Annotated in this window: 45 protein-coding genes, 1 tRNA gene and 1 other RNA gene (2 of these 47 only partly in view); 25 read left to right on the top strand and 22 right to left on the bottom strand. The window is 61.0% G+C overall.

Annotation, left to right across the window (positions count from 1 at the left end):
• Together ACILSE_RS14280 and ACILSE_RS14275 are read right to left on the bottom strand one after the other, a co-directional pair.
• Positions 1–147, bottom strand: the beginning of a protein-coding gene (locus tag ACILSE_RS14280) for a 50S ribosomal protein L11 methyltransferase (RefSeq protein WP_395718080.1). The gene continues 705 nt to the left of window position 1, outside the view; 147 of the gene's 852 nt are visible here — the first part of the coding sequence; its start codon is at positions 145–147; its stop codon lies beyond the left edge, outside the window.
• A gap of 33 nt (positions 148–180) precedes the next feature.
• Positions 181–255, bottom strand: a tRNA-Gly gene (locus tag ACILSE_RS14275).
• Between the two features lie 95 nt (positions 256–350).
• Here ACILSE_RS14275 and ACILSE_RS14270 point away from each other — a divergent pair.
• Positions 351–1,199 carry an aminotransferase class IV gene (locus ACILSE_RS14270; RefSeq protein ID WP_395718079.1) on the top strand — a complete coding sequence of 283 codons (849 nt, stop codon included), beginning with the start codon at positions 351–353 and terminating at the stop codon, positions 1,197–1,199.
• Here ACILSE_RS14270 and ACILSE_RS14265 read toward each other — a convergent pair.
• Genes ACILSE_RS14265 through ACILSE_RS14255 form a run of 3 tightly spaced genes read right to left on the bottom strand, consistent with a single transcriptional unit; the run spans position 1,141 to position 4,855 of the window.
• On the bottom strand, positions 1,141–1,662 hold the full coding sequence (locus ACILSE_RS14265; protein WP_395718078.1) for a hypothetical protein: 522 nt from the start codon (positions 1,660–1,662) through the stop codon (positions 1,141–1,143). The two genes, ACILSE_RS14270 and ACILSE_RS14265, sit on opposite strands and share 59 nt — an antisense overlap.
• Positions 1,659–2,558 (bottom strand): hypothetical protein, encoded by a 900-nt coding sequence (locus tag ACILSE_RS14260; protein ID WP_395718077.1) that lies wholly within the window; start codon positions 2,556–2,558, stop codon positions 1,659–1,661. The genes ACILSE_RS14265 and ACILSE_RS14260 overlap by 4 nt, the downstream gene beginning before the upstream one ends.
• Positions 2,555–4,855 (bottom strand): hypothetical protein, encoded by a 2,301-nt coding sequence (locus ACILSE_RS14255; protein ID WP_395718076.1) that lies wholly within the window; start codon positions 4,853–4,855, stop codon positions 2,555–2,557. The genes ACILSE_RS14260 and ACILSE_RS14255 overlap by 4 nt, the downstream gene beginning before the upstream one ends.
• Positions 4,856–4,982: 127 nt before the next feature.
• On the opposite strand from ACILSE_RS14255, the gene ACILSE_RS14250 reads away from it, so the two are divergent.
• Both ACILSE_RS14250 and secA read left to right on the top strand, forming a co-directional pair.
• On the top strand, positions 4,983–5,240 hold the full coding sequence (locus ACILSE_RS14250) for a hypothetical protein (RefSeq protein WP_395718075.1): 258 nt from the start codon (positions 4,983–4,985) through the stop codon (positions 5,238–5,240).
• Between the two features lie 87 nt (positions 5,241–5,327).
• Entirely contained in the window at positions 5,328–8,546 is a 3,219-nt protein-coding gene (gene secA / locus ACILSE_RS14245) for a preprotein translocase subunit SecA (protein ID WP_395718074.1), read from the top strand.
• Between the two features lie 207 nt (positions 8,547–8,753).
• Here the strand turns inward: secA and ACILSE_RS14240 are convergent, their stop codons facing one another.
• Positions 8,754–11,759 carry a tetratricopeptide repeat protein gene (locus tag ACILSE_RS14240; RefSeq protein ID WP_395718073.1) on the bottom strand — a complete coding sequence of 1,002 codons (3,006 nt, stop codon included), beginning with the start codon at positions 11,757–11,759 and terminating at the stop codon, positions 8,754–8,756.
• 105 nt (positions 11,760–11,864) lie between these two features.
• Between ACILSE_RS14240 and ACILSE_RS14235 the strand changes: the two genes are divergently transcribed.
• The 4 genes from ACILSE_RS14235 to ACILSE_RS14220 all read left to right on the top strand — a co-directional run bounded on the left by ACILSE_RS14235 (position 11,865) and on the right by ACILSE_RS14220 (position 14,055).
• Positions 11,865–12,725: an alpha/beta hydrolase gene (locus ACILSE_RS14235; protein ID WP_395718072.1), complete on the top strand. Its 861-nt coding sequence runs from the start codon at positions 11,865–11,867 to the stop codon at positions 12,723–12,725.
• A gap of 133 nt (positions 12,726–12,858) precedes the next feature.
• Entirely contained in the window at positions 12,859–13,287 is a 429-nt protein-coding gene (gene rplM / locus ACILSE_RS14230) for a 50S ribosomal protein L13 (RefSeq protein ID WP_395718071.1), read from the top strand.
• Between the two features lie 21 nt (positions 13,288–13,308).
• A complete protein-coding gene (gene rpsI / locus ACILSE_RS14225; RefSeq protein WP_395718070.1) occupies positions 13,309–13,701 on the top strand; it encodes a 30S ribosomal protein S9 in 393 nt (130 codons plus the stop codon).
• Between the two features lie 99 nt (positions 13,702–13,800).
• On the top strand, positions 13,801–14,055 hold the full coding sequence (locus ACILSE_RS14220) for a hypothetical protein (protein ID WP_395718069.1): 255 nt from the start codon (positions 13,801–13,803) through the stop codon (positions 14,053–14,055).
• Between the two features lie 25 nt (positions 14,056–14,080).
• On the opposite strand, the gene ACILSE_RS14215 is transcribed toward ACILSE_RS14220, so the two are convergent.
• Both ACILSE_RS14215 and hprK read right to left on the bottom strand, forming a co-directional pair.
• Entirely contained in the window at positions 14,081–14,353 is a 273-nt protein-coding gene (locus ACILSE_RS14215; protein ID WP_395718068.1) for an HPr family phosphocarrier protein, read from the bottom strand.
• Positions 14,354–14,376: 23 nt separating this feature from the next.
• Complete coding sequence (gene hprK / locus ACILSE_RS14210; RefSeq protein WP_395718067.1) at positions 14,377–15,345, bottom strand: HPr(Ser) kinase/phosphatase; 969 nt, start codon at positions 15,343–15,345, stop codon at positions 14,377–14,379.
• Positions 15,346–15,480: 135 nt separating this feature from the next.
• On the opposite strand from hprK, the gene ACILSE_RS14205 reads away from it, so the two are divergent.
• The 7 genes from ACILSE_RS14205 to ACILSE_RS14175 all read left to right on the top strand — a co-directional run bounded on the left by ACILSE_RS14205 (position 15,481) and on the right by ACILSE_RS14175 (position 22,827).
• On the top strand, positions 15,481–16,695 hold the full coding sequence (locus ACILSE_RS14205; RefSeq protein WP_395718066.1) for a bifunctional 3,4-dihydroxy-2-butanone-4-phosphate synthase/GTP cyclohydrolase II: 1,215 nt from the start codon (positions 15,481–15,483) through the stop codon (positions 16,693–16,695).
• Between the two features lie 159 nt (positions 16,696–16,854).
• Complete coding sequence (gene ribH, locus ACILSE_RS14200; RefSeq protein ID WP_395718065.1) at positions 16,855–17,358, top strand: 6,7-dimethyl-8-ribityllumazine synthase; 504 nt, start codon at positions 16,855–16,857, stop codon at positions 17,356–17,358.
• Positions 17,359–17,362: 4 nt separating this feature from the next.
• Positions 17,363–17,809, top strand: a complete 447-nt coding sequence (gene nusB, locus ACILSE_RS14195) for a transcription antitermination factor NusB (protein ID WP_395718064.1) — start codon at positions 17,363–17,365, stop codon at positions 17,807–17,809.
• 103 nt (positions 17,810–17,912) lie between these two features.
• On the top strand, positions 17,913–18,758 hold the full coding sequence (gene ftsY, locus ACILSE_RS14190) for a signal recognition particle-docking protein FtsY (protein WP_395718063.1): 846 nt from the start codon (positions 17,913–17,915) through the stop codon (positions 18,756–18,758).
• A 112-nt stretch (positions 18,759–18,870) separates the two neighbouring features.
• A complete protein-coding gene (locus ACILSE_RS14185; RefSeq protein WP_395718062.1) occupies positions 18,871–20,325 on the top strand; it encodes a MotA/TolQ/ExbB proton channel family protein in 1,455 nt (484 codons plus the stop codon).
• Between the two features lie 30 nt (positions 20,326–20,355).
• The gene (locus tag ACILSE_RS14180) at positions 20,356–21,288 is read left to right on the top strand and encodes a hypothetical protein (RefSeq protein WP_395718061.1); all 933 of its coding nucleotides are present in this window, start codon (positions 20,356–20,358) and stop codon (positions 21,286–21,288) included.
• Between the two features lie 3 nt (positions 21,289–21,291).
• Complete coding sequence (locus tag ACILSE_RS14175; protein WP_395718060.1) at positions 21,292–22,827, top strand: hypothetical protein; 1,536 nt, start codon at positions 21,292–21,294, stop codon at positions 22,825–22,827.
• Between the two features lie 21 nt (positions 22,828–22,848).
• On the opposite strand, the gene ACILSE_RS14170 is transcribed toward ACILSE_RS14175, so the two are convergent.
• From ACILSE_RS14170 to cysS, 3 genes are read right to left on the bottom strand one after another with little or no spacing between them, the layout of a single operon-like run.
• Positions 22,849–24,165, bottom strand: a complete 1,317-nt coding sequence (locus ACILSE_RS14170) for a DUF1552 domain-containing protein (RefSeq protein ID WP_395718059.1) — start codon at positions 24,163–24,165, stop codon at positions 22,849–22,851.
• A gap of 42 nt (positions 24,166–24,207) precedes the next feature.
• Positions 24,208–24,810, bottom strand: coding sequence for a DUF1080 domain-containing protein (locus ACILSE_RS14165; RefSeq protein WP_395718058.1), 603 nt, complete (start codon positions 24,808–24,810; stop codon positions 24,208–24,210).
• 16 nt (positions 24,811–24,826) lie between these two features.
• Positions 24,827–26,230, bottom strand: coding sequence for a cysteine--tRNA ligase (cysS, locus tag ACILSE_RS14160; protein WP_395718057.1), 1,404 nt, complete (start codon positions 26,228–26,230; stop codon positions 24,827–24,829).
• A gap of 103 nt (positions 26,231–26,333) precedes the next feature.
• Here cysS and ssrA point away from each other — a divergent pair.
• Positions 26,334–26,685, top strand: a transfer-messenger RNA (tmRNA) gene (gene ssrA, locus ACILSE_RS14155).
• A 92-nt stretch (positions 26,686–26,777) separates the two neighbouring features.
• Here ssrA and ACILSE_RS14150 read toward each other — a convergent pair.
• Positions 26,778–28,148, bottom strand: a complete 1,371-nt coding sequence (locus ACILSE_RS14150; protein ID WP_395718056.1) for an alkaline phosphatase family protein — start codon at positions 28,146–28,148, stop codon at positions 26,778–26,780.
• Positions 28,149–28,229: 81 nt separating this feature from the next.
• A complete protein-coding gene (locus tag ACILSE_RS14145) occupies positions 28,230–29,579 on the bottom strand; it encodes a PQQ-binding-like beta-propeller repeat protein (RefSeq protein WP_395718055.1) in 1,350 nt (449 codons plus the stop codon).
• A gap of 6 nt (positions 29,580–29,585) precedes the next feature.
• Between ACILSE_RS14145 and ACILSE_RS14140 the strand changes: the two genes are divergently transcribed.
• The 3 genes from ACILSE_RS14140 to ACILSE_RS14130 all read left to right on the top strand — a co-directional run bounded on the left by ACILSE_RS14140 (position 29,586) and on the right by ACILSE_RS14130 (position 35,803).
• Positions 29,586–30,722, top strand: a complete 1,137-nt coding sequence (locus tag ACILSE_RS14140; protein ID WP_395718054.1) for a hypothetical protein — start codon at positions 29,586–29,588, stop codon at positions 30,720–30,722.
• A complete protein-coding gene (locus ACILSE_RS14135) occupies positions 30,719–31,567 on the top strand; it encodes a phytoene/squalene synthase family protein (protein WP_395718053.1) in 849 nt (282 codons plus the stop codon). Before ACILSE_RS14140 ends, ACILSE_RS14135 begins: the two co-directional genes overlap by 4 nt.
• Positions 31,568–31,669: 102 nt before the next feature.
• Positions 31,670–35,803, top strand: coding sequence for a discoidin domain-containing protein (locus tag ACILSE_RS14130; protein ID WP_395718052.1), 4,134 nt, complete (start codon positions 31,670–31,672; stop codon positions 35,801–35,803).
• Between the two features lie 88 nt (positions 35,804–35,891).
• Here ACILSE_RS14130 and ACILSE_RS14125 read toward each other — a convergent pair whose 3' ends face one another.
• Together ACILSE_RS14125 and ACILSE_RS14120 are read right to left on the bottom strand one after the other, a co-directional pair.
• Positions 35,892–37,304: a DUF1501 domain-containing protein gene (locus ACILSE_RS14125; protein WP_395718051.1), complete on the bottom strand. Its 1,413-nt coding sequence runs from the start codon at positions 37,302–37,304 to the stop codon at positions 35,892–35,894.
• Positions 37,305–37,396: 92 nt separating this feature from the next.
• The gene (locus tag ACILSE_RS14120) at positions 37,397–38,383 is read right to left on the bottom strand and encodes a malate dehydrogenase (protein WP_395718050.1); all 987 of its coding nucleotides are present in this window, start codon (positions 38,381–38,383) and stop codon (positions 37,397–37,399) included.
• 129 nt (positions 38,384–38,512) lie between these two features.
• Between ACILSE_RS14120 and ACILSE_RS14115 the strand changes: the two genes are divergently transcribed.
• From ACILSE_RS14115 to lepB, 3 genes are all read left to right on the top strand, one after another.
• Entirely contained in the window at positions 38,513–41,089 is a 2,577-nt protein-coding gene (locus ACILSE_RS14115; RefSeq protein ID WP_395718049.1) for an Amuc_1098 family type IV pilus outer membrane protein, read from the top strand.
• Positions 41,090–41,202: 113 nt separating this feature from the next.
• Entirely contained in the window at positions 41,203–42,999 is a 1,797-nt protein-coding gene (lepA, locus tag ACILSE_RS14110; RefSeq protein WP_395718048.1) for a translation elongation factor 4, read from the top strand.
• A 17-nt stretch (positions 43,000–43,016) separates the two neighbouring features.
• Positions 43,017–44,234 carry a signal peptidase I gene (gene lepB, locus ACILSE_RS14105; protein ID WP_395718047.1) on the top strand — a complete coding sequence of 406 codons (1,218 nt, stop codon included), beginning with the start codon at positions 43,017–43,019 and terminating at the stop codon, positions 44,232–44,234.
• Positions 44,235–44,292: 58 nt separating this feature from the next.
• On the opposite strand, the gene accC is transcribed toward lepB, so the two are convergent.
• The 4 genes from accC to ACILSE_RS14085 all read right to left on the bottom strand — a co-directional run bounded on the left by accC (position 44,293) and on the right by ACILSE_RS14085 (position 48,187).
• Complete coding sequence (accC, locus tag ACILSE_RS14100; protein WP_395718046.1) at positions 44,293–45,654, bottom strand: acetyl-CoA carboxylase biotin carboxylase subunit; 1,362 nt, start codon at positions 45,652–45,654, stop codon at positions 44,293–44,295.
• Between the two features lie 110 nt (positions 45,655–45,764).
• Positions 45,765–46,319, bottom strand: a complete 555-nt coding sequence (gene accB / locus ACILSE_RS14095) for an acetyl-CoA carboxylase biotin carboxyl carrier protein (protein ID WP_395718045.1) — start codon at positions 46,317–46,319, stop codon at positions 45,765–45,767.
• A gap of 111 nt (positions 46,320–46,430) precedes the next feature.
• A complete protein-coding gene (gene menB, locus ACILSE_RS14090) occupies positions 46,431–47,243 on the bottom strand; it encodes a 1,4-dihydroxy-2-naphthoyl-CoA synthase (RefSeq protein WP_395718044.1) in 813 nt (270 codons plus the stop codon).
• 29 nt (positions 47,244–47,272) lie between these two features.
• Positions 47,273–48,187 carry a PfkB family carbohydrate kinase gene (locus ACILSE_RS14085; RefSeq protein WP_395718043.1) on the bottom strand — a complete coding sequence of 305 codons (915 nt, stop codon included), beginning with the start codon at positions 48,185–48,187 and terminating at the stop codon, positions 47,273–47,275.
• Positions 48,188–48,322: 135 nt separating this feature from the next.
• Between ACILSE_RS14085 and ACILSE_RS14080 the strand changes: the two genes are divergently transcribed.
• Both ACILSE_RS14080 and ACILSE_RS14075 read left to right on the top strand, forming a co-directional pair.
• Positions 48,323–49,597: an OmpA family protein gene (locus tag ACILSE_RS14080; RefSeq protein WP_395718042.1), complete on the top strand. Its 1,275-nt coding sequence runs from the start codon at positions 48,323–48,325 to the stop codon at positions 49,595–49,597.
• 8 nt (positions 49,598–49,605) lie between these two features.
• On the top strand, positions 49,606–50,586 hold the full coding sequence (locus ACILSE_RS14075; protein WP_395718041.1) for a hypothetical protein: 981 nt from the start codon (positions 49,606–49,608) through the stop codon (positions 50,584–50,586).
• A 57-nt stretch (positions 50,587–50,643) separates the two neighbouring features.
• Here ACILSE_RS14075 and hrpB read toward each other — a convergent pair whose 3' ends face one another.
• The 3 genes from hrpB to ACILSE_RS14060 are packed head-to-tail and all read right to left on the bottom strand — an operon-like array spanning position 50,644 to position 54,858.
• Positions 50,644–53,211, bottom strand: a complete 2,568-nt coding sequence (gene hrpB / locus ACILSE_RS14070; RefSeq protein WP_395718040.1) for an ATP-dependent helicase HrpB — start codon at positions 53,209–53,211, stop codon at positions 50,644–50,646.
• 45 nt (positions 53,212–53,256) lie between these two features.
• Positions 53,257–54,519, bottom strand: a complete 1,263-nt coding sequence (locus ACILSE_RS14065) for a cation:proton antiporter (protein ID WP_395718039.1) — start codon at positions 54,517–54,519, stop codon at positions 53,257–53,259.
• Between the two features lie 6 nt (positions 54,520–54,525).
• Positions 54,526–54,858 (bottom strand): hypothetical protein, encoded by a 333-nt coding sequence (locus ACILSE_RS14060; protein ID WP_395718038.1) that lies wholly within the window; start codon positions 54,856–54,858, stop codon positions 54,526–54,528.
• 90 nt (positions 54,859–54,948) lie between these two features.
• On the opposite strand from ACILSE_RS14060, the gene ACILSE_RS14055 reads away from it, so the two are divergent.
• Both ACILSE_RS14055 and ACILSE_RS14050 read left to right on the top strand, forming a co-directional pair.
• On the top strand, positions 54,949–55,842 hold the full coding sequence (locus ACILSE_RS14055) for a LysR family transcriptional regulator (protein ID WP_395718037.1): 894 nt from the start codon (positions 54,949–54,951) through the stop codon (positions 55,840–55,842).
• A gap of 175 nt (positions 55,843–56,017) precedes the next feature.
• Positions 56,018–56,859 carry the beginning of a glycine--tRNA ligase gene (locus tag ACILSE_RS14050; protein WP_395718036.1) on the top strand. It continues 940 nt past the right edge of the window, so the window shows 842 of its 1,782 coding nt (coding positions 1–842); the start codon lies at positions 56,018–56,020; its stop codon lies off the right edge, out of view.

Genomic DNA, 56,859 nt, shown 5'->3' with positions numbered 1-56,859 from the left:
CGAAGCCGCCGGGCAGTAAACTTCCACACGGATGGAATCTTTACCGGGAACGGTGGTGATGACGAGGGTCGCATCGGCGCTGGCGGGGAATCGTTCCTCCCAGGCATCCGCAAACTTGGCGGCGGAGAGTTTGGACCAGACGTACATGCTGAAATCGTGAATGAATCTCTCTGTGAGAGATGGAGCGGGTGACGCGATTCGAACGCGCGACATCTTCCTTGGCAAGGAAGTGCTCTACCACTGAGCTACACCCGCAAAAACGTTGGGCCGCGATAGTGGCGCATCCTCCCGCCGGTGCAAGCGCAAAGTTGCGTTGGTTGAGATTCCTTCATGCCCGGCCATCATGCCGCATGAATCTTCCCGCCCACATCTGGCTCAATGGCCGCGTCATCCGCACTGACGAGGCTTGTCTTTCGCCCTTCGACCACGGGTTTCTTGTGGGCGATGGTGTTTTTGAGACGTTGGTGGCACGAGATGGCCGCCCCTTCACACTCACGCGTCACTGGAAGCGGCTTGTCGCCTCCTGCGCGGCCATGGACATCCCGCCACCGTCTCTGGAAACGTGTCGCGTCGCCATTGTCGCCACGATGCAGGCCAACGGCTTGAGTGATGCTCGTGTGCGCGTCACACTGACCAGTGGCAATGGCCCGCTTGGCTCTGATCGTGGTGATTCGCCGCCTACGATGACCGTGGCTGCGACGGCTCTCAAACCCTGGCCCCCCACGGAGTCCGTCATCACCGTGCCTTGGACGCGCAACGAGCGCAGCGCCCTCGCCGGTGTGAAATCCACGTCGTATGGAGACAACGTGCGCGCTTTGGCCCTCGTGCATGCGAAGGGCGCTGGAGAAGCCATCTTCGCGAACACGCGTGACGAGCTTTGCGAAGGCGCGGGCACGAACATCTTCATCGTCGCCAATGGCCGCGTGCAAACGCCGCCGCTCAGCTCCGGCTGCCTCGCGGGTGTCACGCGCGCCCTCGTGATCGAGGCATGTGAAGCGGCGGCGATTCCGGTCGAAGAAACTGTCATGCCCATTTCGATGCTGCAAACCTGTGACGAAGCCTTCCTTTCCTCCAGCACGCGGGATGTGCATCCGCTGGCGCGCATCGACCAGCGCGAGATGCCGGGCATTTCCGGCGCTGTCACGCAGCGGGTGGCGCAGGCGTTTCGGGATTATGTGGCGGGCAGGGATGATCCCTGATCTGTTTCGATGGTGCTTCGGCCGGATAAGCCTTCATGGTGAACTGTTTTCCGCCTTCCCTCAGCGTGCCCAGCACCTGCGAATCCTTCATCATCACTTCCTCCCGTGTGCGTGAGCGGAAGCACACACGTTCGTCTTCCGGGGCACGTTTATTGTGATGATGCAGAAGGTCTTCGACTTCAGCCTCGTGACCTGAAACCACCTTGAGGTCGAAGGTGATGAAGCTCGTGTTCAAATCTTCGGGCGGCCCGGTGGGAATGAGGCTGGCGACCTCGCGGCCATCAACGACGAGGTCCCATTCGTCATCATGGAACAACTTTGATCCTGCTGATTCGCTGCCTTTGACCGCGACGATTCGGGAACGTTCCAGCCAGCGGACGAAGTGAACCGCAGCAACCACGATCAACACCAGGATCGCAGCTGCGGCGGCAAACGAAGGAAGAAGCTCCAGCAGGAGGTTCATGAGCCCGAATAAACCTCGCCCAGCTCCCGCAGCAGCTTTTCGAGCTTCGAGTAATAATCATCGTCTCCCAGCTTGGCGCGTTGCTCCTTGAGCTTCTTCAATTCGCTCTCCAGCGCATCGCGCTTCGCACGCCGAGCGTCGGTGAGCATCTTTTCCTCCTCGCTGAGCACGAGGACGAGCTGTCCGGCGCGTTCGCCGTCGAGCTTCGCCTCGGCAGGCGGCGCTTCGAGCATTTCTCGTCGCGTGGGCACGCCGTCGCCGTTGTCTTCGATCAAAGCATGCTCGGTGGCGAGGCGGCCTTCGTTCTCATAAAAAGTCGCCGCCGTTTTGCTGGCGTGACGGAAGGCCTCTAGTAGGGAAACCTGCTTGTCCTGGTCGAGATCGGCCTCCGGCAGGCCGCCGACGGCCTCGGCGAAATGCTCGCCGAATCGTGCATAAAACACTTCATCGGGACTTTTGGTCGCCGTGATGATGATGCGGCTTTTTCCAGCCAGCGGACGCACGAATCCACCGCTCGAAGAGGCGCAATGCATCACCACGACCTCCTGTTTCAGCGGTGCCAGCCACGCTGCGAGCTGCTTCGCGTCAAAATCCGGCCCCTCGGCGTTGAACTTGGCCTCACGGCCGTCAAACGTGCCATGACCGATCAGCACGAGCCACAGCGGACGGTCAGCTTTCGTCTCCGCGAGACGTTTTTCGAGCTTCGCGGTGGTTTCCGCGCCGCTGATGATTTCCACCGTCGCCTCGCCCTTCGCGCATGCGGCTTTCCATGCCTCTACCTGCGCGCTGAACTTCTTCCCATATTCCTCCGCGCCATCCGCGCCGCGCACGATGATGACGTCGAGGTCGCGTGCCTGGAGGGAGCAGGTGAGGAGAATGAAAAGCCAGAGTCTCATGCCATGCCTCCTTTTCTTCGCAGCATCCACTCACCGAGCAGCAGCAGCAAAATCGCGGCGAAGATCCATGGGGTGTGCCACAGCGGAGTCGAAAGCGTCACCTCCACCGGCACGCGGATGTTTTTCAGCATCTCAGGCAGTTTGTCGATTTCATCGAGGGCGAGCATCTTCCCGCCCGTCTCGTCGGCGAGGCGTTTCATCAAGTCGCGGTTCGGCTCCAGCCTCGCGAATTCCATCGCCAGCGGGTCATGCGTCCAGCCGACGGCTTTCGTGCCCAGCGGCGTGCGTTTTTCGGCGTCTTCGACCGTCGTGGTGGCGCGGTAGTAGCCGGGTTTGCCCGCAAAAAACTCCGTCTCGAAGAGTCCGGCCTCCTTCAGGCTCGGTTCGGCGAAAAGCTGCGACTTCGTGCCGTCCGGCTGAGTGACTTCGACTTTCACGATGGCATCGCTGTTCGCCTTGAAGGCACGATCCCTCACACGCACAGCCAGTTTCACGCGTTCGCGGTCCGCGGCGTCGATTTCGGCGGCAAAGGTGACCGCGTCGGCCACATCGACGACGAGCCAGCGCATCATCTGCCGCCAGAAGCGGTCCATGTCCTTGTGCGAATCCTCATCATGCAGGCCCCAGCGCCACACATCGCCGACGAGCACGCTGCCCACCCGTCCTTCGCCAAAGCGCTGCACGGCGATCGCAGGATATGAGTTCTGGGCATCAGAAACGGTCGCCAGGATGCTCGCGCCCGGCTTGATCGAGAAGGCTGGGTTCACGGAGTGGAACGCCGCCATGGAGGCGAGGCGCTTCTCATCATCGGCACGGTCTGTGCGCAAACGTATCCACGACTCCAGCCAGCCTTCCCGCGTGAGGTTGAACCGCGCATCGCCGATGGCTGGTCCGCTCGCTGTTTGATCAAGATAAACCGGCAGCATGCGCCCGACGGGCGTGTTGTCATAACCTCCAGCGCGGTAACATTCCTGCCCGCCGAGCATCAGCAGCGCGCCGCCGCGCTCGCTCACGAAGCGCTCGATGAGGTTCATCTGCTCTTGCGTGAAAAACGCCGCCTCGATGTCGTCGAGGATGATGGCGCGAAATTCGGCGAACAAGTCCTCCGCGGCCTTCGGGAAGCCGTCGCTGAGTTCCTTCGCGTCCTTGGTGCCGAGACGGATGATCACCGGCTGGTCGTAGCGCTGCGCCTCCTCACCATCCTTCGCTCCAAAGCCGCGAAACAGCGGATTCACGCTCTCACCGGCACGTCCGCGCCATTCAAACTTCGGCTCCCGCTTCGCGATGCGCACCAGCGCGGGCATCTGGATGTCATCATCACCCGCGATGGCACGGCGGAGGAATTTGTACTCCCAGTTCGGCCTGCCGGTGACATAGAGCACGCGATAGGGCCCCGCACCGCGATCAGCAGCGAGGAGGCGGGTGTTGTTCGCCAGCGTGGCCTCCTGCATGCCCTCGCTTTGATGAGCGAGTTGGTAAAAACTCACGCCCGGCTTCGCCACCGGCACGCGGAGGCGCACGGTTTGCGGCGTGCCGCTGTTGAGCGTCACTTTTTCCGTCGCCACGACTTTTTTGTCCTCACCCAGCACCTGCACGGTCGCCTTGCCGTTGCCAGTCACTCTTGCGGTGATCGTGACCGGGGCGTCTTCAAAGGGGCTGGTAGCCACGCTGGCCTCGGTGATGCTGAAATCATTCTGCGGCGCCTTGTCTCCCGCCAGCACGGTGAAAACCGGCGCGCCCTTTGCCTCCGCCTTCCACGCGGCGAAGTCGGTGGCGTTCCCGTCGCTGACCAAGACGACGGCGGCGAGGTTTGTGCCGCCGGAACGCAGCGTCATGAGTGTGCGGGAGAAGTCTGAGCGTGTGCCGTCGAATTTCAGCCCGCGAAAATGCGGCACGCTGACCGTTTGCGCGCCGCCGGTCATCAAGCGCAGCCGGAAATCCTCGCCCAGCGCCTGAATCCATGCCGCGTCGCTGTTTCCGTCGGCAAGCGCGGCCTGAACCTGCGCGGCACGTGTCTGTCCGCCGACGGACTCCGCGAGATCGAGGGACGCACTCGTGTCCACGAGCACCACGACCTCGTTTTCACCTTTTTTTGGCTGGGTGCGCGTCCACAGCGGATCGAGCAGGCAGAGCGCGAGGAGGGCGAGCGCGGCGGCCTTGCACGCCATCGCCGCGAGACGCCGCCAGCCGCGGAGCGGAGACTTCACATAGCCCATGACGAGCAGCAGAAGCACCAGCACCACAATCCCGAGGGACAGCCAGGTGAGGTTGATGTTTTGCCAGACGATCCGGGGCATGCGTGCGCAGATAACGCGGCAAAAATGAAATTGCTACATGACATCTGAGATTGGCAAAAAGGGCTGTGGAAGCGCTTGTCGGAACGCGCATTCTCGATTTCATCCGCGCACCTTCCCGCCAGCCGTCATGCCTCTTTCCGATCCCTATGCCTTCCAGCTCGCCGGTTTCAGCGAGGGCGACGTCGAGGAAATCCTCGCCGATCTCGACTACCTGCACCGCAACTGCCCGTGGACGCACCGTCGTGACCAGATCGAACGCATGATCGTCGAGTCGCCGGTCATTATGATGGATTTTCTGCGCAGCGTGAAGCCGGAGGTGGTGCGGAACGCCATGATCCCGCGCCGGGTGAAGGACGTGGTGCTGCGGCCGAAGGCGGCTGTTTGAGTTGTTGCGCCTGCGCCGACTTCCGCCACATTCGGCCTCCCCCAAGCCCGGCCATCCTGTGAGCCGGACGGTGGATTGTCTTTTCTCATGTTTAACTGGATCATCAAAAAAATCATCGGCACCAAGAACCAGCGCACGGTGCGCAAGCTCACTCCCGTGGTGGCCGAGATCAACCGCATCGAGGCGGGACTGCAAAACGAATCGGAGGAGGCCCTGCGTGAGCGTGTGCAGAAGTGGCAGGCGCAGTTCCGTGCGTTTCACACCCCGCCGTTCCTCGGCGGCGTGGGCCTGCGCATTGCTGATGAGGCCGCGGTGGATGCCTGCCTGGAGCAGGTGGAGAAGTACTTCGCGGCTCTGAAGACGCATTTCCCGGCGCTGGAGGACGATTACATCGCCCAGGGACGCTGGCGCACGGCTGGTTTTGACGACAAGAAGTCACGCATCGACCGCGCCCGCGAGGCCTGGAACGCCATCCAGCCTGACTTCGCCGCCATCGAGCAGAAGATGCTCAACGACATCCTCCCGGAGGCCTACGCTGTGGTCAAAAATGCCGCGCGTCGTCTCTGCGGCCGCGAGATCATCGTCTGCGACCAGCCGCTGGGCTGGAACATGGTGCATTTCGACGTGCAGCTCGTCGGCGGCATCGCGCTGCATCGCGGCATGATTGCTGAAATGGCGACCGGGGAAGGGAAGACGCTCGTTGGCACGCTGCCGGTGTTCCTGAACGCGCTCACCGGTCGTGGTGTGCATGTCATCACCGTGAATGACTACCTCGCCCGTCGTGACAGCGAGTGGATGGGCAGCTTGTACAAATTCCTCGGCCTCACCGTCGGATGCATCCAAAACGACCAGCCGAGCCATCTCCGTGCGGAGCAGTATCGCTGCGACATCACCTACGGCACGAACAGCGAGTTCGGCTTCGACTACCTGCGCGACAACGGCATGGCCTCCAGCAAGGAGCAGCAGGTGCAGCGCGGCCATTACTTCGCCATCGTGGACGAAGTGGACTCCGTGCTCATCGACGAGGCGCGCACGCCGCTCATCATCAGCGGGCCGGTCATGGCCGCCGAGAGCAATCATCAATACGAGCGCTACAAGCCGCTCGTGGAGCAGCTCGTGCGCCGACAGAACACGCTGTGCAACCGCTTCGTCACCGAGGCGAAGGAACTCGCCGAAAAAGGCGAGATGGAGGCTGCGGGCAAAAAACTTTTCCAAGTCCACCTCGGTCAGCCGAAGAACCGCGCCCTCATGCGCTGCATGGAAGAGCCGGAACTGCGCCGTGCGATGGAAAAGGCCGAACTGAGCCTCTACGCCGACACGCAGAAGGTGGAGTTCTTCAAGCTCAAGGAGGAGCTGTATTACTTCATCGAGGAAAAAAGCCACGATGCCGACCTCACCGAGATGGGGCGCAATTTCCTCAGCCCCGATGAGCCGGACGCTTTCGTCCTGCCGGACATCGCCACCATTTATTCCGAGATCGACGGCGACACCTCGCTTTCCGAAGATGCACGTCAGCGCAAGAAGACCGAGATGCAGGACCGCCTCTCCCACCAAGGGCAGCGCATCCATCAGATCAGCCAGCTTCTCCGCGCCTACTGCCTCTATGAGAAGGACGTCGAGTACGTCGTCGAGGAGAACAAAGTCGTCATCGTCGATGCGCAGACGGGCCGCAAAATGGCCGGACGCCGCTGGAGCGACGGTTTGCACCAGGCCGTCGAGGCCAAGGAAGGCGTGCAGATCGACGCGGAGACGCAGACGCTCGCCACGATCACCATTCAGAACTACTTCCGCCTCTATCAAAAGCTTGGCGGCATGACCGGCACGGCGGAGACGGACGCCGCCGAGTTTCATGACATCTACGGCCTCGATGTGCTCACCATCCCGACCAACCGCCCGGTGAAGCGCAAGGACCACAACGACAGCATCTACAAGACCCGCCGCGAGAAGTTCACCGCAGTGATCGAGCTGATCCGCGAACTGCACGCCAAGGGCCAGCCCGTGCTCGTCGGCACCGCCAGTGTCGAGGCCTCCGAGATGGTCTCGCGCATGCTGAAGCTGCAAAAGATCACGCACAACGTGCTCAATGCGAAGTACCACCGCCAGGAGGCCGAAATCGTCGCCCGCGCCGGTCATCGTGCCGCGGTGACGATCTCCACCAACATGGCTGGCCGTGGCACGGACATCAAACTGGGCGAAGGCGTGGCCGAGCTCGGTGGTTTGTTCGTTCTGGCGACGGAACGCCATGAATCGCGCCGCGTGGACCGTCAGCTTCGCGGACGTTCGGCCCGTCAGGGCGATCCCGGCGAGAGCAAGTTCTTCCTCAGCTTCGAGGACGACCTCATGCGCAACTTCGGCGCGGCCGAGCGCATGACGAAGATGATGGAGCGCTTTGGCATGAAGGAAGGGGAGGAATTGCAGCATCCTTGGCTCAACCGCAGCGTTGAGACCGCGCAGAAGCGCGTGGAGCAGCGCAACTACGTCTGGCGCAAACGCGTCCTCGAATACGACGATGTGATGAACCAGCAGCGCGAAGTCGTCTATGAATGGCGCAACGACGTGCTCAACAGCAACGACACCCGCATCCTCATCAACGAGGCCGTGGAAAAAGGTATCAGCGAGCGTCTCGGCGCCTTCGTGCCGAAAGATCTCAAGGGCGACGACATGGCCGACTACGACGGCCTTCTGCACTGGGTGAACAGCACCTTCCCCATCGGCCTGCGCGCCTTTGACGACGAGTTCAAGGCGCTCGACTTCGACGCCCAGGCCGCGTGGTTGAAGGACAAGATCCTCAGCGCCTACGACGTGAAGGTTAAAGGCGCGAACCCGACCGCCCTGCAGGAGATCGAGAAGATGATCCTCCTCAACGCCATCGACCGCCTGTGGCAGGAGCATCTCTTCGCGCTCGACGCCCTGAAGGAAGGCGTCAGCCTGCGCACCTACGGCCAGAAAGACCCGCTCATCGAGTTCAAGCAGGAGGCCTTCACGATCTTCGCGGAGCTGATGAACAACATCAACGGCGAGGTCCTCGGCAACCTCTTCCGCAGCACGCAGCAGCTCGCCGCGTTCGAGGCCTTCCTGGCCCAGCTCGCGGCACAGCAGGGCGGCGCTCCCGCACCGCAGCAGCCTGAAGACGAGGATGACGAAGCTGAATCCGCCGAGGCTGACCCCGGCAAATCCGGCCCGCGTCTCATCCTCCCCAGCGCCGCCAGCAAACCCAAGCCCCGTCCTACCAACGTCGGCCGCAACGACCCATGCCCCTGCGGCAGCGGGAAGAAGTTCAAGCAGTGCTGCGGCCGAACCGCATAATGTAAGCCGCAGATAGGACGCTAGACCAGTTGGCAGAGCCAGACCTTAGAGGCTTTGCTAGGCGGCGGGGTGATCCTTATGTGCACCCGGCGGGTCATGTGTTCGCACCTATGGGGGCTGCGCGCTGAGCCAGCCCCTTTTGAGAGCTTAATTGGCTGGTTTCAGCTGCCGCAGCTTCAACTTGGACACTCTCGCTTGAATCATTAACTACTTCTCCACCGGATTCGGCTGCGCGTCGTATTCCTTCCAGAATTCGCCGGCGGTTTTATCGGGCCGGTCGCGGTCGAACAGATCGGGGGCATGGCTTAGACGTTCGAACTGGGGCAGGCTGCGGAGAAACTCAATGTCCTTTGCATTTGGCGGGAGGGTCAGAGCCGCGAGCTTGCGGCATTCCGCGAGCGGCGAGAGGTTGGTGATCTTGGTGCAGCCTGACAGCCCTAGCGTGACAAGCGGCATGCCGCGCAGCGGAGCCAGGTCGCTGACCGGCGTGGAGCTGAGATTTAAATGTCGGAGAGGCAGCTTCGCGAGGGGTTTGATATCCGTGACGGCGGTGGAGGAAAGGTCCAGCTTGCTGATCGGTGGTGCCAGCAGAAGGACAGACAAATCACTGAAATTCTGCAGCCTTCCGAGATGCAGGGACCAGGTGCCGTCCTGCAGCTTCTCGATGTCGGAAGACTTCAGGCCGGCCATATAAAGCCGGGCCACCCGCGGGTCGGTGGCGTGGCCGGCCCAGAATGGTTTCGCCATGGTTTGAACAAGCTCTTGCTCAAGTGCCATGTTCTTCGCGGTTTCGCCCATGGCGGCATAAGCATCCCTCAGAGTGCGCACCACGGCATCGGTGCTGCGGTGCTTCAGACCAAACAGTTTGCAACTGAGCGTTGCTGCCTCCTCCTGGAATTGGATCGCTTCACCCCGCCGCCCGTTGGCTTGGAGAAAACTGCCCATGTTGTTCAAGGCAAAGAGAGTGTCGGGGTGTTCCGAGCCGAGCACCTTGCGGCGCAGCGCCAGCACCTCTTCGCGCATCTTCAGGCCCTCAGCCCCACCGCGGCTGTGTGAGTAATAAAACAGGGTCATGAGAGTGTCTGGGTGCTCAGGGCCGAGCACCTTGCGGCGCAGCTTCAACACCTCCTCCAGCATCTTGACGATGTCCCCCGGGGGACCAAGCGATGGGTCCCAAAACATCTTCTGGGTCAATGCCAAATAATGCATGGTCATGAGAGTGTCGGGGTGCTCGGGACCGAGCACCTTGCGACGCAGCGCCAGCACCTCGTTAAACAGCAGGACACCTTCCTTTCGGCGTCCATTTCGCTGATAGACATCCGCGAGGAAGTGCATGGTGGTCAGCGTGTCGGGATGCTCTTCCCCCAGGACCTTGCGACGCAAGGGGAGCACCTCTTCAAGCATGGCGATGGCTTTTTTCCCCTGGTCAGCCTTATGGTAGGAGAAAGCCAGGTAGTGCATGGTGGTCAGCGTGTCCGGGTCTTCGGCACCAAGCACCTTGCGGCGCATTCCCAGCACCGACTCGCGCATTTTGAGTGCCTCATCCCAGTTCCCGGTATGATAAGTGGAGTCCGCGAGGTCGTTCATCGCTGACAGAGTGGCGGGATCTTCCCGTCCGAGCCGTGAAACTCGTTGATCAAGCACTTGCCTCTGAAGCGGGATGGCATCCCGGTGAAGTCCGAGCGCCGCGTAAGTCCTCGCCAGGGTGGCTTGCAGGGCTGCACGTCGCTCCGGCTGTTCGGTGAGGTTCTTCGCCAGCTTTTTTGCGGCCCTGGCGAGTGTCTCGGCCACGGTGATGGTGCGTCCATCACGAGCCGGGTCCGGGCTTTGAAACACCTCGCTGAGGAAAGTGGAGACGGCCTCGGCGTCCTTGCGCGCCTTATCCTTCGCATCCCGCTGGGCGGCCACCTCGGCGAGCGAGCTGGTGGCACGTCTCTCCGCCTCAGTCGCACGTTTTTCCTTCGCCTGAAGATGGAGCACAAACCACACCGCCAGCACAGTGATGTGCACCCAAGCCGCCGCCGCGGTGGCGACGATGCCTTTGTTGCGCTTGATGAGAATCGCCACCTGCTTGGTGAAGCCGGCGTTTTCAGCACCTGTGGCGAACCCTCCCTGGAAGCGCTCGATGTCCGCGCTGAAGGCGGCGACATTCTGATAGCGCTCCGCCTTGTCGAGCGTGAGCGCCTTCATCACCACCGCTGAAAGAGCCGCCGGCACGCGACCGCCGGGTAGATGCGGAAGCCGTTTGATTCGTTCAGCTTCGAGCACCCCGCCCTTCGCGCGTGGGTCGCTTTTGACGGTGGTCGTGGCGCCAAACACCGTCGGCGCGTTGATGTTCGCCGTCTGCACCTTCTCCAGCACCTCCCACACGTCCTTGCCCTCCACCGGCGGGCGCAGAGTGAGAATGGCATACAAAATGCCGCCGAGGGAGAAGATGTCGCTGCGCTCGTCGAGTTCATTGACCTTCCCCATAGCCTGCTCCGGCGACATGTAGTTCGGAGTGCCCATCACCGCGCCTTCCATGGTGGCGGTGAAGGAACCTGTGCCCGGTACGGCCAGAGGACTCACCACGGCGGATGCTTGTTCAATGCCGGGTTCATTCAGGATCTTCGCGATGCCCCAGTCCATCACCAAGACCTCGCCGAACTCGCCCACCATCACGTTTTCCGGCTTCAAGTCACGATGGATGATATGGCTGGCATTGGCGAAGGCCAGGGCGTCGCACACTTTGCGGAAGATGGTGAGCAGGCGGTCCAGAGTGTAGTGCTCCAGCGCCTCTTTTTTCTCATGCCGCAGATCATCGAGGATTTGCTGGAGGGTGACTCCCTTGACCAGCTTCATCGTGTAGTAGAGCGCTCCTTCGCTGTCGCGCCCGATGTCGTAAACCGGCACAATGTTCGGATGCGCCAGCTTTCCGAGCACCGCTGCCTCCTGGACAAAGCGCCGCGCCTGCTCGTCGCTGGCTTGAGCATCGAGCATGACCTTCACCGCGATGGTGCGGCCAAGCTTGCAGTCCTCTCCCTCCAGAATCGCACCCATGCCGCCTTTGGCGATCTGCCTGCCGAACACAAACGGCACCGACGAATCGGGATTTGCGCCCATCACCGTGACTTCGAGGGCGGGCACCGTCACTTGTTTCGCCAAGGCGATGGTTTGCATGTCCGCAGGCGTGCCGGCGGCAGGATTTGCGGAGAAATCGGCGGGCGTTGCCATCCTGCCGATGCTGGGCGTTCCACTGGCGCATTGCAAGCTTTCTGCGGCGAGACTTCACGCCGGCATTTTCTTGACGCTTCCTGCGCGTTTCCCCATCATGCGGTCATGCTGACACGCGCTCTACTCGTCCTGCTCATCGTTTCCACACAGTCCGCGTCGTCGGCGGATGACTATAAGCTCGGCCCGCTTTCGCAGGAAAATCCGGCGGTGCCGAAGGGGAAGGTGATTCCGATGCCGGTGCATGAGTCGAAGATCTATGCGGGCACGAAGCGTGACTGGTGGATCTATGTCCCGGCGCAGTACAAGGCCGAGGAACCGGCCAATCTGATGGTTTTCCAGGACGGGCACGATTACGTCGGCGTGAAGGGCGCGTGGCGGGTGCCGGTGGTGTTCGACAATCTCATCGCCAGCGGCGACATGCGGCCGACGATCGCGATTTTCATCAATCCCGGTCACATCGGCGACACGAAGCCGCAGAGCGCTTGGAAGAACAACAACCGCGGCAAGGAATACAACACGCTGGGAGACACCTACGCCCGCTTCCTTCTCGAAGAGATCATCCCGCAGGTGCGGAAGGACTACAAGCTGACCGTCGATCCCGAAGGATGGGCCATCGCCGGAGCAAGCAGCGGGGCGATCTGCGCCTTCACGGTGGCATGGGAGCGTCCGGACAAGTTCCGCAAGGTGTTCTCCACCATCGGCAGCTACGTCGATCTGGCAGGTGGGCATGTGTATCCTTCGATCATCCGGCTGACGGAGCGCAAGCCGCTGCGTGTCTATCTTCAAGATGGCAGCGGCGACCTCGACAACCCGTTTGGGAACTGGCCGCTCGCCAACCAGCAGATGGCGAAGGCGCTGGCCTACCAGGGCTACGACCACACCTTCGTTTTCGGAGACGGTGCGCATAACAGCAAGCACGGAGCGAGCCTCTTTCCCGAGGCGATGAAATGGCTTTGGCGGAAGTGAAAGGGCAGGGGACCGGGGGCTTCGTTTTTTCGTTGTGAATAACTTGGTTTCGACCTTGACACCCCGGACAGTCCCCCTACTATCGCGGCCCCTCCTTCCCCAACGGGAAGTTTTCTCGTACTAGCAGCATTCAATGAAGACGTTTTCAGCCAAAGCCCAGGACCACAACCCCACATGGTGGGTCATCGACGCCAAGAACCAGATTCTGGGCGATGTGGCCGTTGCCGCCGCCAATCTACTCCGCGGCAAAACCAAGCCCACCTTCACCCCGCATGTCGATACTGGTGATTTCGTGGTCGTGCTCAATGCCGCCGAAGTCCGCCTGAGCGGCAAGAAGGAGCAGCAGAAGATTTACACCTCGAAGGCTGGCTACGTCGGCAACCAGAAGGTCGAAAACGTCGAGCGCGTGCGCGCCCGCCGTCCGGAGCTCCTCGTCGAGCGCGCTGTGAAGGGCATGGTGCCCCACACACGCCTTGGCCGCGCGATCTTGGGCAAGCTGAAGATCTACAAGGGTGCCGAGCATCCGCATGAGGCGCAGAATCCGAAGCCCTTCTCCGTATAATTTTTCTTTTCTCCTCACAGCATGAGCAAGCCACTCCAAAACGCCACAGGACGCCGTAAGACCGCCATCGCCCGCGTCTATATCACCGAAGGTGCCGGCAGCATCACCGTCAACGGCCGCGACTTCGAAGAGTACTTCCCGACCGTCGCCCTGCAGAACCAGATTCTCTTCCCGCTGGCGCTCACGAACTCCCGCCAGTCCTATGATTTCAAGGTCAACGCCTCCGGCGGTGGTTCCACCGGCCAGGTCGGTGCGGTCCGCCTCGGCATCGCCCGCGCCCTGATCCGCGTGAATCCCGAGCTTCGTCCGCTGCTCAAGCAGAACGGCCTGCTCACCCGTGATTCACGCGCCAAGGAGCGCAAGAAGCCCGGCCGTCCGGGCGCCCGCAAGCGCTTCCAGTTCTCGAAGCGTTAATCCACCCGTTGTTAAGCTCGATTGTGTGCAAGGCCCCGCCGAAAGCGGGGCTTTGTTTTTCTTGTCGCCCAATCCCTTGATACACGCCACATTGGCCCCATGACCTCCGGCCATCTTCTCGTTCTGGGCGCCAGCATCCTGTGGATCATGCTTTGCATGCGCTTCTGGTGGGCGATCGACCGCGAGCACACTTGGCAGCGGCGTTTCATCGCCATCGGGGCTGGTTTGGGCGGCGGACTGATCTACCTGATCGGTGCGATGATGCTGGAGATGCTGAAAGAAACTCCACCACCGGTGCAGGATGGGACCGAGGTCCGTGTGATGTCACGTCCGGCGCCTCCAGCGGAGAAGTGAGACCGGTTCTGGGGTGTGCGAAGATTTACTCCACGTCGCCAAAGCCCGACGTGACGAGTTCTTCCAGATCGGCGACCGCGGCTTCCGCGTCATTGCCGTCGGCAATGATCTTGATCTTTTCCCCTCGGCCGGCGGCCAGCATCATGAGGCCCATGATGCTCTTGCCGTTCACCGGCTCGTCATCCTTCTCCACCCAGACGTCGCACTGGTATTTGCTCGCGCGTTTGACGAACTGAGCCGCCGGACGGGCGTGCATGCCCATCTTGTTGCGTATGGTGAGTTCTTTTTCGATGCTCATTGCTGGGTGGTCGGAAACGCAGGTTAACCTAATTGATCATCAGACATCTTTTTCAACAACCTTTGGTCAAACTCCACGGCGCTGTTGTAGCCGAAGGTGCGGAGCTTGAAGTTGATGGCGGCCAGTTCGATGAGTCCCGCCACATCGCGGCCCGGCTCCACCGGCAGTTCCACGCGCTCCACCTTCAGGCCCATCAGGTCGCGGGAGTCGGTGCTCACGCCCACGCGTTCCAGCTCGGCGGATTTGGCGCCGCGCACCAGTTCCACGATGAAATCCAGCCGTTTGCTCAGGCGCACGGCACCGACTCCGAACAGAGCCGCCACGTTCAGGATGCCGAGGCCGCGGATTTCGATCATTCCACGGGTCAGATCGGGCGCGGAGCCGACGATTTCGCGGTCTTCGATCAGACGCAGCCGCACAACATCGTCCGCCACCAGGCTGGCACCGCGCTGCAGCAGGCCGATGACGCTTTCGCTTTTTCCGGCGCCGCTGTCCCCCTGGATCAGCACGCCGATGCCCTGCACATCCACCATGCAACCATGCAGAAGCAGGGTCGGGGCGGAGGCCCACTCCAGCTTGATCGTGGCCGCGTTGAGGAATTTCATCGTCATCATGCTCGTCTGGAAGACGGTGATGCCGGCGGAGTTCGCGATTTCGATCAAGTCATCTCCCAGCCGGAGGCCGCGTGCCACGACGATGCAAGGGATGTCCCAGGAGCAGAGCTGGCTGAAGCGTGCCGCACGCAGCTTCGGCTCAAGGCCTTCCAGGAAGGAGTGTTCCGAGTTACCGATCACCTGGATGCGCTTGTAGGCGAAGTAGGTGAAGAAGCCGGACAATGCCAGGCCCGGCCGGTTCACGGACGGTTCGCTGATCCTGCGTGAGTAGCCCGAGTTGGAGCCGATCAGCTTCAATTTGAGCGCCTTTTCGTTCTCCTGGAAAAACTCCCCTACCGTGATGGCGGACGGGCGTTTGACTTTCGGCGGTGGTGGCATGGGCCGACATTACGCGAAGCCGCTCCGCTGCGGCAACGAAAAACCAAGCTCGTGCTGGAAAACATCCCTCAACCGGCTAAAACATCCGCCCCCGAATGCCGCCCACGCCGGCACTGGCTCTTTCCCACACCTCTCATGCCCCGCCCGAAGCCCGTCGCCTTTGATTCCGTCGAAGCTGTCATCGCAGACATCCGCGCCGGGCGCATGGTGATCGTCACCGACGACGAGGACCGCGAAAACGAGGGCGACCTCATCTGCGCGGCCGAAAAAATCACCCCCGAGATGGTGAACTTCATGGTGCGTCAGGGAGGTGGCATGCTCTGCGTGCCCGTCTCGCTCGAAATCGCCCAGCGGCTCAACCTGGCCAGCATGGTGCCGGAAAACCGCGAAGCCTTCCGCACGGACTTCACCATCACTGTCGATGCGGCCAAGGGCATCAGCACCGGCATCAGTGCCGCCGACCGCACGCGCACCATCCGCCTCCTAGCTGATCCGAAGAGCAATCCGGATGACCTCGTGCAGCCCGGCCACATCAACCCTCTTGTAGCCAAGCCCGGCGGAGTGCTCCGTCGCGCCGGTCACACCGAGGCGGCGGTCGATCTGGCCCGCCTGGCCGGCTTGCGCGAGGCCGGCGTGCTGATCGAAATCATGAACGCCGACGGCACCATGGCGCGTCTGGCCGATTTGAAGAAGTTCGCAAAGAAACACGGCCTCAAGATGTGCAGCATCGCCGATCTCATCGCCCATCGCCGCCTGAGCGAGAAGCTGGTCGAGAAAATCGAGGTCGTGGACATGCCCACCGACTTCGGCACCTTCAAGCTGCACCTCTACAAGAGCAGTCTCGACGGCGTGCATCACGTCGCCCTCGTCATGGGCGACATCACGCCCAACTCTCCCACGCTCGTGCGAGTGCACAGCGAATGCCTCACCGGGGATGTGTTTGCCTCCCGCCGCTGTGATTGCGGCAGCCAGCTCCATTCAGCCATGCGGCACATCGCGGAGGAAGGGAAGGGGATCATCGTTTACATGCGCGGCCATGAAGGACGCGGCATCGGCCTGCATGGCAAGATTCTCGCCTACAAGCTCCAGGAGCAGGGTCTCGACACCGTCGAGGCGAACCTCAAGCTCGGCTTCCCGATGGATCTGCGCGACTACGGCATCGGCGCGCAGATCATCTCCGATCTCGGCGTGCGGAAGATCAAGCTCATGACCAACAACCCGCGCAAGGTCGTCGGTCTCGAAGGCCACAAGCTCGAAATCACCGAGCAGGTGCCCGTCAAATCCCCGCCCAAGCCGGAAAACGCCCGCTATCTCGAAACCAAGAAGAGAAAAATGGGCCACAAGTTGTGAATGACGAAACCCGAATGGCGAATGACGAAAAAAATCTCCAAGTCCAAAGCTCCCATGAACCAACTCCTTTCTGAGCATTTCTTCCTTGGGGCATTGTCGTTCATTCGTCATTCATCGTTCTGATTTCGTCATTATCGTCCCCACGCTCACACGTCATCCATGTCGAATTACGCCTCCAGCCGCCCGCGTCCCACCCAGGAGCCGATCACCATCGCGATCGTCGCCTCGCTTTACAACAACCAGTTCGTTCAAGGCCTGTTGAATGCCGCGAAAGAGGAGATCGAGGTCATCGCACCGAACGCCTTGGTCGATGTGTATCGTGTCCCGGGAGCCTTTGAGATTCCGGTTTGTGCCGAGCTCGTGCTGCGTGGCAGCGCGCCGGATGCGGTGATCGCGCTTGGAGTCATCATCCGCGGCTCCACCGAGCATGCGGACCTCGTCGGCGCGTCTGTGACCGATGCTTTGCAGCAGATGGCGGTGAAACACTGCATTCCTGTCATTCACGAGGTGCTGCTGGTCGAAACCGAGGAGCAGGCCGAGGAGCGCTGCCTCGGCGCGACCATCAACCGCGGCACCGAAGCGGCGCAGACCTGCGTGAAGATGATCAACCTGTTCGGCAAGATGAAGGCCAGCTTCGCCGGCGAACCCATTGACCACGCGTAACATCATGGGAAAACGCCGCGAAGGCCGCGAAGCCGCCATCCAATTCCTTTTCGCCCGCGACATGCAGGGCTCGGAAAAACCTGCGGAACCAGAAGTTTTCTGGACGCTTCATAGCGCGAAAGCCTCCACCCGGGCCTTTGCTGAGAGTCTGATCAACGGCGTGTTGCAACACCAGCCGGACATCGACGCTCGCATCGCCGAGTTGCTGCAAAACTTCCGCATGGAGCGTCTCGCCGCCGTGGACCGCAATGTGCTGCGCGTCGCGACTTATGAGTTGCTGCACTGCCCGGACGTGCCCGCGCCGGTCATCCTCAACGAGGCCATCGACATCGCCAAGGCCCTCAGCGCCGGTGAATCCGGCTCCTTCGTCAACGGCGTGCTCGACAAACTGGCCAGAACTCTGCGCAACAACGAGCCGAAGCGCCCTGTCGAAACCCTGTCCGAGGATTGACGCGCATTCGTCATTGATTTCGCTTCGCTCAACCCTTCGGGCTCCTTTCAGTCCTCCATCTCACTTCATTCGGTTCTGATTTCGACATTCGTCCTTTCTTTCCATGGCCGGTTTCTTCAAATCCCTCCTCCAGCGCTTCACGAAGCCCGACATCGAATGGGACGAGCTTGAGGCGTCGTTGATCGCGGGTGATCTCGGGCCGCGTCTCGCGCTGCAAATCATCGCCGACCTCAAATCCCGCCAGCGCACGCTGCACGGGGCCGACATCGTGCAGGTGGCCCGCGAGCATGTGCGCAAGATTTTGCCGGAGACCGTTCCGCCGCTCGATCCGCTGCCTGGAAAACCCAAAGTGCTGCTCATGGTCGGCGTCAACGGCACTGGCAAGACCACCAGCACCGCCAAGCTCGCCCATGTGCTGCATCAGCGCGGCCACAAGGTCGTGCTGGCCGCCGCCGACACCTTCCGTGCCGCCGCGGTCGAGCAGCTCACAGTCTGGGCGGATCGCTTGAAGATTCCGCTCGCCAAAGGCCCGCCCAATTGCGACCCCGCCGCGGTTTGTTTCGATGGCTACGAGCTGGCGCGCAAAACGCAGGCCGATTTTCTCATCTGTGACACCGCAGGCCGTCTCCACACGAAGCACAACCTCATGGAGGAGCTGAAGAAGATTCACCGCATCCTCGGCCGCAAAGACCCCGAGTCACCGCATGAGGTCCTGCTTGTCGTGGATGCCACCACAGGCTCGAACGCGCTCCAGCAGGCGCGTGAATTCCACAAGGCCATCCCCCTGACCGGCGTGATCGTGACAAAACTCGACGGCAGCGGCAAAGGCGGCGTGCTGGTGAACATCCAGCAGGAACTCGGCGTCCCCACCCGTTTCATCGGCCTCGGCGAGCGTGTGGAGGATTTCCAGCCCTTCGACGCAAAGCGCTACGTCGAGGAGCTGCTCTGACCGGACTTCTTCGACTTTAGAAGCCACCCCAATAAAAACCTTGTCGAAGGAGTGAACTCTCCGCTACGTAGTAGCGCGTCTGTTTTCAAACATCACCCAGGAGGAATCATCCGTGAAGTTCAAGTGCCCCACATGTGACATGCAGCTCAAGGCCGAGCCGGAAATGGCCGGAAAAATCGTCCGCTGTCCCGGCTGCAACACGAAGCTGAGCATTCCGGCCAGCGTGGCCGGTGCCCCGCCGCCTCCATCAAGCCTGCCCTCTCCCACCGGTCTTCCCGCGCCGAGCAGTGTCCAGCCGCCCTCTGATGCGAATGACGCGTTCGGGGCCGAGTATGAGCATGGTGCCTCCGCTCCGCCGCCGGAGCCGCAGGCTCCCGCGCCGACGAGCCAAGGTGAGCGTGGAGGCTGGGAGGAGAAAGACCCGACCAACCCGAACGGCTTCCTGTGCTTCGCCATCGGCTTTGTCATTTTCCTCACCTGGGTGGGCATTCTGTATCCCTTCCAGGCTCCTGAGGACACCCCGTCGGCGAAGTTCACGACGATGCAGTTTGTCGCGTCGCTGTTCTACAAGCACATGGCCGTCAGCTTCACGAACACGCTCTTTTTCACCTGGGCGATGTCGATCCTTTATCTCAAGCTGCAAAAGCTCAGCCACCAGCGCCAGGCCCTGATGCTCGACGTGCTGCCATGGGAACTGGGGGCGGAGATCAACCGCGACAATGTCGGTGCCTTCATCGATCACCTCTACAAGCTGCCGCACCGCCTGCGTGACAGCATGATGGTGAACCGCATCCGCAAGGCGCTCGAACTCTTCGAGGTGAAACAAAACGCCGGGGATGTCAGCCACATGCTCTCCAGCCAGTCGGAGATCGACGGCATGCGCATCAGCGGCAGTTACACGCTTACCAAGGCCTTCCTCTGGGCCATTCCGCTCCTGGGCTTCATCGGCACCGTCATTGGTCTTTCACACGCCATCGGCGGCATGAACTTCAGCGACATGGACGACCTCAAGCAGGTGAAGTCAACGTTGCAAAACGTGACCGGCGGCCTTGGCACCGCCTTCGACGCCACGCTGCTCGGCCTCGTGCTCGCCACGCTGCTGAACTTCCCGATGAACGCCCTCGCCAAGGCGGAGGATGACAACCTCAACACCATCGACGCCTTCTGCAACGAGGTGCTTCTCCCTCGCCTCAATGACGGCGGCGGCATCGCCGGGGGCGACACGAACGGTCTGATGGACACGCTCGTCAAAGCCGTCGCAAACTCGCAGAAAGAGTTCCTCACCGACCTCAACGCGCTGTCCAAGCAGATCAAGGAACAGGCCGACAACCTCGACAAACGCGCCGCCGCGCATCAGCAGCGCGTGGACGCCGAGTTTGCCACCGCGCTCAACCGCATGCGCGACGACCTCACAAACGCCGTGAAGGACAGCGTGAAGACCACCACCGATTACACGCGTGCGCTCGCCAGCGGCATCCAGTCTTTGAACACGCTGCTGTCCGAACTCGGCGGCAAGCAGATCATGATTCATCAGGTGAAGAAAAAAGGCTGGTTCAGCCGCGACTGACCAGGCAGCACCCGCTCACCCGCAACCGTCATGGCCAAGCACAAGAAGAAAGGCAGCGAAGAGATCCTCCTGATCCCCTTCCTGGACATTCTTTGCTCCCTGATCGGAGTGCTGGTGCTCATCATCGTCGTGCTCTGCGTCTCCATGACCGAGCAGACCGACGGCCGCCCGGAAGCCGAGGTGGAGATGGCGCAGGAGGCCAAGAAGCTGCGCAAGGAGATCAAGGAGCGCGAGGTCAAGGAGATCGTGCTCAAGGAGAAGATCGCCACGCTGGAGTCACTTCAGAAGCAGATCGATGAGAAGCAGCAGCGTTTCATCAAGCTACGCAAGCTCCTGACCACCTCGCAGGAGATCATGGACGCCAATCTCAAGATCAGCCAGCAGATGCAGAAGGAGCTCGACGACCTGCTCACTGAGATTTTCGGCCTCAAGGAGCAGCAGAAGGAAAGCCAGGCGGAGATCACGAAGCTCTTGGCCGAATTGAAGAAACGGCAGGTGCCCGCGGACAAGAAAATCCCGCCGGTGATCGTGCAGCCCTCCGGCAGCGGCATGCCGGAGGACACGAAGGCCTACTTCGTCGAGGCGGGCAGCGGCGCCTTGAAGATTTTGGGCGCATGGGGGGAGGATTATCGCCTGAGCGCCGCCGCCGAGGTGGTGGTCGCCGACGTGGCCTACAATCATTTTCTGACCGAGTTGGCCAAAAATCCGAAGTCCTTCATCTTGTTCCTCGTGCGTGATGATGGTCAGGGCGCCTTCAACAACGGAGCCGGTCGTGCCGAGAGTGACTACAAGATTCGAGTCGGCAAGCTGCCGGTTCCCGGTCGTGGCGTGCTCGATCTCGCCCTCTTTGAAAAATACCGCGGAAAAATCACGCCGCCTCCGGCCGCCGCCGCGCCCGCGCCTGGAAAGGCCCCGCCGCCCGCAGGCCCCAAGAAGGCTGAAGCACCGAAGAAAACCACCTGAACCATGCCCAAACACAAACACGAGGAGCAGGAACTGCCGTTCGTCGCCCTGATGGACACGATGACGAATGTCGTCGGCGTGCTCATCATCGTGCTCGTCATGGTCGGACTCAGCGTCGCTAACATTGTCAAAACGGTCCTTTCGGACCTCCCCCCCGTCACACCGGAGGAATTGCAAAAGCTCAAAGAACTGGCGCAAAAGAAGACGCCGCTGCCCACCGAGGATGAGGTGGACCAGAAGCAAAAGCAGGCCGAGACCGATCTCAAAAAAGTGGTCGAAGACCTCAAGACCGTCGATACCTCCGAATTGCAGTCCAAGATGAAGTTCATGGACCTGGATGCCTTCAAAAAGCAGCTCGAGGAGCGCAAAAAAGAGCGCGATGCCCAGAAGGCCTCCACCGACAAGCTGCTTGCCGAAGTTGAGCGGCTCAATGCCTTGCTGGATGAGACGCCGGAGTTCAAACCGCCGCCTCCCACCTACATCCGCCTTCCCAACCCGCGTCCGTATCCCGAAAAGCCGGATGAGACGCGCATTCTCGTCGCCAAGCAGGGCGTGCTCACGCTCAACCAGGCCAAGTTCCTCCAGCCCATCCTCGAAGGCATGGAAAAGGTGAAGTCGCAGCTCGAGTATCAGCGCGTCGAATACACACCCTTTGCTAAGTTGCTTGAGGCGCTGCTAGGATCGCCAGCGAACGCGCAGAAAGCCTGGCCGGAGATCGCAGGTCTCGTCAATCGCGTACAGATCGAGCAGGCGGCGCTGGCCTACAAGGCGCTGACTGCCGGTGGTCTGCCTGCCACGAAGCAACTTCTCGCAGCATTGGCCGACATCGCCCGTGTCACCGGGCAGCCCATGCAAAACGTGGCCGCCGCTGTCGTTACTGCGGCAAAAGGCGATGTCTCCGCATGGGTGAAGCTCGATCCATCCCGCGACCCTGCGAAACCTGTCATCAAGGCCGTATCCGCCGGTGGCAAGATCACCTTCTCCTGGGGCGCGAACACCCAGGAGGTCAAGGCCACGCCCAAGGATGTCGTCGGGTACTTCCAGGATCTCGCCAAGCTCAAGGGCATCGAGGACGCCAGCAAGGCGCGCACCATTTATGATGCCACACGCGTCGTCGCACTACTGCAGCGTGCGGCCGCCAATCCGCTGATCGCCGGTTCTTATGCTTTCGAGCCGAAGATCAATCCCGCTGGGAACCTCGTGCAACTCGCCCTCACGCCGAAGGGCGGAGGTGGCGAGACCATCGAGTCGATGAAGCAGCCGAACTCGGCTTACATCCGGCTCATGCGCGATATCAAGGCCGATCCCAGCGGCGTCGCTTTGTTCCAAGTCATGCCGGACGCCTTTGAAACCTACCACGAGGCGCGGCGTATCGCCGACGAGATCGGCGTTCCCGCAACATGGGAGTTTCTCGCCAAGCTGGACCTCACTCTCAACGTGTCCGGCTTCGAGGTGCAGCGCCTCACACCGACTCCGCCGGAGGATCCCAAGCTCAGGAATCGAGTTCGCATCGCCGCGCCGAAGAAGACGCTGGATTGATGATCGTGCGGAGAAGTCTGGTCACGCCAGATCTAGAGCTCCGCCCTCGCAAAGCTCCTTCCTGCCGAAGGTCTGCAAGTCGTGGCCCATCGCGTGTGCGACGGACATCCAGAGGCGGTTGTGAGCGGCCTTGTCGAATTTGAGGCTGCGGCCCATCTTGAAGCCGAAACCGCCGCCGACCATGACGTAGGGGATGTTGTCGAGCGTGTGTGTGTTGCCTTTGCCGAGCTCGTTGGTCCACACGAGGAGCGTGTTGTCGAGCATGGAGCCGTCTCCTGCAGGCTCGGGAATCTCGCTGAGGCGCTTCGCGAGATAGGCGAACTCGCCGGCGAACCACGTGTTGATCTTCATGAGCTTCTCGTAGCTGTCCTTCTTGTCGTCCGGATCGTGCGAGAGGCTGTGGTGCCCCTCCTCGACACCCAGCCAGCGCATCTGCGCCATGCCGACGCTGCGCATGTATTGCAGCGTGGCCACGCGGGCCATGTCGTTGGCGAGCGAGTTGACGAGGAGGTCGATCTGAATGCGGCTGATCTGCGGCGTGTTGTCGTTCACCAGTTCGATGCTGGGATCGACGGCAGGCACGGGATGCGTGAGCTTGCCCACCTTGTCCGCATCGGCCAAATCTTGTTCGAGGCTGCGCACGAGTGTCATGTGCTGGTCGAGCAGGGCTTTGTCGCGGGCGCTGAGCTTGTTCGACACGCGTTTCAGATCTTCGCGCACATCGTCGAGAATGCTGACGAGGCTCTCCTTGTCCTTCATCTTGCCATACACCTTCTTCAAAATCTGGTGCGGGTCGTCAATCGGTGCCACGGGCTGGTTTGGGCCCGCGTAGCTCATGCGTGTCCATGGGTCGGCACGGTCAGGGACAGCCACGCCGAACTCGAGCGAGCCAAAACGCGTTTTGGTTTCTTTCCGGCTCTGGAGGAAGTTTTTGAGCTCCTGGTCGATGGAGATGCTGCTGGCCCATCCGGCGGGATTTCCGCCGCCGCCCATGATGTTGCCCTTCATGAGCTCGTCGCAGGTGAGCAGGCAGCTCATGCCGCGCATGTGGCTGTCGCCATCGCCACGCACCTTGTTGGCAATGCCGTGGAGGACGAGCATCTGCTTCTTGAAAGGCTCCAGAGGCTTCAAGATGGATTTGAAACTGAACTCGCTGCCCTCTTGATCCGGCCAGAACTCGTTCGGCAGCGTGCCGTTCGGCGAAAACATGATGATCAGTCGCTGGCGCTTCTGCGGTGCAGGTGCGCCGGTCACACTGGGCAGGCCGGACAGGAAGGGGAAAGCCGCGGCGGAGACGCCGAGGTCGCGCAGGAATTGGCGGCGATGCAGGTGTTTCATAGGGGGTGAAACTGCTACGACGCCGGAGCGCTCTTCTTGCTCTCAGGGCAGCTCCTTGAGCTGGATATGGCGGTATTCCATCACGCCACGGTCGCCTTCGAGGCCGATGGGGCCGGTGGCGGGAAGCGCGAGCGCGGCTTCGAGGACTTCGCCATTGCAGGTGCAGTGCGCGACGCCGTCCTTCACTTCGACGATCATCTGGTTCCACTCCTGCGGCTTGTACTGCTTCAAATCCTTGTAAGGCCCGGCCACGAGGTAGTCGCGGCACTGGAGTTGCGGTTTGCGGATGAAGACTCCGCTGTCGGCGTTCACGCTGGCGCGGAACTCGAGCTTGAGCACAAAATTCTTCGGGAACTCGGCCACGGTGTAGAGCTGGCCGGTCAGTTTGTCCGCCTCGTTCGGGAAGGTGACCGCAATGGCTCCGTCCTTCACGATGTAGCGGCCAGCATCGGCGGCCTCCGTCTTGCCGTCGTGTTTCTCCAGGATTTTGCCCGGATTCGGATCGTCCTTCTTGGTTTTCTCTCGGAAGCACCAGCCCGTGAGGTCCTTCCCATTGAAAAGAGAGGTGAAGCTGGCTTCCGGCTGCCAGTCTTCGGCATGGAGCGTGGAAAGCGAGAGAACGACGAGGAGTGAGATGCTTTTCATGGTGGGTGGATGACTATTACTTCTGAACAACGGTGAATCCTTCTTTGCTGTCTTTGATCAGCCAGCCTGCGGCTTCGAGCTGTTTTCTTAAAGTGTCCGCCGTGGCCCAATCTTTGGCCTGTTTGGCATCCCAGCGCTGCTGAGCGAGTGTCTGGATGTCTTCAGGCACCTCGGCAACGACATTTTCGAGAACGCTAGGAAGCACGATGCCGAGAGCCCTCAGCATGAAATGCAGTCCATTGCGCACTGCGGCGGCTTCTTCGTTCGAGAGCGAGGCTGGCTTTAGCTTGTTGAGCACGCCAAAGATGCCGCCGAGGGCACCGGGGACGTTCAGATCGCTCAGCAGTGTGTCCCAGGCGTCTTGGAAGGGGCCGGGAGAGTTCGAGTGTTGGAGTGTTGGAGAAATGGCCGAGAGGGCTTTGTCGGCCTTTGCCAGCTTTTGCAGCGCTTGGCGTGCCGAATCGAGGCTGTGCATCGTGAAGTTCAGCGGAGCCCGATAGTGGCCGGAGATGAGCACGTAGCGCACCTCGGCGGCGCTGTAGCCACGCTGGGCGAGATCGGCCAGCGTGTAGAGATTGCCGAGGCTCTTGCTCATCTTGCCGCCATCAACCATGAGATGGGCGACGTGCATCCAGTGATGCGCGAATTTGCCGTGCGTGCTGCAGCAGCTCTGCGCGATCTCGTTCTCGTGATGCGGAAAAATCAAATCGACTCCGCCGCTATGCAGGTCGAAGTCCTCGCCGAGATACTCGAGAATCATCGCGCTGCATTCGAGGTGCCAGCCGGGACGGCCCTCGCCCCAGGGGCTGGGCCAGTAATTTGCGCCATCTTCGGGCTTCCGGGCCTTCCAGAGGGCGAAATCGGTGAGGGAATCCTTCGTGTACTCGTCGCTATCGGTCGCGCTGGCCGCTTCGCTGGCGCCAAGCCGCAGTTCACGGTCTTCCAGATGGCTGAGCTTGCCGTAATCCTTGAACGAGGAGACGCGGAAATACACGCTGCCGTCCGCAGCGGCGTAAGCGTGGCCGTTGGCGATGAGTTTTTCGATCATCGCGATCTGATGCGGGATGTGCGCCACGGCGCTCGGCTCGACTTGCGGCGGCAGCAGGTTCAGGGCGGCGCAATCGGCGTGAAATTTCTCCGTCCAGCTTCGGGTAAAGTCGGTGAGCGTCTGACCGGCCTTCTGGGAGTCGCGAATCGTCTTGTCATCCACGTCGGTGATGTTGCGCACGTGCAGAGTGGGCGTGCCCGAGGCTTCCACGACGCGCCGCATCACATCCTGCGCCACGAAGGTGCGGAAGTTCCCGATGTGCGCCGGACCATAGACCGTGGGGCCGCAGCAGTAGAAGCGCAGAGTTTTGCCGTCGAGCGGCTTCACTTCGCGGTCGGAGCGGGTCAGGGTGTCGTGGAGCTTGAGAGGCATGAGGGCGGGGAAATTGAATGACGAATGGGGAAAGTCGAATGCCGAATGAGGCAGAGCTTGCTCTTTCCGCCCAGGGCAGTATCTTCTACTCCCAACTTCAAACGGGGGCGTACTGGTTTCGACGGGTAGCCTTAGTTCGGAGCTGCATGCCGAGGATGATTCGTTGGCCTCGTTAATCACCGGATCAAACCAATAAATGTGAACTCTAACGAGCTCGCTCTCGCGGCTTAAGCCCCGCGACATCTTTCAGGCGATGTCTGGTAGCCTGAACGATGACACCACCAGGCTGGGCTGATGGCCGGGCGACCGGGTCACAGTCGAGATCAAACAGGACGCTGGGTGAAGAGCAGGCTGTCCCTCGTCGGCTCCCACCGAGATCAAATGAGTGACTGAGCATGGAGATGCTACGGGCACGGGTTATTCGGACAGGGGTTCAACTCCCCTCGCCTCCACCATTTTGATTTATATAAGTCTTTATTGTCGCAGCCTGTCATCTGACAGGCATCGCAAGCGTTGAGCTTTGGCTGAGGAGGCAAGCGGCGTTCGCTTATTTGAGAGCCTCGTCAAGCACACGACCGTCGGCACCGGGGAAGGGGAAGCCGAGGAGTTTCGCCATCGTCGGGGTGACGTCGATATTTTTCACCTCATCGAGCACGACGCCCTGTTTCACGCCTGCTCCGCTGATGACGATGCTTCCGTAGAGGTTGGGGTCGAGGTGGTAATGGCCGTGAGCACCCTTCGGCGGATCGTTCGGGATGATCACATCGTTATCGGCGAGCGAGTCAGTGAAGGTGTATCCGTCGCCTGCGAGCAATACGAGGTCGGGCTCGCGGCCGTCCTTGTCGGCGGTGAGGTGGTGGAGCTTGCTGTCGAAGTCCCTGGCTTCCGCCACGCCGCTCACACCTTTCAACTTCGCGAGTGTTGGCGTGATCTGCTTCAAAACGCTCTCGCGATTCGCTTCATCGAGCACATAGACGAAGCACGCGCCTCCCTCGGCCATGGCGAAGACCTGGGAATCGGGTGCGAGGTTCTTGCCGAGCACGGCTTTGACGAATCCTTCCTTCCGCAGCGCCGCGTTGGCGTTGATCGATTTCGTGAAGGTGACGAAACCGTGGTCGGTGGTGATGACAAAGGTCGTTTTCTCGCGAATACCGGCTTCTTCGGTGGCTCTAATCAGGTCGGCGACACGGTTGTCAGAGTCATTTGCAGCCCAGTAGGCCTCCGGCACCTGGCGGCCATGAGCGTGCTCGAACGAATCAAGACTGACGAGGTGAATCGCGAGGAAGTTCGGCTTGTGCTTCTTGATGATGTGCGTGGCGAGCAACGTGTACATGTAATCGCGCTGCGCCTTGCCTGCGTTGCCAAGTTTGCACCATTCCATCTGCTTTTCGACGGGGATGCCGGCGGCGCGAGCTTCCTCAAGCAGCGAAGGCGTGCCGTATTTCTCGAACAGCTCCTGCTCAAACACATCCGGCACGGTCCAGTCGAGTGTCTTGGCGCCGCGTGAGGCGGGCCAGATGACGCCTGCCGTGGTCAGGCCTGCGGCCTTGGCCGCGTCATAGATCGTGGGTGTCTTGACGATCTCGTCCTTGTTGAAGAGCGGATCGGGAATGAGCAGCACCTTTTTCCGCGTCGCACGATCAAAGTATGCGTTGGCGAGAACGCCGTGTTTTGCGGGATGCACACCGGTGACCAGCGTGGTGTGATTGGTCCAAGTCACCGTCGGAAACGAGCACTCCATCCGTTTCGCCCGCACACCATTCGCCGCGAGCGACTTCACCGCGGGCATGTGGCACTTGGGATCATCGAAATAATGATGCGCCCAGCCGTCGATGCTGACGAGGATGACATGCTCGCTCGGGGCCGCGTTGATGAGTGATGCGGTGGCGGCGAGGAGGGAGAGGGTGCGAGCGAGCATGGTAGGTCAGTGGTTCAGCAGGTCAGAGCAGGCGTCGAAGGATGCTGATCGACTGACCAAGTGTCCCACCGACGCACTGATTTACTTACCGACGCGATACAGCTTGTCCTGAGTGCGGATGAAGAGGCTGCTGTCGCTGACGGAAATGCTGGCGCGTACGCTATCGGCGTTGCCGTTCGGCTTGGAGCCATTGCCCATTTCGTTGACGGACAAAAGCTCGAACTTGTCGGTGTTCGCTTTGGCGACGTAAACCTCGCCCCAGAAGTTGATGCAATACACCTTGTCGTCGGCCACGGTCGGGCTGCTTTCGAATTTCGTTTTGCCACCGAGTTCGCCAGACCACACGACCTTGCCGGTCTTTGGCTCCACGCAATGCAGGGCTTTCTTGCCGCCATCGAGGACGTAGAATTTTCCTTTGTAGAAGGCGGGGGTGGGCACGTCGCTTGTCACGCCTTTGGGCTCGGTCTGCCACAGAGGTTGCGTTTCACCTTTCGCATCGAGTGGTATGGCGAAAACCGGCGAGTTCTTCGGCGCGCAGACGATGGCGATGCCGTCACCGGCCACCGGTGAGGGCACGAGGCGGAAGAACTTGTTGTAGCCGTCTCCTGGCGGGTTCCAGGTTGCGACGCGGGAGAATTCTTTACCCGTGACCGCATCGTGGATGGTGAGCGTGTCACCGCCGGAGATCAGCATGAGGCGCTGGCCTTTGTAGGTCGTGAAAACCGGGCTGCTGAAGGCTTCCAATGACTCCGTATTGGCCAGGGTGGGGCGGATGTGCTTCCACAGGTCTTTGCCGGTGGCCGGATCGATGGCGAGGATGTAGCTGCTCAGGTCCTTGCCCGGGGTGCCCTTCTCAAACTTGCCCTGGAAGGTGAAAGCCTCGTTGCGCTGGAGCACCTGGATGTAGAGCTTGCCACTGTCGATGGTCGGGCTGCTGCCGTAGGTCCACTGCGTGGCGAAAGCACCGTGCGTTTCCTTGAAGTCGCGCTTCCAAACGATCTTGCCGCTGAAATCGCAGGCTGCGGCGACGGCGTTGGCAAAGAGGAAATACACACGGTCTCCATCCGTTGCGGCCGAGGGGCTGGCGAGGTTGCTCTTGTCATCCCACTGCACCTCGGCGCCCTCGGAGATGGTGACACGCCATTTTTCGGCGCCGGTCTTTTTATCGTAGCACAGGCCGACGAGCTTCTTTTCGGCGGCGATGGGCGCGGTGATGAAGATATTGTCACCCCAGATCACCGGGACTGAAGCGGCGATGCCGGGAAGATCGGCCGCCCACTTCACGCCTTCAGACGTGCTGAATTTCGCCAGCAGGCCTGTTTCGCCGCTGGAGCCATCCTGGCTCGGGCCGCGCCAGTTCGGCCAGTTTTCAGCGAGAACGACAGATTGAATCGAAAGCGAGGCAAGCAGGAGCGCGGAGATGATTTTCATGGCGGAATGAGAGAAGCGAATACGCGCTGGCATGTCGAGATGTTTTCGCGAATTGATCGCCACGTTTTGAATCTCTCCCACTGGCAGGCAACAGCGCTCGCGCTCCTCGGCTTCATCGTCGGGCTGGCGCTGCATCTGCGCTGGCATCCTTTGCGGCAGTATTTATCGGACGCGTGGGATCTGCTGCGTCTGCGGCCGGCTTTGGTGCTTTGGGTGGCGGGAGCATCGCTGCTCGCCTCGCTTTTCGGCGACAGTCGGTCCACCTCGTATCCGCTGCTGCAAATCATGGATTGGAGCGAGTTGGTGGTGCCGCTGGCCCGCGACGCGCTGGCCCACCTCGCGCTGCTGCCGCACGCGCTGGTCCAGCCGTGGCCTTTGGCATGCGTCATTCCCTTTGTGCTCGCCATTCTCACGGTTCGCATCTGGCGCTGGCCCTACCGCTACGGAGAACGCCGTCCCGGCCCGGAGCAGAAGATCACGCTGCTGGCGTTCACGCTCATCGGTTTCGCCTGGCTGGCGCTCGAAGCGGCCACCTTGCCACGCATGCTGCCGGAGGGGGCGGAGTCGGTGAAACTGGGCTTGCGCTATGTATTCACCGCGCTGGCCTGTGCCGGCATGCAGGTGTGGCTGGCGCGTTTTGTCATCGCGTGGGAAAAACCTCGGGATACAGACTCTGAAAAGGATGCTGTCGCGGCATTGGAGAGCACGTTTGCACGTTGGCAGAGCGTGGCGTTTCTGGCGGCCTTCGATTTGCTGTGGCTCCTCTGGCGCCAGTGGCAGTTGAACATGCCTCAGGGCCTCGGCTTGTGGCTGTGGATCGAGTTGCTGCTGGTTTTCGCGGCATTGCCCGTTGCTGTGGCGGCGGTGCCCGGCCATTTCGGGCATCAAGGTGCCGTTGCGCTGCGCATTTTGCTGCGGGCGGCCCTGCCTCTGCTGCTCTTTGGCATCACCGCGATGTCGGTTTTGATTCTCTCCTTGTATGCGTCCGCTCTGGGGCGCGCGCTCGTGGCGGATTCCGCGCCATTGCGTGCGATCATGCTGCCGCTGGACGCATTGGTGCTTGCGATGCTGGATTGCTGGCTATTGCTGAGCGCTCTTCTCCTGATGTTGCGCCTCGGTTTCCCACGTTCTCCCACCGCATGACCAGCGGCACACTTTCCTCTGAACAGATCACGCGGCGGGCGAAGTCGAACTTGGCCTTCGCGCTCGCCTGCCTGCCGAAGGAGCGGCGGCGCGACATGATCTCGTTCTACGCCTTCTGCCGCGTTGTCGATGACATCGCTGACTCCACGGCGGCGGGAGCGGAAGAAAAAGAACGGGAACTCAACTTCTGGAAGCAATGTGTCGAGGAAGGCAGGCCGCCGGGGCATCCCGTGCTCGATGAGGTGCTCGTGCTGCCTCAGAAGTACGGCTTCCCGCGTGCGTGGCTTGGCGAGATCATTGACGGTGTCGCAAGCGACATCTCAAAGACCCGCTACGCCACGCTAGAGGAACTGCTTGGCTATTGTTACAAGGTCGCGAGCGTCGTCGGTCTCGTAAGCATCGAGATTTTTGGTCACACCAACCCCGCCACACGGGATTATGCCATCAACCTCGGCTACGCGTTGCAATTCACGAACATCATCCGCGATGTGGGCCAGGACGCCCGCGAGACGGGCCGAATTTATCTGCCGCAGAGCGAGCTGCGCCAATTTGGAGTGCTGGAGAGCGAGATTCTCGACGCGCGGCCGAGCGAGCGCTTCTTCAAGATGATGGACTTCCAGTATCGACGCGCTCGTGACTATTACGACGCCGCGCAGAAGGCGCTGCCACCCGAGGATCGCAAAAAAATGGTCGCCTCCGAGATCATGGCCGCCATCTACTCGCGCATCCTGGAGAAGCTCAAGCGTCAGAAGTTTCCTGTATTCACCAAGCGCTGCCGCCTCAGCAAGCTGCACAAGGTGTGGATTCTCGGCAGCCACCTGGTCAAGGCGCGGTTTGGACGCTGAGGAGCCCGGAGGTCCGCTCTCCTGGCTGGTTTTCGCCTCGACCTATACTTTTCTGATAGAAAAGCTGCCGTTTGTGCGGCTTCTGCGCCCCCGTTTTTTTCCATGCGCAGCCTTATTCTCTCCCTGCTCCTCGTTTCAGCCTCTCACGCCGCCGAGCCTCTCAAAGCTCTCCTGATCACCGGTGGCTGCTGCCATGACTACGCGAAGCAGCATGAGATCATCGCCAAGGGCATCCAAAGTCGCGCGAATGTGCAGGTGGATGTGATTTGGACCGATGACAAGTCCACGAACCCGCCGCTGCCGATCTACGACAAGGTGGATTGGGCGAAGGGCTACGACATCATCATCCACGACGAGTGCGCGGCGAGCATGAACAACAAGGAGACGCTCACCCGCATCCTCGACGCTCATAAAACCATCCCCAGCATCCAGCTTCACTGCGCCATGCACAGCTTCCGCACGGGCGAAGATCGCTGGTTCAAGCGCCTCGGCCTGCAATCGAACTCCCACGGCCCGCAGGAGCCCATCGCGATCACGTTTGTCGATAAAGAGCACCCGATCACGAAGACGCTCGCCGACTGGACCACGATCAAAGAGGAGCTGTATAACAACGCGAACCTCTTCGACGCCCATCCGCTCGCGATGGGCCGCCAGATGGTCAAAGGCAAGGCCGTGGACGCCGTTGTGGCATGGACGAACGAAAAGTCCGGTGCCCGCAGCTTCAGCACGACCATCGGGCACAACACCGAGACCGTCGCCGATGCTCGCTACCTTGATTTGATCACGCGGGGCCTGCTTTGGGCCTGTGACAAGCTCACGCCGGAGTTTCTGACGCCGTTCAAGGGGCAAAACAAAGTCACCTTTGTGCCCGCGAAGCCCGTCGAGGCCCCGAAACCCAAAGCTCCGCCGCCCGGGGCGACCAATGTCAAAGCCAGCGCCAGCAGCGAAGAATCAGGCAAGGAGAACTACGACTGGCGAGCCGTCGATGGCGACCTGAGCACCCGCTGGTGCGCATCCGGTGGGAGCAGGCCGCAGTGGCTGCAATTGGAGCTCGAAAAGTCAGCCAAGCTCAGCGCCATCCGCATCGACTGGGAGAGCACCAACAACGCCTACGCGCACTTCATCGAAACCTCCACCGATGGCAAAAACTGGACCCGCGCTGTCGATGCACCCAAGCCATCCCCTGGTGTCAGCCAGCACAGCTTCTCCAAGCCCATCGACACCCGCTTCGTCAAAATCACCTGCACCGGCACCAGCCAAGGTGGCTGGGTCAGCATCCGCGAAGTGCAGCTCACGGGCGAAGGCATCAAGGCCATCGCGCCGAAGCTCAACGACGAGCAAAAGAAGGCCTACATCAAGGCCACCGATCCCCACAAAGACAGCGGCAATGTCACGCCGAAGATCGTGAAACTCACGCCGGAGGAGGAAGCGGCCATTTTGAAGGACGTGAAGGTCGCCGAGGGCTTTGAGGTCACGCTTTTCGCGAACAGCGCCGCGGCGAACTACCCCGTCTTCGTCTCCGCGGAGCCGGATGGCACGCTTTACGTTTCCTCGGACGGTAATGGCTCGCTGGGCCGCAATCCGAAGCGCGGACGCGTCATCCGCCTGCGCGATCTCGATGGCGATGGCCGCGCGGATGAGACGAAGGTCTTTTGCGAGGTCGATGCGCCGCGTGGGCTCGTGTGGGATCACGACCGGCTCTACCTCGTGCATCCGCCGCACCTCAGCGAGTTCATCGATGCCGATCACGACGGCATCGCGGAGAAGCAGAACATCCTCGTGAAGGACATCGCGTTTGGTTACAAAGACCGCCCCGCCGATCACACCACGAATGGCCTCAGCCTCGGCATCGACGGCTGGCTTTACATCGCGGGTGGTGACTTCGGCTTCATGAAAGCCACCGGCACCGATGGCAAGACGCTCCAGCATCGCGGTGGAGGCGTCATCCGCGTGCGTCCGGATGGCACCGGCCTCGAAATCTACTCCACCGGCACGCGCAACATCCTCGAAGTCGCTATCAGTCCGCTGATGGACATCTTCGCCCGCGACAACACGAACGACGGCGGTGGCTGGAACGTGCGCTTCCACCACTTCACCGGCCTCGATGACCACGGCTACCCGCGCCTCTACAAAAACTTCAACGACGAGTGCATCCAGCCCCTCGCCGACTACGGCGGCGGCAGCGGTTGCGGCGCGGTTTACATCGACGAACCCGGCTTCGGCGCTTGGAACAATGCCCCCTTCACCTGCGACTGGGGCAGCGGTGCTCTCTGGCATCATCAGGTGAAGCCCAAAGGCGCAACCTTCGAAGAAACCCGCAAGCCCGAGCCCTTCATCAAAATGACCCGCCCCACCGACGCCGATGTCGATGGCATGAGCCGCGTCTATTGCGCCAGCTGGAAAGGCGCGACGTTTGATTGGGCCGGACCGGATGTCGGTTACATCGTGCAGGTGAGGCCGAAGGGCTTCAAAGCCGAGCCGCTGCCGGAGTTCGCGAAGGCGAAGGATGAGGACCTGGTGAAGGTGCTGGATCTCACCCAGCCGCAGAGCTATCGCCGCCGCATCGAAGCGCAGCGTGAGTTGCAGCGTCGAGGCAACAAGCAGGCGGACGGCTATCAGGCTCAGTATGCCTCGCTGCGCAAAGCGGATCGTAATCAGGTGGCTTCTCTCAAAGAGAAAGCCTCGGATGATGAAGTCATCGCGGCCATTGCCCATGCCGATCCGGTCATCTCGCACACAGCGATTCGCGCTGCCGCTTCTCGTCAGCTCTTCAAGCAAGCCTTTGCCGCTCTCGATGGCTCCAGCAGTGATCGCGCAGGCATCCTGCGTTCACTCGCGATGATGCACGAGACTGACGTCGTCTCCGGTCTGATTGAGCGTTTCAGCAAAGCCACCGATCCTGCGTTGCGCCAAGGCATCCTCGGAGCGCTCAGCCGCCTCCATTTCAAGGAAGGCGAGTGGAAGGGCGATTCGTGGGGCACGCGGCCGGACACGCGCGGGCCGTATTACCAGCCGGAGGCCTGGAACGAGACGCCGAAAATCGCCTTGGCGCTAAAGGACGCGCTGGCGAAGTCCTCGCCGGAGGAAGCTGCCTTCTTGGTGAAGGAACTGAACCGCAACCGCATCCAGTTCAACGAAGCGCAGCAGCGCATCCTCGCTCTGGCGAAGCAGGACCCGAAGGTGCTGCCGGAGCTGGCCGCGCAGATGGCCGGCGCGGAGGAGATTCCAGCGGAAGCCGTGCCGCTGCTCGTCGGACTCGTCCGACAGGTCGGACCCGTCGGAGCGACGGCGCTCTCGCAAGCCATCATCGCCCTTTCAAAGACCGACAGCGCCGAAGGCGTCTCCGCCACTCTTGTAGCCTTGGGAACACTGAAGAAGCTCCCGGATTCCGGCAAGGATTACGATGCGGCCACCAACGCGTTCTTCAATGCGCCGAAGCTCGAAAATCATCATCAACTCGTCGAGCAAACGGCGGAGAAGATGGACGGCACGGCGTCGCTTTATGCCGATGCAGCTCTGCTGAACCTCGCCAACCGCAAAACGGGCAGTCCTGAGTCGATGCAACTCTCGCAGAAAGCACTGGACGTCGGCTGGGCGGATGCGAAGCGCCGGAAGCAGATCGTGGAAGCGATTGGCCTGATCAAACACACGCCTTCGGCAGCCAAGGTGCTTGCCGCGCTGAATGACTCGGATGTGGCAGTGAAGAAAGCGGCGGAGAACGCTGCGAAGACGATGCGCCTGAACCTGGAGAAAGACACGACACCGCTGGTCAGCTCGCTGAAGCCCGAGGAAGTGCTCGCCAAAGTCGTCGCGATGAAAGGCGATGTCACGACGGGCGAGATGGTGTTCACGAAGGCCACCTGTATGGCCTGCCACACGACGAAGGAATCTGAGCCGCAGAAGGGGCCGTATCTCGGCAACATCGCGCAGACCTACAAGCGTCCCGATCTGGCCCAAAACATCCTCGATCCGAACAAAACGATCGCCCAGGGCTTCGCCAGTGAGGTGATCACGCTGAAGGACGGCACGCAGCAGATGGGCTTCATCACGCTGGAGTCCGCTGACAACGTGAAGCTGCGCAATGTGGCCGCGCAGGAGTTTACCTTCGCCGTGAAGGACATCAAAAGCCGCCAGAAGCTGCCGATCTCGATCATGCCGCCCGGATTGGCGAACAACCTCACGCTGCGAGAGTTTGCGTCGCTGCTCGATTACCTTGAAGCGCTGGCGAAGAAGTAGCCCTGATTGAACAGGAGCTAACAGAGGCAACGGAGAGTTTCTGATCTCTGTTTTCTTTGTTTTCTCCTGTAAAAATCTGCCACGTGGATCAGGCGATCACTTCTTTGACCACATGGCCATGCACGTCGGTGAGGCGGAAATCGCGACCAGCGTGGCGGAAGGTGAGTTTTTCGTGATCGAGACCAAGTTGGTGGAGTATTGTGGCATGCAGGTCGTGCATGTGGACTTTGTCCTCGACGGCCATGTGGCCGATGTCGTCGGTGATGCCGTGCGAGAAACCGGATTTGAAGCCACCACCGGCGACCCAGACGGTGAAGCCGAGTGGATTGTGATCGCGACCGGTGCCGTTTTTCTCGGCGTAGGGCGTGCGGCCGAATTCGCCGCCCCACCAGACGATGGTGTCTTCGAGCAGGCCGCGTTGTTTGAGATCGTAGAGCAGGCCGGCAATGGGTTTATCGACCGCAGCGGCGTGGTCGCCGTGCTTGGGCAGATTGGAGTGCTGATCCCAGGCGGGGTTGTTGGAATTGTCGCCGTAATTGACTTGAATGTAGCGCACACCTTGCTCGGCAAGGCGGCGGGCCATGAGGCACTGGCGGCCGTAGTTGTCGGTGGGCTTTTCGTTGATGCCGTAGAGCTTCAGCGTGGCCTCGGATTCGCCGCTGAGGTCCATGACGCCGGGGGCATTGGTCTGCATGCGGGCGGCGAGTTCGTAGCTGCGGATGACGGCGTCGATCTCAGTGTCGCCGGGCATCGCTCTGGCGGCCTGCTCGGCATTGAGGGAGCTGAGGAGGCTGAACTGCTTGCGCTGCTGCTCGGGCGTCCAGATCGTGTTCGTGATGTTTTTGATGGTGGATTCCTTCGCCGGAAGGCCGCTACGGCCCACGGGTGTGCCTTGGAAGATGGCGGGCAGGAAGGCGTTGCCGTAGTTGCGCGGACCACCATTGCCGAGCGACGGGCTGATGGTGACGAAGCCGGGCAGGTTCTCATTTTCCGCGCCCAGGCCATACATGACCCAGGCACCCATGCTGGGACGGATGAAACTCGTGGTGCCTGTGTGCAGGAACAGCGTGGCGGGGCCATGAGCGACGCCTTCGGTGTGCATGCCGTGAAAGAAGCACAGGTCGTCGATGTGCTGATTGATGTTCGGGAAGAGATTCGAGGCCCAGTGGCCGGTTTCGCCGTGCTGTTTGAAGTCCCAGAGCGGCTTCATCACGCGCTGGAGAGCGCCTTTGCCTGTCTTGGCCACAGCACGTGAATCGGCGACTTCGATGATCTTGCCGTCGTCTTTCAAAAGGCGCGGCTTGTAGTCATACGAGTCCACATGGCTGACGCCGCCCTGCATGAAGAGGAAAATGACGCGCTTGGCCTTCGGCTGATGATGGGCGCGTTTGATGGCGAGCGGGTTCGCCAGCGCGGCCTGACTTTGTGCCATGGCCTGCCAGGCCAGATAGCCGAAACCACAGCCGGTGGTTTGCAGGAAGTCGCGTCGGGTGGAAAACATGTGGCCTAAACGTGGTGAGGGAGGGGGATTTCGCCAGAAAAAAGCCCCATGAGCCACGAGGGCACATGGGGCGAAGTTTCAATCCAGGTGACTTACTTGATCATGTCAGCCACAAAGGAACGCTCATCAACGAGCTCCTTGTTCGTGGCGGCGATCTTCGACTTGGCGAAGTCGTCCATCTCGTAGCCGGTGATGACTTCGTAGCTGCCCGGAGTGGTGGTGCGCACGGGCATGCCAGCCCAGACTTCGGGGTCGAAGCCGTAGAGGCCGTTGCTCTTCACCGCGACAGAATGAATTGCGCCCGGAGTGACGAGCGAGCGGACGTGATCGACGAGGGCGTTCGCGGCGGAGGCGGCGGAGGAAGCGCCACGAGCGGCGATGATGGCCGCGCCACGCTTGCCGACGGTTTCGCAGAAGGGACCTTCCAGCCAAGCCTTATCGTTGATGACGGAAGCTGCCGACTTGCCGCCGATGGTGGCGTGGGCGAAGGCGGGGAACATCGTGGGGCTGTGGTTGCCGTAGATGAAGATGTCTTTTACCTCGGTGAGATCGACTCCTGCTTTTTGCGCAAGCTGGGTCTGAGCGCGGTTTTGATCGAGGCGCACCATGGCGGTGAAACGATCCGGCGTGAGGCGCTTGGCCTGGGAGGCGGCGATCATGCAGTTCGTGTTCGCCGGATTGCCGACGACGGCGACGCGGGCGTCATCTGCGGCGACCGCGTCGATGATCTGACCTTGGCCGATGAAGATCTTGCCGTTGTCCTTGAGCAGATCGGCGCGCTCCATGCCTGGGCCGCGGGGCTTGGCGCCGACGAGGAGGCACCAGTTGGCATCCTTGAAGCCGACAGCAGGGTCACTGGTCTGCACGATACCTTTGAGCAGCGGGAAGGCGCAGTCGTCGAGCTCCATCGCGACACCGGCGAGGGCGGCCATTGGCTTTTCAAACGGAGCCTCGATGAGCTGAAGGATGACCGGCTGGTCGGGACCGAACATGGCGCCAGAAGCGATGCGGAAAAGGAGGGCGTAACCAATTTGACCGGCGGCGCCGGTGACTGCGACTTTGATAGGGGCTTTCGACATGGTTTGGAGAGGAAGAACAGTCATCAGAGCAAGATGAGGCTTCAGGGCAACTGCGGGGTGTGATTCGTGGCAGAAAATGCTTGGGCGTCGGGCGGAGTCCTGTTATAAAATTGGTTTTCCAAAATTTTGATGCTCCCAAAGCCCATCCTAAAACGCCCCCCTTCTGGATTCCTGCCTGCTATGAAGAGCTGCGGGATGGCTGTCTGTGTGTTATCCGGTTTCATGTCTTTTGTGCAGGCGCAGCCCTCTTCGGTAGCCTCTCTTGCCCAGGCAGAGGCACGTCGCCGGGCCATCCAGGTGAACAAGGCGGCTGATGAGATCGGCCGGGGTTATCAGTTGATCGAGGAACGCAAGGTGGAGGAGGCTTTGGCTGTCTTCACGGCGACTTACCAGTCGCTGCCGAACATCCCGTTGGCCCAGGAGCATCGCCTGGCTGCCAGGAACGGCTATGTGGTGGCAGGCTGCCTGCATGCCCAGGAACTCGCTGCCAAGGGGAATTTGGAGGAGGCAAACAAACTGATCGAGCAACTGCTGGCCGCAGATGTGGCGCCGAATGACGCCAGGGTGCTGGCGCTGAAGAAGCGTCTGGCCGACCCGGATCGTTTTCCTCCCGCATTGACCGAAAAACATGTAGCAAATGTGCAGGCTGTGCAGGCCTTGTTGCTCAAGGCGAACTCATTTCTCGAACTCGGCGACCTCGACAAGGCGATTTCCACTTATCAGGACGTGCTGCGCATTGACCAAGCCAACTCGACAGCGCGTCGTGGCATGGAGCGCGCCGAGCAGGAAAAACAGCGGTATTACAAGGCAGCCTACGACCAGCAGCGCTCGAAGATGCTGAGCGCCGTGGACAAAACCTGGGAAGACCCGGTGCCGCTGGCTGGCCAGGATGTCAGTGGCATGTTTGGTATTGCTCCCGAATTGCGCGGCAGCACGCAGTCCGGCAGGGAGACGATCACCCAGAAACTGCGCAGCCTAGTATTTCCCACGGTGGAATTCGCAGGAGCCACCCTGGAGGAGGTGGCGGAACTGCTGCGAGTTCGCAGTCGTGACCTCGACCCGCAGGGCAAGGGGGTCAATTTCATCCTGAATCTGCCGCCTGAGGCCAGGGGCAAGCCGATCAGCCTTACGTTGCAAAACGTGCCGATGGAGGAGTTGCTGCGCTATGTGAGCGAGATGTGCGGTGTGACCTACAAGGTGGATGAGCATGCCGTGACGTTTGTTTCCCTCAGCGACCGCAATAACGCCATCATCACACGTGCTTTCCGCGTGCCGCCGGACTTTATTCAGAACGCTCCTGCGGCCGATCCCGGGGCTGCTCCCGCGGACCCTTTTGCCAACAACCAAGCGCCCGCCGCAGGCGGGATGACAGCGCGTCGCATGGGCGCTAAAGAATTCCTGGAGGCACGTGGTGTGGCTTTCCCGGAAGGAACCAGCGCAAGTTTCAACGCGGCCACCAGCATGCTGACCGTGCGCAACACGGTGCAGAACATGGACCTGGTGGAGTTGCTCGTCGAGCAGGCGACCAAATCGGCACCCAAGTTGGCGGTAATCCAGGTGAGGATGATCGAGGTGAATCAGGAGAACCTGGACGAGCTTGGCTTTGACTGGCTGCTAGGTGGGGCTGGGATGAATGGCAACAATGTGTTTGCCGGCGGTGGCACCTCCGGCAGCGGCACGCCATTTTCTGCCGTCAATTATCCATTTGGCAGTCTTGCCACAGTGCCTGCTGTTTTCGCAGGTGCCCAACAAGTTTTTCCTGCGCAAAACATCAATAATGCAGTTGGTGGCCCAAATGTCGTTGGCATAGCGCCGTTAAACGGCGGAGGTGGTGGTCCGGTCACATCCGGCATCAGGTCGGGATCTTTTGCCACAGGTCTCAATTCATTGGACAGTCTTCTGCAGACTGGATCAGCCAACGCCTCGCAAGATGTGGCCCCCGGCATTCTATCTGTCGCTGGTGTGTTCACGGATCCGCAGTTTCAGACCGTTCTACGCGGACTTGCTCAAAAGAAGGGCATAGATGTCAATGCATCACCAAGTGTCACAACCAAAAACGGACTCAAGGCGACTGTCGAAGTCACCCGGGAACTCATCTATCCAACCGAATTCGATCCGCCGCAGCTTCCTCAAGCGGGCGGGGGGGGGATTGGTGGCGGCGGAACCTCGGCGCTAATCGCCACGCCGACGACCCCTACAGCTTTTGAAATGCGCAAAACAGGTGTGGAGATCGAAGTCGAGCCTGTGATTTCGGATGATGGCACTGTGGAGCTATCAGTCACGCCTTCGCTAACGGAATTCGAGGGTTTCGTGAATTATGGCTCGCCCATTTTTTCCCCAGCTGGCTCGACTTTTCAGATTCTCACATTGGGGGCCGGCGGCCAGACTATCATTCCGTTCCTTTCTCCTGAGCGCCTTCTTACCCCGAACAAGATCCTCCAGCCGATTTTTAAATCACAAAAGGTCACCACAGGGGTGAAGGTTTGGGATGGAGCCACTGTGGTGCTTGGTGGAGCTAAGGTGCAACGGCACACTCTTGTAAATGATCAGGTTCCCATACTCGGAAACCTGCCTTTTGTTGGAAGGCTTTTTCGCAGTGAGGTCAAAAAGACCGATACAAAGAATATCATCATCTTTGTCACTGTGAATGTGGTCGATCCTTCCGGTCAGAAGGTCAATCGCACCACGGCTGCCGTGAGTCCTTGAGTGGCTGGTGGTAGGTTCGGGGATCAGGGGGAATCATTCTCGCGCAAGTATCCTGCATTGCATTCCAAGCGGCTCTAGCCTAGGTACACCGCCCTCCCGCCAGACCCTCCCGAATGTCCATCGCCAATACCCGCAACTTCTCCATCATCGCGCACATCGACCACGGGAAGACCACTCTCTCCGACCGCCTTCTCGAGTTCACGAAGACCATCACCGTGCGGCAGCAGCAGGACCAGCTCCTCGATGCGATGGATTTGGAACGCGAACGCGGCATCACCATCAAGGCGCATCCGGTGTGCATGAACTATAAGGCCCGCAACGGCCAGATGTACAAGCTGAACCTGCTCGACACCCCCGGCCACGTCGATTTCAGCTATGAGGTCAGCCGCTCCCTGGCCGCTTGTGAGGGGGCCCTGCTCCTGATCGATGCCTCCCAGGGCGTCGAGGCCCAGACGGTGGCCAATTTGAACCTCGCGATGCAGCAAAACCTGCACGTCATCCCCGTCATCAACAAGGTCGATCTCCCCAGCGCCGACATCGAAAAGTGCAAGCGCCAGCTCGAGGACATCCTGCAGCTCCCCGCCGATGAGGCCGTGCCCGCCAGCGCCAAGATGGGCATCGGCATTGAGGACATTCTGGAGGCCATCGTCGCCTACATCCCGCCGCCAAAAGATCCCGGTGATGGCTACCTCCGTGCCTCCGTCTTCGATTCCGTCTTCGACGCCTATCGCGGCGTCGTCAGCTATGTGCGTGTTGTCAGCGGCACGATTGTTCGCGGACAAAAAGTCCGCATGATGTCCACCGGTCTCGATTACGAGATCAAGGACGTCGGCATCTTCCGCCCGAAGATGACGACCTGCGAAAAGCTCGAGGCTGGCGACGTGGGCTACCTCATCGCCAACGTGAAGACCACCGCCGACGTGAAAATCGGTGACACCCTCACCGAGACCCGCAAACCCGCTCCCGAGCCGCTCCCTGGCTTTAAAGAAATCCACCCGCTCGTCTTCAGCGGCATCTACCCGGTCAGCACGGACGACTTCGAGGCCCTCAAACTCGCCGTCGGCAAGCTCCAGATCAACGACGCCGCCTTTACCTTCATGAGCGAAAGCTCCGCCGCCCTCGGCTTCGGCTTCCGCTGCGGCTTCCTCGGCCTCCTGCACATGGAAATCGTCCAGGAACGCCTTCGCCGGGAGTTCAACATGGACGTCATCTCGACGTATCCGTCGGTCATTTACGAGGTCCGCAAAACCAATGGCGAGGAGATGATGGTGGATAATCCCACCTTCCTCCCCAGCGCCCAGGAGATCGACGAGATCCGCGAGCCGATGGTCAAGGTGAACATCATGATCCCCAACGAGTACATCGGTGACATGATGCAGCTCGTCATGGACAAGCGCGGTCAAGTGAACAACACCGAGACGCTCGACGACCGCCGCGTGCTCCTGCACACCGTGATGCCGCTGAATGAGATCCTCGTGGACTTCAACGACAAGCTCAAATCCATCACCCGCGGCTATGGCAGCATGGACTACGAGCACGCCGGCTACCAGGCTGCCGAGCTTGTCAAAATGGACATCCTCATCGCCGGCGACCCCGTCGATGCCTTCTCCTGCATCGTGCATCGTTCGAAGGCCGAGTCCCGCGGCCGTCAGCTCTGCGGCAAGCTCAAGGAAGTCATCCCGCAGCAGCTTTTCGTCGTCGCCATCCAGGCCGCCATCGGTGGCAAGATCATCGCGCGTGAAAGCATCAGCGCCCTGCGCAAAGACGTCACCGCCAAGTGCTACGGCGGTGACATCAGCCGCAAACGCAAGCTTCTCGACAAGCAGAAGGAAGGTAAGAAGAAAATGAAAGCCATCGGGAAAGTGAACATCCCGCAGGAAGCCTTCATTGAAGTTTTGAAGAACAACTGACCGTTTCAAAGTTCCTCATGTTTTTCCTCACGCCCCGTTACCTCAAGCATGCCAAGCTCCTGCACAAGGGCGTGACGCGCTTCATCAATTACAAGCGCGATGTGCTTCCTGCGGCAAAGCTCGATGAGATCCGCACGCTGCGATCCAGCCTCGAGGATGCGATGCGCTCGCGTGACCGTGCCCGCATTGATGCGCTGAGCACGGAGATCAATACCGTTTGCGAGAAAGCGTTGCCTGGAACGCAGCATTCGGACATAGCTGACAATGTGGAGGTGTTTTTCGTCGCTATCGTTATCGCGCTTGGCATCCGCAGTTACATCGCCCAGCCGTTCAAGATTCCCACTGGCTCGATGCAGCCCACTTTGTACGGCCTGGTGGCCAATCATACCAAGGAGGACGTGACCCCGAACGTCTTCGCCCAGGTGAAGGACTGGGTGGCTGGCCGAAGCTACTTCAACGTGGTGGCGAATCACTCCGGCTACCTCAAGCCGTGGCCGGATGCGCTGACCGAGCACAGTTTTATGGGTTTTTTTACCCATTGCCGCCTGCACTATGCCGACGGTCACACGCAGTGGATCTGGTCGCCGATGCGACAGCTCGCCACGGATGCGGAATTCAATCTTGGCATGGCCGGGTATTTGAAGGTGCCTGTGTCCGCCGACGGAGCCGAGATCACGCCGGATGCGCAGGCGGAGCGGAGGATTTCCGGATCGGGCAGCATCTACATCACCAAAGGGCAGCTTCTTGCCCGTGGCACGCTCGACACGGGAGATCATGTGCTGGTGAACAAGTTTGCCTACCACTTCCGCAGCCCGGTGCGCGGCGAGGTGTTCGTTTTCACCACGAAAAACATCAGCGCCATCGGCGTTCCGGCGGAGCAGGGATCACAGCATTACATCAAGCGCCTCGCAGGGGTTCCTGGAGATGAATTGTCCGTGGAATCACCGCTTTTGAAGATCAACGGCAAACTGGCCGAGGAACCCGGCTTCAAGCGCGTCATGACCGGCACAGAAACCGAGCCCAAAAACGGCTACCGCGGCTATGCGCCTGCCGCACGCGTCTGGGGCGGCTACGACCATGTGCAATTGCGGGATGACCAGTATTTCGCTCTGGGTGACAACAGCTACAACAGCTCCGACAGCCGCAAATGGGGCGTGGTGCCGGAGAGAAACCTCGTCGGGCCGGCCTTGTTCTGCTACTTCCCGCTGGGGAGGAACTGGGGGTTGATCCGGTAGGGAGAAATGCGGATGGCAACCATCCGCATTTCATTACGACTCAACTATTCGACACACTTCACGCCTTCTTCCCCTCGGCGCGGAGGAAGTTCTCCACCCAGGTGATGTCGTACTGGCCGTTTTGGAAGTCGGAGGTGGTCAGGATCTGGCTTTGCAGCGGGATGCTGGTCTTGATGCCTTCCACGGTGAACTCGCCCAGAGCACGCCGCATGCGGCGGATGGCGATGTCACGCGTTGCGCCGGTCACGATGAGCTTGGCGATCATCGAGTCGTAATATGGCGGCACGGAGTAGCCGGAATAGACATGTGTGTCCACGCGCACGCCGCGACCGCCGGAGGTGTACCACAGGTTGATCTTGCCGGGGCTGGGCGCGAAATTGCGTGCGGGATCCTCGGCGTTGATGCGGCACTCGATGGAGTGGCCGCGGGGCTTGGCCTTGAGGACGTGCTCGGAAAGCGGCAGGCCGGCGGCGATGCGGATCTGCTCCTTGATGAGGTCGCAGCCATAGACTTCCTCGGTGATGGGATGCTCCACCTGGATGCGGGTGTTCATCTCCATGAAGTAGAAATTCTTGCCCTCGTTATCAACGAGGTACTCGATGGTGCCGCAGTTCTCGTAGCCGATCTGCTTGCAGATTTTCACCGTGGCGTCTCCCATGCGCTTGCGCAGCTCGGGGGTCATCTTCGGCGATGGGCACTCCTCGATGATCTTCTGGTTGCGGCGCTGCATGGAGCAGTCGCGCTCGCCGAGATGCACGACATTACCGTGAGAGTCAGCGACGACCTGGAATTCGATATGGTGGGGCTTTTCGACCAGCTTTTCCATGTACATGGAGCCGTCGCCGAAGCATTTCATGGCTTCCAACGATGCCGCCTGGAAGCTGGAGATGAGCGTGGCCTCGTTGAGCACAGGGCGCATGCCGCGGCCGCCGCCGCCGGCGCTTGCCTTGATCATGACGGGGTAGCCGATTCTGCGCGCCCATTCGAGGGCCTCTTCCTCGTTTTGGATGATGCCATCGGAGCCGGGCGTGATGGGCACGCCGCACTTTTTGGCGGTTTCACGGGCGACGTTTTTGTCACCCATCATGGAAATGACCCTGGAGCTGGGGCCGATGAACTTGATTTTGCACTTCTCGCAAACTTCGGCGAACTCCTCCTTCTCGGAGAGGAAGCCGTAGCCGGGATGGATCGCATCGACATTCGCGATTTCGGCCGCGGAGATGATGCGGCTCATCTTCAGGTAACTTTCAGTGCTTGGGCCGGGTCCGATGCAGATGGCCTCGTCGGCAAGGTGGACGTGCATGGAATCGACGTCCGCTTCGGAATAAACAGCGACCGTTTTGACATCGAGTTCCTTGCAGGCGCGGATGATGCGGAGGGCGATTTCACCACGATTGGCGATGAGGACTTTCTTGAACATTAGAACGAAGGGCTAAGGACGTGGGGAGGAGGAGTTTAAGACGTGCGGGAAGTTTCGGCGGCAGGAAGAGCGAAGGGCGGAATATGGACTCCACGCTCTCTGCCCTGCGCTTACGCTCTCAGCTCAAACAACGGCTGTCCGTATTGAACGGGCTTGCCGTCCTCCACGAGGATGCGGGCGATGGTTCCGCGTGTCTCGGCCTTGATCTCGTTCATGACCTTCATGGCCTCGATGATGCATACGTTGCTGTTTTCATCGACGACATCACCCACGTTGGCGAAGGGCTTCTCGCCGGGGGCGGCGGCACGGTAGAAGGTGCCAACCATGGGGGAATTGATCGTGGGACCGACCGGCTCGCTTTTCGCTGCGGGTGCGGGGGCCGGAGCGGCGACGCTTGGCGCCGCTGCTGCAACAGGTGTCGGGGCTGCCGCCACAGCCACAGGAGCAGCCGAGGCCATGGGCATGTTTTTGATAAAATCCTTGATCGTGTTGAGATCAGAACCGCGGCGGAGTTCGAGCTTGGCGCCTTTCTGCTCGCTGTGGAAATAGGTCAGGTCGTTCTCGGCCATGAGTCCCACGATTTCGCGGATTTGCTTCAGATCGTAGGCACAGGAGGATGCCGCAGGGGCGGGAGAGACCGGCTTGGAGGTAGTGCGTTTGGCCATGTTTGGGAGAGAGTGTGTCAAAGTTGACGCGCCGATACTACAAACTCCCCCGCCGGAGGCAACCATAAAGGCGTCCTTGACTTTCAAGGCTCATACGACGCAAACATCACCTCAAGGCACCCTTGGGAACTTGGAGAAGTCGGGCTTCCGCTTCTCGACATAGGCGTTTTTGCCCTCTTTCGCCTCCTCGCTCATATAATAGAGCAGTGTGGCGTTGCCGGCCAGGTCCAGCAGGCCCATTTGACCGTCGCAATCCGCGTTGAGCGCGGCTTTGAGGCAGCGCAGGGCAAGCGGGGAGTGCTGCAGCATCTCGCGGCACCATCTCAGGGTCTCCTCCTCCAGTTTTTCCAGCGGGACGACGGTGTTCACTAATCCCATGTCCAAAGCCTGTTTTGCGTCATACTGGCGGCAGAGGTACCAGATCTCGCGGGCCTTTTTCTGGCCGACAATGCGGGCGAGGTAGCTGGAGCCAAGACCGCCGTCGAAGCTTCCGACTTTTGGCCCTGTCTGGCCGAAACGGGCGTTTTCGGCCGCGATGGTCAAATCACACACGACATGCAGCACATGACCTCCACCGATGGCATAACCGGCCACCATGGCCACCACCGGCTTCGGAATGGTGCGGATCTTCCGTTGCACGTCCAGGATGTTCAGACGCGGCACGCCATCGTCACCGATGTAACCGGCGTCACCTCGCACCTTCTGGTCGCCACCAGAGCAGAAGGCCAGGGGACCTTCGCCGCAGAGGATGATCACGCCCACATCACGGTCTTCATGCACGATGTCGAATGCCTCCAGCATCTCCTTCACCGTCAGCGGCCGGAACGCGTTGCGCACCTTGGGCCGGTTGATGGTGATCTTGGCGATGCCGTCGCTGGTTTTCTCCAGCTTGATGTCGGTGAAGGTTTTGATGGGGGTCCACATGGCGTGATGGAAGTTTTCGGTGGTTCAACTCACGCGAAGCTCGTGAAGCCCCGCAGTTCGGCGATGCGTGCCGAGATGTCCGCCTTCGTCACGGTTTGCAGCTTATGCGTGCTGAAAGCCTCGCAGGTGTAGCTGGCGGTGACGCTGCCGTGGACGACGGCGGTCTTCAAATCCTCGAAGGTTGGCTTCGTTTTGCCGTTCGCGGCCAGCCAGCCGGACAAGCCGCCGAGAAAGCTGTCGCCCGCGCCTGTGGGATCGAAGACGCTGTGCAGCGGATACGCGGAGCAGGCGAAAAACTCATCCTTCTTCTCGCCAAACAGGAAGCTGCCATGCTCGCCACGCTTCACAATGACGAAACGCGGCCCCTTCGCCTGCAAGCGGCGGCCTGCTTCGACGAGATTGGTCGTGCCGGCGAATTCCTTGGCCTCGCCGTCGTTGATGACGAGCAGGTCGATGCGCTTGAGCACGTCGTGCAGGCGTTCGTTGGCGATGCTGATCCAGAGATCCATCGTGTCGGCGGTGACGAAGTCGGCCTGAATCTGGTCAAGCATCTGCATCTGGTTGTCCGGGCTCATGTTCGCGGCGACGGCGACACGCGCTTCTTTGGCGGCGGCGGGCAGCTTTGGCTGCCATTGTTCGAGCACGTTGATGCCGACCTTGTGCGTCGTGCGGTTGTTCATGTCCTCGTGGTATTCGCCGGTCCAGGTGAAGGACTCGCCATCGCTACGTTCCAGTCCATCCAGCGTGATGCCGCGGGAGGCCAGCATGTCGAGGTGCTGCTTCGGGAAATCGTGACCGATGACTCCGACGAGGTGGATGGGCTGGCAGAAGATGCTCGCGGCGAGCGCCGCGTAGCTGGCGGAGCCGCCGAGCAGGTTTTCCTGCGCATCCTGCGGGGTTTTGACATTGTCGAGGGCGACGGTTCCGGCGATGACGACTGACATGGGCGTGATTTGGGAGTGTGAGCAGTTAATTCTTGCCTCGCAGGCCGCAAACTTTTAACGGTACGCCGACGCCGGAGGGACGCCGAGTATCGGTTCCGACCTCGCTGTGTCAAATGCCCGCTCCACTGCTCTTCCATGCGTCTCAGCCTCATCTTTTTCATGCTGATCCTGCTGCCGCTGGCCACCGGGGTGCACGCATGGCTTTTCTGCAGGGAAAATCTTCCCGTGCTCACCCAGGAGGCCATGTCGCGCCTGCAGGCAGCGGGCGTGCGCAATCCGGTCGTGGATGTGCGCTTTTTCGACATCGCCGTGACGGGCGAGGCGCCAGATCCCGCGTCGCGGCAAAAGGCACTGGAGGCGATTCGCAGCCTTGTTCCCCTGCGTTTGCAGCCAGGAGCCGACCGGATACATGTGCTTGCGAGCCTCAAGGCTCAACTGAAGGGAAACACACTCCAAGTCTCCGGCTGGCTGCCTCCAGGAGACGAGACGGAGAACATTCAGAGCCTGCTGTCTGAACTCCGGCCCGATCTCACGCTGAAAATGGACGAACTTCGCACCGCCGCCGAAGTACGCTGGCCGGAGGGAGTCAAGCCGCCGCTCACCGCGGGCAGCGTCATGCTCAAACCCGTTCTGGAAATGCTCCGCGTGCCCGCCGAGCTGCACATCCGGGCCAAGGATGATGCCATCGTGCTCTCCGGCCTGTTGCCGGACACCACCTTGAAGGAAGAACTCGTCGCGGCACTCGCCGAGATCGCCGGTGCGCGTGTCGTCGATCCCTCGGCGCTGAAGGCCAGCGCGCATGTGCTGCCCGCTTCATTTGCCAAAAAAGAGCTGCTCGCCGCCTTTGTGCGCGGCTTTTTCAATGCGCCACCTCCCCGCTCATTCGACATCCTTAGTGATGGCATCCCGCGCCTCGAGGCTCTCGCCACAAGACAGATGGAAAGCCAGTGGCTTGGCCTGCTGCGCCCCGTCACCGGCGCGTCGAAGGTGGACGCGAGCTTCACGCTCCTGCCTTCGGTGTATCATTTCCCCGGCTATCAAATCCAGTCGAAGCTGCCTCCCGAAACAATCGCCTCCTTGCGCGAAATGCTACGCAGTTTAGCCGTCGTTTTCGAAACGGGTTCCGCACGCCTCCTCCCGGAGGAGCAGACGAAGCTCGCCACGCTCGCTCCCGCCCTGCTCGCCGCCGGACCGGCGCTCGGGCTCGTCATCGGCGCGCATCCTGACCCAGCGGGCCCGGAAGGCGTCGAAAAAGAGCTCGCCAAGGCAAGGGCGGGAGCGGTGATGTCCTTTCTCGTCGATCAGGGGGTTCCTTCTGCGGACATCAGCGCGGTGGCCTTTGATCCTGTCGCTCCCGGCTCGCCGTCCGCACCGGCCAGCCCGCGCAGCGTCGAACTCATCATCAAATAAAGCCCTTCATGAAATTCGATTTCGAGTCCCTTTCCACCGAGCCGCTGTTTTACATGCTCATGCACAGCGGGGCCTTTGTCGGCGTGGTGGGGGCTGTTTTTTTCATCATCGGCCTGCTCTTCGGCTACGCCACCTGGGGACGCTACAAACGCCAGACTCGCGAATTGCGGGGGGAAGCGGACGCCATGAAGGATGAAATCGCCCAGTTGAAGCGCAAAATCGGGGACCAGTCCGTCAAATCCGGCCAGGCGATCGCCATGGCCACCGAAACCATCCACATGCCTCCGAAAGAGGCACCCGCCAAGCCGGACGCGCCTGCAGCCACCATTTCTGAATCACCTGCGGTGGACACAACGGAGGCCAGGCGTGCTGCAACAAAAAGCCGGCTGCCACAACCGCCGCGGATCAACACGATCACCCCGAAAGTCGTGGTGACCGAGGCCGCCGTTCCTCCGGCCAAGCCGGAGGCGCCCGTCGCTCCTGCTGCCGCGGCCAAGCCCATCACCACGAGCATTCCACTGCCGCCAGCCACTGAGCCGCCGCCACCACCCGCCCCTGCGCGCCATTCATCGCCTCTCGCCGCCATCGTTGCCGCTCCGCCGCCTGAAAAGAAGGAGGGGGATGAAAAGAGCGACGCGGCTTCAACGGGCCTCGTGCCAGCCGACACCATTCCCACGATGACCGCCGAACTGCCCGTGACTGCCGTGCCTGCGGTTGCCCAGCCCGTGCTCGATCCACGTCTCGGTCTCATATACAAAACCAAGCCGGAGAAGATCGACGATCTCACCGCGCTGAAGGGCATCGCCCAGGTGCTTGAGGAGCGTCTCCACGAATTCGGCATTTACACCTACGCGCAGATCGCCTCATGGAGCGAGGATCAGATCAAGGAATTCTCCTCGCGTCTTGCCTTCAAGGACCGCATCCAGCGCGAACGCTGGGTCGAGCAGGCGCAGCAGTTGCTCGCCAAAAAGACGCACTCATCGACTTGAGCGCATCTTTGGAGTTTGAAATGAGGTGCAGCAATGTTCCGCAGGAACAGGGCAACTTTAGCGCCACTCGTGCTTCGGATAGCGACCACGGAGCTGCGCTTTGACGGCAGGGTAGCCTTCTTTCCAGAAGCGGCCGAGGTCGCCCGTCGTCTGGATGGGGCGCTGCGCCGGTGAAAGCAGATGAACGGTTACGCTGATGCGGCCGGCGGCGACTTTGGGGTTTTCGTGGATGTCATACATCTGCTGGAGGACGACGCTGACGCATGGGGGCTGCTTCTCGCTGTATTCGATGCGGGCGGTGCGGCCGTTTTTGAGGGCGTAGCGCTCGGGGGCGTATTTTTCGAGCATCTCGCGCTGCATGTGGCTCAGCCAGGCGTGCAGCGCGGGGAAGACCTCGCGGTCCTTGAGCTGGCGATACGTGGTGCAGCCGTGGCAGAGCTGCTCGATAATGAGATGGCGGTCTTCCTCAGAAATCGCGGGGATTTCGAGCTCTGGCATCCATTTGGAGAGGCAGTTCACGCGGGTGATCCACTGCTCGACCTTTTCATTCCAAAGCGGCAGCTCGAGTCGCCCGGCGATGACTTCGGCGGTGAGCAGCGAGGCGGCCTGCGTCTCATCGGGCTCGCCGCGTTCTTTGCTGGCGAGCACGAGGCTGCGAAAGCGCGTCTCCTCCATGTTCATGACGCGGCGGTTCACGCTGTCGTAGCGGGCGCTGCGGCCGCTGGTGAGATCATCGGGAAACAGTTCGCGCAGCCAGGCTTCGTCGATGGCGGTGACGTTGTTGAGTTTCACGGTGAGCGCCTTGCCCTGCACCTCGACGATCTCGGCGGCGACGAGCAATCGCGGCGCTTTGATGTGCGCGTCTTTGTCGAGATGGCCGGTGTAACCGCCCGCGAGTCGATAAATGCGGCTGCCGGGGCTGGTTTCGACGCCGAGATGGTCGCTGAACGCGGCGAGCAGCGTTTTGGCGAGCGCTTCGCCGTCGGCGACTTCGTCGTTGATGGTCAAACCAGCGCGTTTGGCGAGGTGAAGGAACTGTTCTTCGCTGCGAGCGGCCTCACGCGAAGCCATGGCGTGCAGGCCGTAACGAGCGCAGGCATCCGGTTCGAAGTTCATGGCCTCCGCACGCGTGAAAGCCCGCAAAAGAGCCTGGAACTCGCTGAGGTCGTCTTTTTGCCAGAACTCCTCGTTTTTGTGCGAGGCGTTGTTTTGGCCCACGAGCAGGATTTCGCGTCCCTGGGCAATGGCGGCACACAAAGCGGCCTCGCGCAGACAACCAAACTCCGCCGCCGCGAGCAGCATGCGCGAGAAACGCGGATGCAGCGGGAATTTGGCCATCTGGCGGCCGAGGTCGGTGATGCGGCCATTTGGATCGGTGGCACCGAGATCATGGAGGAGGTCCTCAGCGCGTTTTAAAGAGGCAGGCGCGGGAGCTTCAAACCATTCGAGGTCCGTCGGACCGGTCTGACTGGTCGGAGCCGTCGGACTGAAGAGCACCCGCAGCGCCAAGAGCGCCTCACTCAGATCCAAACGTTGCACTTCCGGCAGCTCGCATTCGGGGCGGTGGAGGTGTTCGCGTTCGGTCCAGAGCCGCACGGCGATGCCGGGGCCGAGGCGACCGGCGCGGCCGGCACGCTGCTCGGCAGAGGCGCGACTGATTTTCTGCACGGTGAGCGTGTTGATGCCGCGGCGGGCGTCGTAGTTCGCGATGCGGGCCGTGCCGCCGTCGATGACGGCTTTGACGCCTTCGATGGTGAGGGAGGTTTCGGCGACGTTCGTGCTGACGATGATCTTGGGCTGCTCGCCGGGTGTGACGGCGGCGTCTTGGTCTTGTGGCGTCAATTCGCCATGCAGCGGCACGACACGGCGGCCGCGGGCAAAGGCGCGGCCTTGAATCGCGGCGATGGTTTTGCGAATCTCGTGACCGCCGGGCATGAAGACGAGCATGTCGCCGCTGAAACCGGGCGAGGTCGCGAGGGCTTCGCAGGCGCGGGCGGCCTGATCCCACACCGGCTCGGGGTAGCCGTTTTTTTGCGGCACGGGGGCTTGGTAGCGGATTTCGACCGGGAAGGTGCGGCCTTGGGATTCGAGCAGTTTGCTCGGCTGCATGAAATCGACCAGCGGACCCGGCACGAGCGTGGCGGACATGACGATGATCTTCAAATCCGGCCGACGCGTGCGCTGCAACTTGCGAGCAAAGGCCAGCACGAGGTCGCCATCGAGATGACGCTCGTGGAATTCGTCGATGACGATGCAGCCCACGCGGTCGAGTTGCGGATCTTCGAGCAGCATGCGCAGCATGACGCCCTCGGTGACGTAGGTGAGGCGCGTCTCGCGGCTCGTCACATTCTCAAAGCGCACCTGATAGCCGACTTCGCCGCCGAGCTTGGCGTTTCGCTCGCGAGCCACGCGTTGGGCGAGCATGCGGGCGGCGATGCGGCGCGGTTGCAGCACGACGCAGCGTTTGCCTTCGGCGAGGACGCCGGAATCGAGCACGAACTGCGGGATCTGCGTCGATTTGCCGCTGCCGGTGGGCGCTTTGATCAGCAGGTTGGGCGTCGCGGCATCAAGGAGCGCGGCGGTAAAGGTCGGGCGGAGTTCGAAAATCGGAAGCGGGGCGGACATGCGGCTGGGGGCGCGATTCATGGCCCGGTCCGCCGCGTTCGTCATTTAGATTTCCGTGCCCGCTTCTGGCTCGCCCTTGAAGGTGCCGGTGCCCACGAGGCGCTCAAAGATGGGCGAGGCCATCAGCGTGGTGATCACCGCCATGATCGCGAGCATGGCAAAAATCTCCGCGGAGATGATGCCCTTTTGCAGGCCGATGTTGATGATGATCAGCTCCATCAGGCCGCGAGCGTTCATGAGCACACCGATGCCCATCGCTTCCTTGTTCGAGATGCCGGAGGCACGGGCGGCGGCCCAGCAGGCCACGCCTTTGCCCAAAATGGCCGCCGCGAGCACCGCGCCGCAGAGCAGCCAGAGCGTGCCGCTGTTCAGCAGGCCGAGGCGGGTGTTCAGGCCGGAGTAGGTGAAGAAGAGCGGCAGGATCAGCGCCACCGCCAGCGGCTGCGTGCGCTCGATCAGCGTGCGGTTCACCACGCCGCGAGGCATGGCGCTGCCCATCACAAAGGCACCGAAGACCGCGTGCAGCTCGATGTAGTCCGTCCACCACGCACCGAGGCACATGAGCGAAAGGAAGAAGGCGTATTCGCCATCGCTCAGCTTGCCGCGGGCCTCGATGGCCTTCGCGTAGCGGGTCAAAATCGGCCGGATGACCAGATGCGCCACCAGCACATAGGCGATGCCGCCGCCGATGCTCAGCACGGCATGAGAAAAATCACCGCTAAAGCTTGCCAGCACCACCGCCAGCATGCCCCAGGCCGCCGCGTCATCGATGGCACCCGCACCGATGGCCACCGTGCCCATCGTGGTGCCCGCCAGTCCTTTGAAGTGAATGATTCGCGCGAGCATGGGAAAGGCCGTGATGCACATCGAGGCTCCCATGAAGATCATGGCATTCTGCATCGACGTGGCCTTCGGGAAAAGCGTGGTGTGATTCCATAAGAACCAGCCAACGATGGCTCCGAGCACAAACGGCGCGGCCATGCCCGCGAAACTCACCGCCACAGAGCTCTTGAAACGCTTCTGCACGATGTCGATGCGGAACTCCAGGCCCACGATGAACATGTACAAGGCCAGTCCGAGCTGCGAAACGGGAAAGAGCACCTTCATCGACTCCTTGGGAAACAAAGCCTCACCCCATGTCGGGGCGAACAAACCGAGCAGCGACGGCCCCATGCACACGCCGGCGATCATTTCCGCCACGACCTGCGGCTGGCCGAAACGAGCGGCGATGATGCCCACGACGCGGCACACCATGAGAATGATGGCGAGCTGGAGGAAGAACTGGATGGCTAGCTGGAGGTTCGTCATGAGAGATCAGTAGTTTAAAGTGAGCATGAGATAAGCAAAGTCCGCGTCGCTGCTCGCACCGTTTTGCAGCGGAATATCCGCCCGCTTGGAAAAGCTCTCGCGCACATCCTGGCCCTGCGCGGTGACCTTCAGCCATTCCACACCGAGGCGAATGCGATGCAGCAGCCACGAATTATCCGTCACCGTGCTGCGACTCGAATCGAAGTCATACACATTCCGCCGCTTCTCGCCGCGTGCGCGGGCCTGGAAGTTCCACTTCAATTGATCCGCGATGCCCTCCGCGACGAGAGACGTTGCGGAGAGGGCAAGAATGGCGCTGAAACAGCGGAGGTTGCGCATTTAGAACATCTTTGTCATGCAGACGGTTCGGTAACGAAAATAGACTTTCGCTATGGCTTTCATGCTGGCGCGTTATACTCGCCGGACATCATGGAACTGCGACATCTGCGATATTTTCAAGCCGTGGCCGAGGAATTGAGCTTCTCGAAGGCGGCGCGGCGTCTGCGCATCGCGCAACCGGCGCTGAGCCGTGCGGTGCAGGAGATCGAGCGCGAGATCGGAACGCAGTTGATTGAGCGAGAGCGGCGAGCGCCGCGCCTCACGCCCGCAGGCGCGGTGCTCCTGCACGAGACGGGATTGATCCTGGAGCGCCTTGAAGAGTCGATGCGCCGCGTGCGCCGCACGGCGAAGGGCGAGGAAGGGGAGTTGAAGCTCGGCTACATCGGCCCGCCGACGCGGATGTTTCTCGCACGGTTGCTGAAAGAGTATGCGCGGCGTTTTCCGCGTGTGACGGTCATCCTGGAGGAGCGCACACCGGAGCGCGTGTGGGAAGTGGTGTCGAAAGGCCGACTGTCAGTCGGTTTGACGCGTCCCGTGCTCGCACATGAGGCTCTGGGCCTGCAGACCCTGCTGCTGAGGGAGGAGAAATTTTGCGCGGCGGTGCCCCAGGACCATCCGTGGGCGAAATTGACCTCGCTGCCATGGAAAAAGCTCGCGGGCGAGCCGCTGATCATCCTGGCACGCCGTGAAGGAGCAGGTTCGCACGACACGATTCGCGCGGCGTGCGATGAAGCTGGCTTTGAGCCGCGCATCAAGCACACGCCAAGCCTCATCGGCACGATCATGCAATACGTCGAGGCTGGAGCAGGCATCGGTGTGGTGCCGGAGAGCACGATGAGCCGGAACCTCGCCCTCATTCCGCTCAAGCCGCAGCACACCATCCCGCTGGTGATGGTCTGGGCGAAGGAAGGCAACGACCCAGCCGTCTCCGCCTTCCGCGAGTTGGTGAAGGAATGGCTCCGCGAAGGGAAGCTGTGGGCCTGACCGACGGCGGATGGGGAAATGGAGTGACGGAGTGTTGGAGTATAGCTGGTCCCAATACTCCATCTCTCCGCCGCATTCCCCGCTTGCTCCCCTGCCCCCGAGGTGCTCCCTTCGCGCCCCTCTCGCCGGGGGCATTCCAGCCCTTCGGCCCACCTTCATCCTACATCCATCCACCATGTCCTCCGACCCCAAAGCATCCCAAGCGCAAATGGAGAAAATCGTCTCCCTCTGCAAGCGCCGCGGCTTCATCTATCAAAGCAGCGAAATCTACGGCGGCTGCGGCGGCGTGTGGGACTACGGTCCGCTCGGTGCGGAGCTGAAGCGCAACCTGCGCACCGCTTGGTGGAACACCATGACCCGCGAACGCGAGGACGTGCTGGGCCTGGATGCCAGCATCCTCATGAATCCCGCCATCTGGAAGGCCAGCGGCCATGTGGATACCTTCGCCGACCTCATGCGCGAGTGCTCGCTGACGAACAAACGCGTCCGCGCTGATCACGTCGATCCGCAGGACGGAGTCGTCATGAAATACAGCGGCGCGAAGGCTCCGAACGGCTGGCGCTGGGACCGCGCCATCTCCGCCTTGCTGAAAAATGGCGAGCACATCGAGAGCTTCCGCAAACGTATCCGTGCCCTCATCGCGCAAAACGCCGGTGAAGCCGCCGGCAAGCCCGAGGAGATCGAATTGCTCGGCGAGGAGAAAATCGATGCCGTGAATGGCAGCGTGGATTTCCATCCCGAGACCGGCGGCATGCTCGGCGAGGCTCGTCCCTTCAATCTCATGCTGAAGACCTACCTCGGCCCCACCGCGACCGAGGACGACGTGACCTACCTGCGCCCGGAAACCGCGCAGGCCATCTTCGCGCAGTTCAAGAACGTCTTCGACTCCAGCCGCGTGAAGGTGCCCTTTGGCATCGGCCAGATCGGCAAGGCCTTCCGCAACGAGGTCACGCCGAAGAATTTCACCTTCCGCAGTCGCGAGTTCGAGCAAATGGAACTCGAGTTCTTCATCAAGCC

The sequence above is a fragment of the Prosthecobacter sp. genome, from assembly GCF_044236155.1.
Taxonomy (GTDB): domain Bacteria; phylum Verrucomicrobiota; class Verrucomicrobiia; order Verrucomicrobiales; family Verrucomicrobiaceae; genus Prosthecobacter.
The sequence above is the reverse complement of the archived record's forward strand: the minus strand, read 5'-3'. Positions and strand labels throughout refer to the sequence as shown.

Excerpts from the sequence above, each read along its gene's own strand:
- ACILSE_RS14270 (WP_395718079.1), top strand. The coding sequence starts at position 351 with ATGAATCTTCCCGCCCACATCTGGCTCAATGGCCGCGTCATCCGCACT.
- ACILSE_RS14265 (WP_395718078.1), bottom strand. The coding sequence starts at position 1,662 with ATGAACCTCCTGCTGGAGCTTCTTCCTTCGTTTGCCGCCGCAGCTGCG.
- ACILSE_RS14260 (WP_395718077.1), bottom strand. The coding sequence starts at position 2,558 with ATGAGACTCTGGCTTTTCATTCTCCTCACCTGCTCCCTCCAGGCACGC.
- ACILSE_RS14255 (WP_395718076.1), bottom strand. The coding sequence starts at position 4,855 with ATGCCCCGGATCGTCTGGCAAAACATCAACCTCACCTGGCTGTCCCTC.
- ACILSE_RS14250 (WP_395718075.1), top strand. The coding sequence starts at position 4,983 with ATGCCTCTTTCCGATCCCTATGCCTTCCAGCTCGCCGGTTTCAGCGAG.
- secA (WP_395718074.1), top strand. The coding sequence starts at position 5,328 with ATGTTTAACTGGATCATCAAAAAAATCATCGGCACCAAGAACCAGCGC.
- ACILSE_RS14240 (WP_395718073.1), bottom strand. The coding sequence starts at position 11,759 with ATGGCAACGCCCGCCGATTTCTCCGCAAATCCTGCCGCCGGCACGCCT.
- ACILSE_RS14235 (WP_395718072.1), top strand. The coding sequence starts at position 11,865 with ATGCTGACACGCGCTCTACTCGTCCTGCTCATCGTTTCCACACAGTCC.
- rplM (WP_395718071.1), top strand. The coding sequence starts at position 12,859 with ATGAAGACGTTTTCAGCCAAAGCCCAGGACCACAACCCCACATGGTGG.
- rpsI (WP_395718070.1), top strand. The coding sequence starts at position 13,309 with ATGAGCAAGCCACTCCAAAACGCCACAGGACGCCGTAAGACCGCCATC.
- ACILSE_RS14220 (WP_395718069.1), top strand. The coding sequence starts at position 13,801 with ATGACCTCCGGCCATCTTCTCGTTCTGGGCGCCAGCATCCTGTGGATC.
- ACILSE_RS14215 (WP_395718068.1), bottom strand. The coding sequence starts at position 14,353 with ATGAGCATCGAAAAAGAACTCACCATACGCAACAAGATGGGCATGCAC.
- hprK (WP_395718067.1), bottom strand. The coding sequence starts at position 15,345 with ATGCCACCACCGCCGAAAGTCAAACGCCCGTCCGCCATCACGGTAGGG.
- ACILSE_RS14205 (WP_395718066.1), top strand. The coding sequence starts at position 15,481 with ATGCCCCGCCCGAAGCCCGTCGCCTTTGATTCCGTCGAAGCTGTCATC.
- ribH (WP_395718065.1), top strand. The coding sequence starts at position 16,855 with ATGTCGAATTACGCCTCCAGCCGCCCGCGTCCCACCCAGGAGCCGATC.
- nusB (WP_395718064.1), top strand. The coding sequence starts at position 17,363 with ATGGGAAAACGCCGCGAAGGCCGCGAAGCCGCCATCCAATTCCTTTTC.
- ftsY (WP_395718063.1), top strand. The coding sequence starts at position 17,913 with ATGGCCGGTTTCTTCAAATCCCTCCTCCAGCGCTTCACGAAGCCCGAC.
- ACILSE_RS14180 (WP_395718061.1), top strand. The coding sequence starts at position 20,356 with ATGGCCAAGCACAAGAAGAAAGGCAGCGAAGAGATCCTCCTGATCCCC.
- ACILSE_RS14175 (WP_395718060.1), top strand. The coding sequence starts at position 21,292 with ATGCCCAAACACAAACACGAGGAGCAGGAACTGCCGTTCGTCGCCCTG.
- ACILSE_RS14170 (WP_395718059.1), bottom strand. The coding sequence starts at position 24,165 with ATGAAACACCTGCATCGCCGCCAATTCCTGCGCGACCTCGGCGTCTCC.
- ACILSE_RS14165 (WP_395718058.1), bottom strand. The coding sequence starts at position 24,810 with ATGAAAAGCATCTCACTCCTCGTCGTTCTCTCGCTTTCCACGCTCCAT.
- cysS (WP_395718057.1), bottom strand. The coding sequence starts at position 26,230 with ATGCCTCTCAAGCTCCACGACACCCTGACCCGCTCCGACCGCGAAGTG.
- ACILSE_RS14150 (WP_395718056.1), bottom strand. The coding sequence starts at position 28,148 with ATGCTCGCTCGCACCCTCTCCCTCCTCGCCGCCACCGCATCACTCATC.
- ACILSE_RS14145 (WP_395718055.1), bottom strand. The coding sequence starts at position 29,579 with ATGAAAATCATCTCCGCGCTCCTGCTTGCCTCGCTTTCGATTCAATCT.
- ACILSE_RS14140 (WP_395718054.1), top strand. The coding sequence starts at position 29,586 with ATGAGAGAAGCGAATACGCGCTGGCATGTCGAGATGTTTTCGCGAATT.
- ACILSE_RS14135 (WP_395718053.1), top strand. The coding sequence starts at position 30,719 with ATGACCAGCGGCACACTTTCCTCTGAACAGATCACGCGGCGGGCGAAG.
- ACILSE_RS14130 (WP_395718052.1), top strand. The coding sequence starts at position 31,670 with ATGCGCAGCCTTATTCTCTCCCTGCTCCTCGTTTCAGCCTCTCACGCC.
- ACILSE_RS14125 (WP_395718051.1), bottom strand. The coding sequence starts at position 37,304 with ATGTTTTCCACCCGACGCGACTTCCTGCAAACCACCGGCTGTGGTTTC.
- ACILSE_RS14120 (WP_395718050.1), bottom strand. The coding sequence starts at position 38,383 with ATGTCGAAAGCCCCTATCAAAGTCGCAGTCACCGGCGCCGCCGGTCAA.
- ACILSE_RS14115 (WP_395718049.1), top strand. The coding sequence starts at position 38,513 with ATGCTCCCAAAGCCCATCCTAAAACGCCCCCCTTCTGGATTCCTGCCT.
- lepA (WP_395718048.1), top strand. The coding sequence starts at position 41,203 with ATGTCCATCGCCAATACCCGCAACTTCTCCATCATCGCGCACATCGAC.
- lepB (WP_395718047.1), top strand. The coding sequence starts at position 43,017 with ATGTTTTTCCTCACGCCCCGTTACCTCAAGCATGCCAAGCTCCTGCAC.
- accC (WP_395718046.1), bottom strand. The coding sequence starts at position 45,654 with ATGTTCAAGAAAGTCCTCATCGCCAATCGTGGTGAAATCGCCCTCCGC.
- accB (WP_395718045.1), bottom strand. The coding sequence starts at position 46,319 with ATGGCCAAACGCACTACCTCCAAGCCGGTCTCTCCCGCCCCTGCGGCA.
- menB (WP_395718044.1), bottom strand. The coding sequence starts at position 47,243 with ATGTGGACCCCCATCAAAACCTTCACCGACATCAAGCTGGAGAAAACC.
- ACILSE_RS14085 (WP_395718043.1), bottom strand. The coding sequence starts at position 48,187 with ATGTCAGTCGTCATCGCCGGAACCGTCGCCCTCGACAATGTCAAAACC.
- ACILSE_RS14080 (WP_395718042.1), top strand. The coding sequence starts at position 48,323 with ATGCGTCTCAGCCTCATCTTTTTCATGCTGATCCTGCTGCCGCTGGCC.
- ACILSE_RS14075 (WP_395718041.1), top strand. The coding sequence starts at position 49,606 with ATGAAATTCGATTTCGAGTCCCTTTCCACCGAGCCGCTGTTTTACATG.
- hrpB (WP_395718040.1), bottom strand. The coding sequence starts at position 53,211 with ATGTCCGCCCCGCTTCCGATTTTCGAACTCCGCCCGACCTTTACCGCC.
- ACILSE_RS14065 (WP_395718039.1), bottom strand. The coding sequence starts at position 54,519 with ATGACGAACCTCCAGCTAGCCATCCAGTTCTTCCTCCAGCTCGCCATC.
- ACILSE_RS14060 (WP_395718038.1), bottom strand. The coding sequence starts at position 54,858 with ATGCGCAACCTCCGCTGTTTCAGCGCCATTCTTGCCCTCTCCGCAACG.
- ACILSE_RS14055 (WP_395718037.1), top strand. The coding sequence starts at position 54,949 with ATGGAACTGCGACATCTGCGATATTTTCAAGCCGTGGCCGAGGAATTG.